This is a genomic window from Mycolicibacterium lutetiense, from assembly GCF_017876775.1.
GTDB classification, from domain to species: Bacteria; Actinomycetota; Actinomycetes; order Mycobacteriales; family Mycobacteriaceae; genus Mycobacterium; species Mycobacterium lutetiense.
Map to the genome: position 1 here is coordinate 618,684 of NZ_JAGIOP010000002.1, position 57,671 is coordinate 676,354.

The 57,671-nt window shown below is 66.1% G+C and carries 49 protein-coding genes (2 of these 49 cut by a window edge); 21 read left to right on the forward strand and 28 right to left on the reverse strand.

Annotated features, from left to right (window positions below):
- On the reverse strand, positions 1-921 hold the 5' portion of the coding sequence (locus JOF57_RS12290; RefSeq protein ID WP_209916782.1) for an L-aspartate oxidase. 681 nt of this gene lie to the left of the window's left edge; 921 of the gene's 1,602 nt are visible here — the first part of the coding sequence; its start codon is at positions 919-921; the stop codon falls past the left edge of the window.
- Positions 918-1,961 (reverse strand): quinolinate synthase NadA, encoded by a 1,044-nt coding sequence (nadA, locus tag JOF57_RS12295; RefSeq protein ID WP_209916784.1) that lies wholly within the window; start codon positions 1,959-1,961, stop codon positions 918-920. Before nadA ends, JOF57_RS12290 begins: the two co-directional genes overlap by 4 nt.
- Positions 1,962-2,007: 46 nt before the next feature.
- Here nadA and JOF57_RS12300 point away from each other — a divergent pair, with 46 nt between their 5' ends.
- Positions 2,008-2,700, forward strand: coding sequence for an NUDIX hydrolase (locus tag JOF57_RS12300; RefSeq protein WP_209916786.1), 693 nt, complete (start codon positions 2,008-2,010; stop codon positions 2,698-2,700).
- A 42-nt stretch (positions 2,701-2,742) separates the two neighbouring features.
- Positions 2,743-4,074 carry a lipase family protein gene (locus tag JOF57_RS12305; RefSeq protein WP_209916788.1) on the forward strand — a complete coding sequence of 444 codons (1,332 nt, stop codon included), beginning with the start codon at positions 2,743-2,745 and terminating at the stop codon, positions 4,072-4,074.
- A 27-nt stretch (positions 4,075-4,101) separates the two neighbouring features.
- On the opposite strand, the gene JOF57_RS12310 is transcribed toward JOF57_RS12305, so the two are convergent.
- From JOF57_RS12310 to bioB, 3 genes are all read right to left on the reverse strand, one after another.
- Entirely contained in the window at positions 4,102-4,776 is a 675-nt protein-coding gene (locus JOF57_RS12310; protein WP_209923301.1) for a DUF2567 domain-containing protein, read from the reverse strand.
- A 95-nt stretch (positions 4,777-4,871) separates the two neighbouring features.
- On the reverse strand, positions 4,872-5,111 hold the full coding sequence (gene bsaP, locus JOF57_RS12315; RefSeq protein WP_163661517.1) for a biotin synthase auxiliary protein BsaP: 240 nt from the start codon (positions 5,109-5,111) through the stop codon (positions 4,872-4,874).
- 11 nt (positions 5,112-5,122) lie between these two features.
- Positions 5,123-6,130 carry a biotin synthase BioB gene (gene bioB, locus JOF57_RS12320; protein WP_163661519.1) on the reverse strand — a complete coding sequence of 336 codons (1,008 nt, stop codon included), beginning with the start codon at positions 6,128-6,130 and terminating at the stop codon, positions 5,123-5,125.
- Positions 6,131-6,201: 71 nt separating this feature from the next.
- Between bioB and JOF57_RS12325 the strand changes: the two genes are divergently transcribed.
- Positions 6,202-6,819, forward strand: coding sequence for a TetR family transcriptional regulator (locus tag JOF57_RS12325; RefSeq protein ID WP_209916789.1), 618 nt, complete (start codon positions 6,202-6,204; stop codon positions 6,817-6,819).
- A gap of 8 nt (positions 6,820-6,827) precedes the next feature.
- Here JOF57_RS12325 and JOF57_RS12330 read toward each other — a convergent pair whose 3' ends face one another.
- The 4 genes from JOF57_RS12330 to JOF57_RS12345 all read right to left on the reverse strand — a co-directional run bounded on the left by JOF57_RS12330 (position 6,828) and on the right by JOF57_RS12345 (position 10,546).
- Complete coding sequence (locus JOF57_RS12330; RefSeq protein WP_209916791.1) at positions 6,828-7,337, reverse strand: 2'-5' RNA ligase family protein; 510 nt, start codon at positions 7,335-7,337, stop codon at positions 6,828-6,830.
- 1 nt (position 7,338) lies between these two features.
- Complete coding sequence (gene bioD / locus JOF57_RS12335; protein ID WP_209916793.1) at positions 7,339-8,016, reverse strand: dethiobiotin synthase; 678 nt, start codon at positions 8,014-8,016, stop codon at positions 7,339-7,341.
- A complete protein-coding gene (locus JOF57_RS12340) occupies positions 8,013-9,161 on the reverse strand; it encodes an 8-amino-7-oxononanoate synthase (RefSeq protein ID WP_209916795.1) in 1,149 nt (382 codons plus the stop codon). Before JOF57_RS12340 ends, bioD begins: the two co-directional genes overlap by 4 nt.
- 86 nt (positions 9,162-9,247) lie before the next feature.
- Complete coding sequence (locus JOF57_RS12345) at positions 9,248-10,546, reverse strand: adenosylmethionine--8-amino-7-oxononanoate transaminase (RefSeq protein ID WP_209916797.1); 1,299 nt, start codon at positions 10,544-10,546, stop codon at positions 9,248-9,250.
- Between the two features lie 91 nt (positions 10,547-10,637).
- Between JOF57_RS12345 and JOF57_RS12350 the strand changes: the two genes are divergently transcribed.
- The 4 genes from JOF57_RS12350 to treZ are packed head-to-tail and all read left to right on the forward strand — an operon-like array spanning position 10,638 to position 18,977.
- The gene (locus tag JOF57_RS12350; RefSeq protein WP_209916799.1) at positions 10,638-12,809 is read left to right on the forward strand and encodes an acetyltransferase SucT; all 2,172 of its coding nucleotides are present in this window, start codon (positions 10,638-10,640) and stop codon (positions 12,807-12,809) included.
- Positions 12,810-12,813: 4 nt separating this feature from the next.
- Positions 12,814-14,982 carry a glycogen debranching protein GlgX gene (gene glgX / locus JOF57_RS12355; protein WP_209916801.1) on the forward strand — a complete coding sequence of 723 codons (2,169 nt, stop codon included), beginning with the start codon at positions 12,814-12,816 and terminating at the stop codon, positions 14,980-14,982.
- A 1-nt stretch (position 14,983) separates the two neighbouring features.
- Positions 14,984-17,251, forward strand: a complete 2,268-nt coding sequence (treY, locus tag JOF57_RS12360) for a malto-oligosyltrehalose synthase (RefSeq protein WP_209916803.1) — start codon at positions 14,984-14,986, stop codon at positions 17,249-17,251.
- Complete coding sequence (gene treZ, locus JOF57_RS12365; protein ID WP_209916805.1) at positions 17,244-18,977, forward strand: malto-oligosyltrehalose trehalohydrolase; 1,734 nt, start codon at positions 17,244-17,246, stop codon at positions 18,975-18,977. The genes treY and treZ overlap by 8 nt, the downstream gene beginning before the upstream one ends.
- Here the strand turns inward: treZ and JOF57_RS12370 are convergent.
- Complete coding sequence (locus JOF57_RS12370; RefSeq protein WP_209916807.1) at positions 18,971-19,429, reverse strand: winged helix-turn-helix transcriptional regulator; 459 nt, start codon at positions 19,427-19,429, stop codon at positions 18,971-18,973. The two genes, treZ and JOF57_RS12370, sit on opposite strands and share 7 nt — an antisense overlap.
- A 109-nt stretch (positions 19,430-19,538) precedes the next feature.
- Here JOF57_RS12370 and JOF57_RS12375 point away from each other — a divergent pair, with 109 nt between their 5' ends.
- Entirely contained in the window at positions 19,539-20,660 is a 1,122-nt protein-coding gene (locus JOF57_RS12375) for an MFS transporter (protein ID WP_234938388.1), read from the forward strand.
- A gap of 22 nt (positions 20,661-20,682) precedes the next feature.
- Here JOF57_RS12375 and ilvA read toward each other — a convergent pair whose 3' ends face one another.
- A complete protein-coding gene (gene ilvA, locus JOF57_RS12380; RefSeq protein WP_209916811.1) occupies positions 20,683-21,975 on the reverse strand; it encodes a threonine ammonia-lyase IlvA in 1,293 nt (430 codons plus the stop codon).
- A gap of 101 nt (positions 21,976-22,076) precedes the next feature.
- Between ilvA and JOF57_RS12385 the strand changes: the two genes are divergently transcribed.
- Positions 22,077-22,550 (forward strand): lipoprotein LpqH, encoded by a 474-nt coding sequence (locus tag JOF57_RS12385; protein ID WP_307870009.1) that lies wholly within the window; start codon positions 22,077-22,079, stop codon positions 22,548-22,550.
- An 81-nt stretch (positions 22,551-22,631) separates the two neighbouring features.
- Positions 22,632-22,862, forward strand: a complete 231-nt coding sequence (locus tag JOF57_RS12390; protein WP_209916813.1) for a hypothetical protein — start codon at positions 22,632-22,634, stop codon at positions 22,860-22,862.
- On the opposite strand, the gene JOF57_RS12395 is transcribed toward JOF57_RS12390, so the two are convergent.
- On the reverse strand, positions 22,856-23,260 hold the full coding sequence (locus tag JOF57_RS12395) for an SRPBCC family protein (RefSeq protein WP_209916814.1): 405 nt from the start codon (positions 23,258-23,260) through the stop codon (positions 22,856-22,858). The two genes, JOF57_RS12390 and JOF57_RS12395, sit on opposite strands and share 7 nt — an antisense overlap.
- A 101-nt stretch (positions 23,261-23,361) precedes the next feature.
- Between JOF57_RS12395 and JOF57_RS12400 the strand changes: the two genes are divergently transcribed.
- Positions 23,362-24,195, forward strand: coding sequence for a class I SAM-dependent methyltransferase (locus JOF57_RS12400; RefSeq protein ID WP_209916815.1), 834 nt, complete (start codon positions 23,362-23,364; stop codon positions 24,193-24,195).
- On the opposite strand, the gene dnaE is transcribed toward JOF57_RS12400, so the two are convergent.
- The 5 genes from dnaE to lspA all read right to left on the reverse strand — a co-directional run bounded on the left by dnaE (position 24,192) and on the right by lspA (position 31,134).
- The gene (gene dnaE / locus JOF57_RS12405) at positions 24,192-27,740 is read right to left on the reverse strand and encodes a DNA polymerase III subunit alpha (protein ID WP_209916816.1); all 3,549 of its coding nucleotides are present in this window, start codon (positions 27,738-27,740) and stop codon (positions 24,192-24,194) included. The genes JOF57_RS12400 and dnaE overlap by 4 nt on opposite strands.
- Before the next feature lie 84 nt (positions 27,741-27,824).
- On the reverse strand, positions 27,825-28,463 hold the full coding sequence (locus tag JOF57_RS12410; RefSeq protein WP_209916817.1) for a TetR/AcrR family transcriptional regulator: 639 nt from the start codon (positions 28,461-28,463) through the stop codon (positions 27,825-27,827).
- A 69-nt stretch (positions 28,464-28,532) separates the two neighbouring features.
- Positions 28,533-29,474 carry an EamA family transporter RarD gene (gene rarD, locus JOF57_RS12415; protein WP_307870010.1) on the reverse strand — a complete coding sequence of 314 codons (942 nt, stop codon included), beginning with the start codon at positions 29,472-29,474 and terminating at the stop codon, positions 28,533-28,535.
- Between the two features lie 2 nt (positions 29,475-29,476).
- Complete coding sequence (locus tag JOF57_RS12420; protein ID WP_209916819.1) at positions 29,477-30,400, reverse strand: RluA family pseudouridine synthase; 924 nt, start codon at positions 30,398-30,400, stop codon at positions 29,477-29,479.
- The gene (gene lspA, locus JOF57_RS12425; protein WP_209923306.1) at positions 30,400-31,134 is read right to left on the reverse strand and encodes a signal peptidase II; all 735 of its coding nucleotides are present in this window, start codon (positions 31,132-31,134) and stop codon (positions 30,400-30,402) included. The genes JOF57_RS12420 and lspA overlap by 1 nt, the downstream gene beginning before the upstream one ends.
- A 68-nt stretch (positions 31,135-31,202) precedes the next feature.
- Here lspA and JOF57_RS12430 point away from each other — a divergent pair, with 68 nt between their 5' ends.
- Genes JOF57_RS12430 through JOF57_RS12440 form a run of 3 tightly spaced genes read left to right on the forward strand, consistent with a single transcriptional unit; the run spans position 31,203 to position 33,160 of the window.
- Positions 31,203-32,171, forward strand: coding sequence for an asparaginase (locus tag JOF57_RS12430; RefSeq protein ID WP_209923308.1), 969 nt, complete (start codon positions 31,203-31,205; stop codon positions 32,169-32,171).
- Positions 32,168-32,659, forward strand: a complete 492-nt coding sequence (locus tag JOF57_RS12435; protein ID WP_234938120.1) for a hypothetical protein — start codon at positions 32,168-32,170, stop codon at positions 32,657-32,659. The genes JOF57_RS12430 and JOF57_RS12435 overlap by 4 nt, the downstream gene beginning before the upstream one ends.
- A 39-nt stretch (positions 32,660-32,698) precedes the next feature.
- Positions 32,699-33,160 (forward strand): hypothetical protein, encoded by a 462-nt coding sequence (locus tag JOF57_RS12440; protein ID WP_234938121.1) that lies wholly within the window; start codon positions 32,699-32,701, stop codon positions 33,158-33,160.
- Here the strand turns inward: JOF57_RS12440 and JOF57_RS12445 are convergent.
- Positions 33,142-34,524 (reverse strand): DNA polymerase IV, encoded by a 1,383-nt coding sequence (locus JOF57_RS12445; protein ID WP_209916823.1) that lies wholly within the window; start codon positions 34,522-34,524, stop codon positions 33,142-33,144. The genes JOF57_RS12440 and JOF57_RS12445 overlap by 19 nt on opposite strands.
- Before the next feature lie 33 nt (positions 34,525-34,557).
- On the opposite strand from JOF57_RS12445, the gene JOF57_RS12450 reads away from it, so the two are divergent.
- Complete coding sequence (locus JOF57_RS12450) at positions 34,558-34,776, forward strand: RNA-binding S4 domain-containing protein (RefSeq protein ID WP_209916825.1); 219 nt, start codon at positions 34,558-34,560, stop codon at positions 34,774-34,776.
- A gap of 10 nt (positions 34,777-34,786) precedes the next feature.
- Here the strand turns inward: JOF57_RS12450 and ileS are convergent, their stop codons facing one another.
- Both ileS and JOF57_RS12460 read right to left on the reverse strand, forming a co-directional pair.
- Positions 34,787-37,936, reverse strand: a complete 3,150-nt coding sequence (gene ileS, locus JOF57_RS12455) for an isoleucine--tRNA ligase (RefSeq protein WP_209916827.1) — start codon at positions 37,934-37,936, stop codon at positions 34,787-34,789.
- A 253-nt stretch (positions 37,937-38,189) separates the two neighbouring features.
- The gene (locus JOF57_RS12460) at positions 38,190-38,756 is read right to left on the reverse strand and encodes a hypothetical protein (RefSeq protein WP_209916829.1); all 567 of its coding nucleotides are present in this window, start codon (positions 38,754-38,756) and stop codon (positions 38,190-38,192) included.
- Between the two features lie 136 nt (positions 38,757-38,892).
- Between JOF57_RS12460 and JOF57_RS12465 the strand changes: the two genes are divergently transcribed.
- The 3 genes from JOF57_RS12465 (at position 38,893) to JOF57_RS12475 (ending at position 43,264) form a co-directional block, all read left to right on the forward strand.
- Positions 38,893-39,270: an XRE family transcriptional regulator gene (locus JOF57_RS12465; protein ID WP_209916831.1), complete on the forward strand. Its 378-nt coding sequence runs from the start codon at positions 38,893-38,895 to the stop codon at positions 39,268-39,270.
- Between the two features lie 21 nt (positions 39,271-39,291).
- On the forward strand, positions 39,292-40,026 hold the full coding sequence (locus JOF57_RS12470; RefSeq protein WP_209916833.1) for a hypothetical protein: 735 nt from the start codon (positions 39,292-39,294) through the stop codon (positions 40,024-40,026).
- A gap of 163 nt (positions 40,027-40,189) precedes the next feature.
- Complete coding sequence (locus JOF57_RS12475; protein ID WP_234938122.1) at positions 40,190-43,264, forward strand: MMPL/RND family transporter; 3,075 nt, start codon at positions 40,190-40,192, stop codon at positions 43,262-43,264.
- A 12-nt stretch (positions 43,265-43,276) separates the two neighbouring features.
- Here the strand turns inward: JOF57_RS12475 and JOF57_RS12480 are convergent, their stop codons facing one another.
- Positions 43,277-44,665, reverse strand: a complete 1,389-nt coding sequence (locus tag JOF57_RS12480) for a hypothetical protein (protein ID WP_234938123.1) — start codon at positions 44,663-44,665, stop codon at positions 43,277-43,279.
- A gap of 57 nt (positions 44,666-44,722) precedes the next feature.
- Here JOF57_RS12480 and JOF57_RS12485 point away from each other — a divergent pair, with 57 nt between their 5' ends.
- Positions 44,723-45,433, forward strand: a complete 711-nt coding sequence (locus tag JOF57_RS12485; RefSeq protein ID WP_209916837.1) for a GAP family protein — start codon at positions 44,723-44,725, stop codon at positions 45,431-45,433.
- Between the two features lie 50 nt (positions 45,434-45,483).
- The gene (locus tag JOF57_RS12490) at positions 45,484-45,906 is read left to right on the forward strand and encodes a hypothetical protein (protein ID WP_209916839.1); all 423 of its coding nucleotides are present in this window, start codon (positions 45,484-45,486) and stop codon (positions 45,904-45,906) included.
- A gap of 13 nt (positions 45,907-45,919) precedes the next feature.
- On the opposite strand, the gene JOF57_RS12495 is transcribed toward JOF57_RS12490, so the two are convergent.
- From JOF57_RS12495 to mutA, 7 genes are all read right to left on the reverse strand, one after another.
- On the reverse strand, positions 45,920-47,149 hold the full coding sequence (locus JOF57_RS12495; protein ID WP_209916841.1) for an Rv1490 family membrane protein: 1,230 nt from the start codon (positions 47,147-47,149) through the stop codon (positions 45,920-45,922).
- A gap of 68 nt (positions 47,150-47,217) precedes the next feature.
- A complete protein-coding gene (locus JOF57_RS12500) occupies positions 47,218-49,134 on the reverse strand; it encodes an AMP-binding protein (RefSeq protein WP_209916843.1) in 1,917 nt (638 codons plus the stop codon).
- Positions 49,135-50,098: 964 nt separating this feature from the next.
- Complete coding sequence (gene lipL, locus JOF57_RS12505; RefSeq protein WP_209916845.1) at positions 50,099-51,364, reverse strand: esterase/beta-lactamase LipL; 1,266 nt, start codon at positions 51,362-51,364, stop codon at positions 50,099-50,101.
- A 74-nt stretch (positions 51,365-51,438) separates the two neighbouring features.
- Positions 51,439-51,780, reverse strand: coding sequence for a DUF4333 domain-containing protein (locus tag JOF57_RS12510; protein ID WP_209916847.1), 342 nt, complete (start codon positions 51,778-51,780; stop codon positions 51,439-51,441).
- A 35-nt stretch (positions 51,781-51,815) separates the two neighbouring features.
- Entirely contained in the window at positions 51,816-52,790 is a 975-nt protein-coding gene (gene meaB, locus JOF57_RS12515; RefSeq protein WP_209916849.1) for a methylmalonyl Co-A mutase-associated GTPase MeaB, read from the reverse strand.
- Between the two features lie 2 nt (positions 52,791-52,792).
- Positions 52,793-55,042, reverse strand: coding sequence for a methylmalonyl-CoA mutase (gene scpA / locus JOF57_RS12520; RefSeq protein WP_209916851.1), 2,250 nt, complete (start codon positions 55,040-55,042; stop codon positions 52,793-52,795).
- 1 nt (position 55,043) lies between these two features.
- Positions 55,044-56,912, reverse strand: a complete 1,869-nt coding sequence (mutA, locus tag JOF57_RS12525) for a methylmalonyl-CoA mutase small subunit (protein WP_209916854.1) — start codon at positions 56,910-56,912, stop codon at positions 55,044-55,046.
- A 137-nt stretch (positions 56,913-57,049) separates the two neighbouring features.
- Between mutA and JOF57_RS12530 the strand changes: the two genes are divergently transcribed.
- Positions 57,050-57,671, forward strand: partial view of a TVP38/TMEM64 family protein gene (locus JOF57_RS12530; RefSeq protein ID WP_209916856.1) — the 5' portion only. 116 nt of this gene lie beyond the right edge of the window; only the first 622 of its 738 coding nucleotides appear in the window; it begins with the start codon at positions 57,050-57,052; its stop codon lies off the right edge, out of view.

Below are 57,671 nucleotides of genomic sequence, written 5' to 3' on the forward strand. Positions count from 1 at the left end.
GGATGCACTCATCCGGGCGTTGACGGCCGCGGCCACCACGTCGCGTGGGGCCAGATCTCCCATCGGATGGACCCCTTGGGTCACCGAATCGCCTTGCGAATCAACGAGTATGGCGCCTTCACCGCGCAGCGCTTCGGTGATGAGCGGGCGCCGGCCACCACCGTTCTCAACATAGAGCATCGTCGGGTGGAACTGGACGAACTCGATGTCGCGGACCGGGACACCGGCCCACAGCGCCAGAGCGATACCGTCACCGGTCGAGCCGCTGGGGTTGGTGGTGGCCGCGTAGACGTGGCCGAGCCCTCCGGTGGCCAGGATGACCGAAGGGGCGTGCACGATGCCCAGGCCGTCCTCGTTGCGGACCAGCACACCGGTGACGGCGGCCTCGTCGCGGAGGACCTGCAGTGCCACATGGTCGCGGCGGATGTCGAGGATGGACGCCGCAGAATCGAGGGCCCGCTGCACCTCGGCCCCGGTCGCGTCGCCACCGGCGTGAATGATCCGGCGCCGGGTGTGCCCGCCCTCGCGGGTCAGCGCCCAACGCCCGGGAGCGGTTTCGTCGAACTGCGCACCGTCGGCGACCAGTTCGGCCACCGCGTCGTAGCCGGCCGCGACGATGGAGCGCACCGCATCCGGGTCACACAGGCCGCCGCCGGCGGCGATGGTGTCGGCGACGTGCGCCTCTACCGAGTCATCGGTGTGCGGCAGAACCACGGCGATCCCGCCCTGGGCATGGAAAGTCGCCGTTTCGCGGGCCTTGCTCAGTACCACCACCCTGCGGCCACGACGATGGGCAGCCAAGGCTGCCACCAGGCCCGCGACCCCGGTGCCGACCACGACGACATCAGCGCGCTGCTGCCACAGCGTCGAACTGCCGCAGGCGAAGCGGCTCGATCCCCGGGCACTGCCCGTCGGAGTCATTCGCCGCCGCCGGGCTGACCAATCGCAATCATGCGCTGCACGCTGGCACGACCCAGCCGAGCGGTCTCGGGATCGACATGCACCTCGTCGGCGCCCTCGATCAAGCAGCGCAGCAGCGCGGCCGGAGTGATCATCTTCATGTAGGTGCACGACGCACGGTCGTTGACGGCAAGGAAGTCGACTTCGGGTGCGGCCCTGCGCAGCTGGTGAAGCATCCCGACCTCGGTGGCGACCAGAACCTGCCGGGCACTGGTCTCGCGGGCCGCGTCGAGCATGCCGCCGGTGGACAGGATCTTCACCCGCTCCTCGGGTACCGCACCCTCACCCGCCAGGTAGAGCGCCGATGTGGCGCAACCGCATTCGGGGTGGACGAACAGTTCGGCGTCGGGGTGCGACCGGGCCTGGGCGGCCAACTCGTCGCCGTTGATCCCGGCGTGCACGTGGCATTCGCCCGCCCAGATGTGCAGGTTCTTGCGTCCGGTGACGCGGCGCACGTGCGCACCCAGGAACTGATCCGGGCAGAACAGCACCTCACGGTCCTCGGGGATCGAAGCCACCACCTCGACGGCGTTCGAGGATGTGCAGCAGATATCCGTCAGGGCCTTCACCGCGGCGGTGGTGTTGACGTAGGACACGACGACCGCGCCGGGGTGCTCGTCCTTCCACGCCTGCAGCTCGTCGGCGGTGATCGAATCGGCCAGCGAGCAACCTGCCCGCTGGTCCGGGATGAGGATCGTCTTGTCAGGGCTGAGGATCTTGGCCGTCTCGGCCATGAAGTGCACACCGCAGAACACGATCGTGTCTTCGGGCGCCTCCGCGGCGATGCGCGACAGTGCCAGGGAATCACCCACGTGGTCGGCGACATCCTGGATGGCCGGCAGCTGGTAGTTGTGCGCCAGCAGGGTCGCGCCGCGCAGGTCGGCCAGACGGCGAATCTCAGCGGCCCATTTCTCGTCGCCGTCTACGCCGGAATAGCCGCCGGGGCCATCGACGATCCGTTCTGCCAAGCCCCCCGCAAGGGTGTCATTGAGAGCGGTCACGTCGACCTCCTCCACTAAATCAGGTTTTCGACTTACAATCGAAAACATGTCACATAGTAACACCGCGCACGAAGTGCTTGCCGCTGTGTTCCAGGTTCGCGGCCTCGGCACTCGGCAACCCGAACTCAATGTCCTGCTATGGCAACGCGCACTGGAGCCTGAGCGGGGCAAATGGTCCCTGCCGGGTGGCCGACTGGGTGACGACGAGGACCTGATCAGCTCGGTTCGGCGACAGCTGGCCGAGAAGGTTGACCTGCGTGAACTTGCCCACCTCGAACAACTGGCCGTGTTCTCCGACCCCTATCGGGTCCCGGACGTGCGGACCATCGCATCCACATTCCTGGGCCTGATGCCCTCCCCCTCGACCCCTGCCCTACCTCCGGACACCCGGTGGCATCCGGTCAGCGACTTGCCCCCGATGGCCTTCGACCACGCGACGATGGTCGAACACGCGCGCAACCGGCTGGTGGCCAAGATGTCGTACACCAACATCGGATTCGGCTTGGCACCAAAAGAATTCGCGCTGTCCACACTGCGGGACATCTACAACGCCGCCCTCGACTATCAGGTCGATGCCACCAACCTGCAGCGGGTCCTGGAACGTCGAAAAGTCATCACCCGCACCGGCACGACGGCCCGATCCGGCCGCAGCGGCGGACGGCCCGCGGCGCTCTACCGATTCACCGATTCCCGTTACCGCGTGACCGATGAATTCGCCGCATTGCGCCCACCCGTGTGAGTCGACTGGATTCTTAGACCCTCCTTAAGTAAGAATGCCCGAATGGACTTGGGTAGCGCGGCAAGAGCCTCCAAAGCCGAATGGATCGGTCGAGCACCTCATGAGGAGCTCGACCGGGCGTCGCGACCCGCGCTTCCGCACGACGACCCGTTCTACGCCCCACCTGCGGGGTTCGAGCATTCCGAGCCCGGAACCGTCCTGCGCAGCCGTGACGTCGAGCTGGCCTTCCTCGGCCTGATCCCGCAGCGCCTGCACGCCACGCAGCTCCTGTACCGCTCCACCGACCGCAACGGCAACCCCGAGGCTGCCGCCACCACCGTCATCGTCCCGGCCGACGGCGCAGCCGACTGCCCGGTGGTGTCCTACCAGTGCGCCATCGACGCGATCTCGGCCCGATGCTTCCCGTCCTACGCGCTGCGCCACCACGCTAAGGCCACCGGCTCCCTGGCCCAGCTGGAGCTCCTTCTGATCTCTGCCGCGCTGGCCGAGGGCTGGGCGGTCTCAGTTCCCGACCACGAGGGCGTCAACGGCATGTGGGGCGCGCCCTACGAGCCCGGCTACCGGGTGCTCGACGGCTTGCGTGCGGCGATCAACGCCGAGCACCTCTCGTTGTCACCGACCGCACGCATCGGCCTGTGGGGCTACTCCGGCGGCGGCCTGGCCAGCGCCTGGGCAGCCGAGATGGCCGGCAGCTACGCCCCTGAACTCAATATCGTCGGTGCGGTCCTCGGCTCCCCCGTCGGCAACCTCGGAAACACCTTCCGCCGGCTCAACGGCACCGTGTTCTCCGGGCTGCCGGCTCTCGTGGTTGCCGCCCTCGCCGACATCTACCCCAACCTCAACCGGCTCATCGCCGAGCACGCCACCACCGAGGGACGCAAGGTCCTGGACCGGCTGCACCAGATGACCACTGTGGAGGCCATCGTGCGGATGTTCCGCACCGACATGGCCGACCTGGTTGACCTACCGCTCGACCAGATCCTGGACGGCCCTGAAGTCAGTGAGGTGTTCAAAGACACCAAACTCGGTGTGGCCGTGCCGGTTCCGCCGGTTCTGATCGTGCAGGCCGTGCACGACGAGATCATCTCGGTCGACGACATCGACGAACTCGCCGATACGTACCTGGCCGGCGGCGCCGACGTGACCTACCACCGCGACATGTTCAGCGAGCACCTGCTGCTGCATCCGTTCTCGGCGCCGATGGCGTTGCGCTGGTTGACGGACCGGTTCGCCGACCGCCCGCTGACCGCCAACCTGGTGCGATCCAAGTGGCCGACGCTGCTGAACCCGATCACCTACATGGGCATGGCGCGACTGGCCGGCATCGCCACCAAAGTCGCCATGGGCCGCACGGTCCGGCGACGCCCACTCTGACCGCCGAAATCTAGTCCGGGAATTGAATCAAACGCTCGGAGGACTGACCGCCGGCGGGATCACCGGATACGTCGGTGTCTCCACAGGCGGCCACGCACCCAGATCATCACGCACCGTGGACACCGCGATCAACGCGTAGACCAGCGCGGCCATGGCCGCTGGGAACATGATCGTGCCGGCGACCTGCAGCGGCGAATGTCCGAAAAATACCGATGCGGCTTCCACCACGTAGTGGACCCGGTGTTCCGGAGTGACCGGAGCCCCGGCAACGTCGACGGAACCGAACCTCAAGTGGGCCAACGCGGCACCGACGCCGGCAGCCACCACTGCGGCCACCGCGCAACCGATAGACAACGCGGCGACCAGAACCGGCCCGCGATGCGCAGTCCACTGCCACAGTGCCACCGCGGCCACAACCGCCAGAACGACAAGCATGCCGACCAACATGAATGCCGACGTGAAGAAGTGGTCGGATTCCCCGCCCAGATAGGCGTGCACCCGGTCACCGCTGCGGGTCAGCGCCACCACGCCGTGAATCTGCGGAGCCAGCCAAGCCCACAACGCGCCGATCACCGCACCCGCCGCCGCAAGGGCGGCGATCACGATCAGCACCGCCCGCTGCCGTGAAATTCGCGGAGCGCCAGGGATATTGGCAGGAGCCTTCGCAACAAGGACACTCTGCTCTTCGCCCGAGAGGCTCATCGGTGCCTTCTGCTCTTCGCCCGAGAGGCTCATCGGTGCCTTCTGCTCTTCGCCCGAGAGGCTCATCGGTGCCTTCTGCTCTTCGCCCGAGAGGCTCATCGCCGCGTATCCAGGTCCAGAGAATCCACCTGCCCATGCCGCGAACACTTGGCCCACCACCCGGTGGGCCGCACCTGGACGATCATCCGGCGCCCGCACTCGGCGCAGAACCGAGGCGGTTCCAGGCCGAGCTGAGCGGCGGTGGGAACGACACTTCCGTCCGCCGCGTCCACCTGGACCCCGGTATAGACGTTGTATAGGCCGGCGCCGACGGGCGCGGGCAAATCGTGAACCATCACCACCAGTTCTACAGGGTGGCGTTCAGCGCCTTGATCGGCATCTGCAGATCATCGAGCAATTCCAGGTCCGACTCGGCCGGGCGACCCAGCGTGGTCAGGTAGTTGCCGACGATGACCGCGTTGATGCCGCCCAGGATGCCCTGCTTGGCGCCCAGATCACCGAGGGTGATCTCACGGCCGCCGGCGAAGCGCAACATCGTGCGGGGCAGCGCCAGGCGGAAGGCGGCGACGGCACGCAGCGCGTCCGCGGCCGGCAGCACCTCGAGATCGCCGAACGGCGTGCCCGGGCGCGGGTTGAGGAAGTTCAGCGGCACCTCGTGCGGGTTGAGTTCGGCCAGGTTGGCGGCGAACTCGGCACGCTGCTCCAGCGTCTCCCCCATGCCGAGGATGCCGCCGCAGCAGACCTCCATACCGGCCTCGCGCACCATTTCCAGCGTGCCCCAGCGCTCCTCCCAGGAGTGCGTGGTGACGACGTTCGGGAAGTACGACTGCGCGGTCTCCAGATTGTGGTTGTAGCGGTGTACGCCCATCTCCTTGAGGCGGTCCACCTGCTCCTGGGTCAGCATGCCCAGCGAGCACGCGATCTGGATGTCGACCTCGTTGCGGATCGCCTCGATGCCTGCGGCCACCTGGGCCAGCAGTCGCTCGTCGGGGCCGCGCACCGCGGCGACGATGCAGAACTCGGTGGCACCGGTCTTGGCGGTCTGCTTGGCAGCCTCGACCAGGCTCGGGATATCGAGCCAGGCACTACGCACCGGGGAGGCGAACAGGCCCGACTGCGAACAGAAGTGGCAGTCCTCCGGGCAGCCGCCGGTCTTGAGGCTGATGATGCCTTCGACCTCGACCTCGGGGCCACACCACTTCATCCGAACCTCGTGAGCCAGAGCGAGCAGCTCTTCGAGCTGGTCGTCGGGAAGCTGCAGCACCTGCAACGTCTGGTCCTTGTCGAGGCCGACGCCACGCTCCAGAACCTGCTCGCGAGCTACGCCCAGTACATCTACGGCTGCCTGCGTCACCGAAACGTCCTCCTGTGGATCGTCTGCCGGCCGAGCCGACAATTGAACACCGTTCAGGTTAGGGTAACGGTGTGCAACTCCACAAACCCGACGTGGTGGATGCGGCGACGGTCATCCTCGACAACTACGGCATCGCCGACCTGACGATGCGGCGCCTGGCCCGTGAGCTCAACGTCAGCCCTGGCGCGTTGTACTGGCACTTCGCCAACAAACAGGAACTGCTCGGCGCTGTCGCCGACCGCATTCTGGAACCCGTCCGCGTCGAACACACCGCCTCCGCGTGGCCCGGCCGGATCCACCAGATCTGCGTGGCCCTTCGTGACGCGCTGCTGTCCCACACCGACGGAGCTGAGCTCGTGTCGTCCAGCTTCGCTGCCGGGCAGTCCCAGATCATCGGCGAGATCGTCGGGCAGCTCACCGACGCCGCCCAACGGGCCGGCGTGGTGTCACCCGATGACGAGTTGGCCGCCCGGACAGTGCTCTATTACGTGCTCGGCTTCACCGCCGACGAACAGTCCCGGCTGCAATGGGACGCCGCAGGAGCATTGACCGACGACCAGTCGGTGCTTCACCGCGACACGTCACGACAGTTCGCGTTCGGCCTGCAGTTGCTGGTCGACGGGTTGGCGGTGCGCGGCGCGAGCACGCTCAGCGCTGGACGCGACATCGTGGCGCGCAGCCGGGATTGACTGGCCTGTCAGCCGATCGGGTACTCGACGCGTTTGTCGCCGTCCCAATGCCGTAGCCCGGTCACCTGACCGACGATCTCTGCGGGACGGCCGGCGATCTGCACGGCAGTGGCCAAACTGGCCTGCGCGATCCGCCGGGCCAGCGTCACATGCGGGGTCCAGTTCCCCGGTTCGGCATGCGGCATCGGGGCCGGGTCCATGAACGGCGCGCACCGTCGATACACCTCGGCCTGGATTTCGAGCAGCTCGTCCGTCGGGACCACGAGCCGGGCCAGCACTCCGGCCGAGCGCCCGAAGATCAGTGTCGCGCCCAGCCGGCACGGGAGTGGGAACCGGTCGACGAGGCCCTGCAGCACCGCATCGGCGTCGCGGTCGATGTGTTGGGCGACGGTCAGTGTCGAGTGTGGTCGGCCGGCAGGCGCCTGGCTGGGAATATCGGCCTCGCGCAAGGCATCCCAGATTCGCCGGACCGCTGCTTCGGTGTCCGGGTCGAAGACCAGCTCGACGGAATGGACCATGTCAGGACAGCCCGGTCACCCAGTTCGGGTCGAAGGCATCGGCGCATATCTTCTCGAACTCGTCGGCGCTTGCTCTGCCGGCACCAGACGTGAGCACGGCACGTACCGGTGCCAACTGTGCCAGCGCGTCACGGTTGCCCCACTCGGCGACGCCGGGGTTCTCCGGCCAGGCTCCGATCACCAGGCCGGCGCATGGAATCCCTTGCCCGGCCAGTGATTCCAAGGTCAATGCGGTGTGGTTGAGCGTCCCCAAGCCGGGTGACACCACCACGAGAACGGCCGCGGATAGATCGGCTGCCAGATCACGCACGGTGACTCCATCGGCGCCCAGTTCGACGAGGAGACCACCGGCACCTTCGACCAGGGTCAGGCCGCCGGGGATCTCGGCACCGCGCACCGCATCCACCAACTCCGCACGGGTCGGCAACGCAGATCCAGCCCGGTGCGCGGCCGCCACCGGGGCGAGCGGTTCCGGGTAGCGCCAGCCCCCGTGCAAGTTGTCGACCCCCGACAGCCGGTTCACCTCGGCGAGGTCGTTGTCGCCGTCGACGGTCCCGGTCTGGACGGGCTTGCACACCGCGACCGCGAGCCCGGCAAGCCGCGCCGCACAGGCCAGCGCGGCGGTCGTCACTGTCTTGCCGACACCGGTGTCGGTCCCGGTGACGACCAGCGTGCTCACAAGCGAGCCTCGGCCAGAATCTCGGTCAACACCTGGCGGGCCAGGTCCATCTCGTTGGCGGTCAGCGAAGCCCGGGCAGTCAAGCGCAGTCGCGACGTGCCCTCGGGGACCGTCGGTGGGCGGAAGCAGCCCACCCGCACACCGCGGTCCAGGCAAGCTGCCGCGGCAGCCACCGCGACTTCGGGGTCACCGAGGATCACCGAGACGACGGCGGAATCGGGTACCGCGGTATCCCCGCAGATCCGGGCCAGCTCGGCAGCACGATCCAACACGGCTTGCGCCCGCTGCGGCTCGGCGATCAGCACCCGCAGTGCCGCCAACGCTGCGCCGACGGCCGCCGGCGCCAGGCCGGTGTCGAAGATGAAGGGCCGGGCGGCGTCGATCAGATGGGCGCGGATCGGTTCAGGTCCGAGCACCACGCCGCCCTGGCTGCCCAGCGCCTTCGACAGCGTCGTCGTCATCACCACGTCTGGCGCCCCGGCCAGGCCGGACTCGTACAACAGGCCCTGCCCGCCCGGACCGCGAACCCCCAGTCCATGTGCCTCATCGACGAGCAACAACGCACCGCGTCGGCGGCAGACCGCGTGCAACTCGCGCAGCGGTGCCAGGGCCCCGTCCGTGCTGAACACCGATTCGGTCAGGACCACCGCGCGTTCCTCGGCGCGTGACGACAGCGCGGCATCGACGGCTTCGACGTCGAGGTGCGGCGTGACGGCCACTCGGGCACGAGACAGCCGACATGCATCAACCAGAGAAGCGTGGGTCAGCGCGTCGGACACCAGCAGCGAGCCCGGACCGGACAACGCGACGACGGCGCCCAGATTGGCGGTGTATCCCGAGGAGAAGACCAGTGCCGACTCGGCGCCGACGAACGTCGCCAGAGCGGCCTCGAATTCTTCGTGCAACTCGGTGTTTCCGGTGACCAGCCGCGAACCACCGGCACCGGCTCCCCAGGTGCGTAGCGCCTCGATGCCGCCATCCAACACGTCGGGGTGTTGAGACAACCCGAGATAGTCGTTGGAGGCCAGATCCAGTTCGGTTGCCACCGCGGGGCGGGTACGCAACTCACGGCGAAGGCCGGCCTGCCTGCGCTGCGTTTCGATATCAGCCAGCCAGGCCAGCGGTGAGAGATCCGTGCGCGTCACTGGTTCTCCTTGGACTGGTCGATAGTTGAACGCTTCGGCGGTGCCGACGGTTGAACACGTCGGCGGTGCCGACAGTTGAACACCGTTCAGGTTAGTGCACGCGCCACGCCGACCATGCCTGCGGTGATCTGTTCCACCTCCGCCGGTGTGCAGATGAAGGGCGGCATGGCGTAGATCAGTTTGCCGAACGGGCGCAGCCAGACCCCGTGACGCAATGCCGCCAGAGTCGCGACCCGCATATCGACCGGCTCGCACATTTCGATCACGCCGATGGCGCCCAGCACCCGGACGTCGGCAACGCCTGGCAATGCGCGCGCCGGCTCGAGCCCCTGCCGCAGGCCCGCCTCGATCTCGGCCACCCGGGCCGGCCAGTCACCGCTGACCAGTAGTTCCACCGCGGCCACACCCACCGCGCAAGCCAGCGCGTTGGCCATGAACGTCGGACCGTGCATGAGCGCACCGGGCTCCCCCGCGCTGATCGTCCGCGCGACCTCAGAGGTACACAGCGTGGCAGCCAAGGTGATGTAGCCGCCCGTCAGCGCCTTGCCGACGCACATGATGTCCGGGCTCACCCCGGCATGCTCGGCGGCGAACAGCTTTCCGGTGCGGCCGAACCCGGTGGCGATCTCGTCGAAGATCAGCAGAACATCGTGGCGGTCGCAGATGGCGCGCAGGTCCGACAGGTAGCGCGGGTCGTGAAAGCGCATCCCCCCGGCGCCCTGCACCACGGGTTCGACGATCACCGCGGCCAGTTCGTCGGAGTGTTCGGCCAACTGCCGTTCGAACGCCTCGATGTAGGACGGCTGGTAATCGGCGGGTACGGGCGGGGCGAAAATCTGGGGCACCAGGACATCCGCCCACAGGGAATGCATGCCGCCGTCCGGATCGCACACGCTCATCGGGGTGAAGGTGTCGCCGTGATACCCGCCGCGCCACGTCATCAGGCGGTGCTTGGCGCCGCGGCCCAGGCTGCGCCAGTACTGCAGCGCCATCTTGACCGCCACCTCGACCGAAACTGACCCGGAGTCGCTGAAGAACACCGTCTCCAGTCCCTCGGGGGTGAGTTCCACCAGCAGTTGGGCCAGCCGTGCCGCCGGACCATGCGTCAGACCGCCGAACATGACGTGGTTCATGGTGGCGAGCTGGTCGTTGATGGCACGGTCAAGTGCCGGATGCCCGTGCCCGTGCACGGCAGTCCACCAGGACGCCATCGCATCGAGAACCTCGATCGGTGCGCCGTCGGTAGGGTCGATCACAGTCAGCCACGCGCCCTTGGCCCCGACCGCCACCACCGGCGGCAACGTGTCCGCGTCCATGGCGCTGTAGGGGTGCCAGATGTGGGCCGCATCGATGGCGCTGATCTGCGCCGGGGTCAGCTCAGCCACAGTCGGGCAGCCTAGCCCTTTGCTCACAGGGTGTGACGCACGCATCCGAAATGTGAGCGGGAGGCCGATGTTAGGTAAATTGGCCTCGATCATGAGAACCCTTGACGCCCCCCGGACGGAGCCCGGCACCGAATCCGGTCCCGACTCGCGCGCTGTCATGGGCACCCGTTCATCGGGCTTCTACCGGCACGATCTAGACGGACTGCGCGGCATCGCCATCGCCCTGGTCGCGATGTTCCACATCTGGTTCGGCCGGGTTTCCGGTGGTGTCGACGTTTTCCTGGCGCTGTCAGGGTTCTTTTTCGGCGGCAAGATCCTGCGTATCGCGCTCAACCCGGAGGCCCCGCTGTGGCTGCTTCCCGAGGTGGTCCGACTGATCCGGCGATTGCTACCCGCCTTGGTCGTGGTGCTTGCCGCCGCCGCGGTACTGACCATCCTGATCCAGCCCGAAACCCGCTGGGAAGCGTTTGCTGACCAAAGCCTGGCGAGTCTGGGCTACTACCAGAACTGGGAACTGTCCAACACCGCCGCGGACTACCTTCGCGCCGGTGAGGCGGTCAGTCCGCTGCAGCACATCTGGTCGATGTCGGTCCAGGGGCAGTTCTATGTAGCGTTCCTGGCACTGGTCTTCGGGTTCGCCTTCGTCGGCCGCCGGATCTTCGGGCGGCACCTACGCACGGCGTTCATCGTTTTACTTGGCGCCCTGACCATCGCGTCCTTCGTGTACGCGATCATCGCCCACAACAGCGACCAGGCGACGGCCTATTACAACAGCTTCGCCCGCGGCTGGGAGCTGCTGATCGGCGCCCTCGCGGGGGCCTTGGTCCCGGCGGTGCGGTGGCCGATGTGGCTGCGCACGATCCTGGCGACCGTCTCGCTGGCCGCGATCGTGACGTGTGGCTGGTTCATCGACGGCGTCAAGGAGTTTCCGGGGCCGTGGACGCTCGTTCCGGTCGGGGCCACCGTCATCTTCATCCTGACCGCGGCCAACCGGACCGACGATCCGAGCACCGCCGAGCGGCAGCTGCCCGCGCCCAATCGGATGCTGGCCACCAAACCGTTCGTGTCACTGGGCTCGATGGCCTACTCCCTGTATCTGTGGCACTGGCCGCTGTTGATCTTCTGGCTCTCGTACTCGGGCCATGCCCACGCCAACTTTCTCGAGGGCACGATCGTGCTGTTGATCTCGGGAATTCTGGCCTGGCTCACCACGCGCTACATCGAGGAGCCGCTGCGCTCGCAGAAGGCGAAGGCCGCCAGCCCCGCGCCGGCCGTCCCGCTACGGGTGCGGCTGCGCAGGCCGACGATCGTCCTCGGCTCCACCGTCGCCCTGCTCGGTGTGGCGTTGACGGCCACCTCGTTCACCTGGCGTGAGCACGTCACCGTGCAGCGTGCCAACGGCAAGGAACTGTCGGGGCTGTCGGCCCGCGACTATCCGGGGGCGCGCGCCCTGATCAACCACGCCCGGGTGCCCAAGCTACCGATGCGCCCCACCGTGCTCGAGGCCAAAGACGACCTGCCCCAGTCCACGACCGACGGCTGTATCAGCGATTTCGCCAGCACCGACGTGATCAACTGCACCTACGGCGACAAGAATGCGACGCGCACCGTCGCCGTGGCCGGGGGTTCGCACGCCGAACACTGGATGACCGCACTGGACCTGCTGGGCCGCCTGCACGACTTCAAGGTCGTCACCTATCTCAAGATGGGGTGTCCGTTGACCACGGAGGAGACTCCGCTGGTGATGGGCGACAACCGGCCGTATCCGAAGTGCCATGAATGGAACGAAAAAGTGATGGCCAAGCTCATCGCTGATCGTCCCGACTTCGTGTTCACCACCTCGACCCGCCCGTGGAACATCAAACCCGGTGACGTGATGCCCAGCACCTATATCGGAATCTGGGAATCCCTCTCCGAGAACAACATTCCCGTCCTGGCCATGCGCGATACCCCGTGGCTGACCCGGAACGGCAAGCCGTTCTTCCCTTACGACTGCCTGGCCAAGGGTGGCGATTCCGTTTCCTGCGGCATCGACCGATCCAAGGTACTCTCCGACCGCAACCCCACGTTGGATTTCGTCGGAAGGTTTCCCCTGCTCAAGCCACTCGACATGAGCGACGCGGTGTGCCGGAAGGACTATTGTCGTGTGGTGGAGGGCAATGTGTTGCTGTATCACGATTCCCACCACCTCTCGACCACCTACATGCGCACGATGACGGGTGAGCTGGGCCGTCAGATGGCGGCGGCCACCGGTTGGTGGTGAGACCATGCCACCGCCGTCCGACATACCGCCGTCACCAACCCCCACGCCGATGTCGATGGTCTGGCCCGGCGAGCCCTACCCGCTCGGCGCGACCTACGACGGTGCGGGAACCAACTTTTCGTTGTTCTCCGAAGTCGCCGAACGCGTCGAGCTGTGCCTGATCGCCAAGGACGGTTCCGAACACCGGATCAACCTCGACGAGGTCGACGGCTACGTCTGGCACGCCTACCTGCCCACGGTCACCCCCGGGCAGCGCTACGGCTATCGGGTGTACGGACCGTGGGATCCCGGCGCCGGGCACCGGTGTGATCCCAGCAAGCTGCTGTTGGACCCCTACGGCAAGTCCTTTCACGGTGACTTCGACTTCAGCCAGGCGCTGTTCTCCTACGACCTGACGGCCGATCCCCCCGGCACCGGCACCCCACCCCAGGTCGATTCCCTGGGGCACACCATGACCAGCGTGGTGATCAACCCGTTCTTCCAATGGGGATCCGACCGGGCACCGAAGACTCCGTACCACGACACGGTGATCTACGAGGCACACGTCAAGGGAATGACCCAGACCCACCCGGGAGTCCCTGAAGAACTCCGGGGCACGTATGCCGGGCTGAGTCACCCGGTGGTCATCGAGTACCTGCAGTCGCTGAACATCACCGCGATCGAACTGATGCCGGTGCACCAGTTCATGCACGACCACCGACTGCTCGACCTCGGGTTGCGAAACTACTGGGGCTACAACACGGTCGGCTTCTTCGCCCCGCACTTCCAGTACGCGGCCACCCGGCATGCCGGCGGTGCGGTGGCCGAGTTCAAAACCATGGTGAAGGCGTTCCACGATGCGGGTATCGAGGTAATCCTCGACGTCGTCTACAACCACACCGCCGAGGGAAACCACCTCGGTCCGACCATCAATTTCCGCGGCATCGACAACGACGCGTATTACCGTCTGCTCGACGGCCAACCCGAGTACTACAAGGATTTCACCGGAACCGGCAACAGCCTCAACGCGCGGCATCCGCACACGTTGCAGTTGATCATGGACTCGCTGCGGTACTGGGTGCTGGAGATGCACGTCGACGGTTTCCGGTTCGACCTGGCCTCGACCCTGGCCCGCGAGTTCTATGACGTGGACCGGCTTTCGGCGTTCTTCGATCTGGTCCAACAGGATCCGGTGGTCAGCCAGGTGAAGCTGATCGCGGAGCCCTGGGATATCGGCGAAGGGGGCTATCAGGTCGGTAATTTCCCAGGTTTGTGGACCGAGTGGAACGGGAAGTATCGCGATACCGTGCGCGATTACTGGCGGGGCGAGCCCGCAACCCTTGGCGAGTTCGCCTCCCGGCTGACCGGCTCCTCGGACCTGTACGAGGCGACGGGCCGGCGCCCGAGCGCCAGCATCAACTTCGTCACGTGCCACGACGGGTTCACCCTCAACGACCTGGTCTCCTACAACGAGAAGCACAACGAGGCCAACGGTGAGGACAACCGCGACGGCGAGAGCCACAACCGCTCGTGGAACTGCGGGGTCGAGGGGCCTACCGACGACGCCGAGATTCTGGCGCTGCGCGCGAAGCAGATGCGCAACATCACCGGGACTTTGATGCTCTCCCAAGGCACACCGATGATCGCCCATGGTGACGAGATCGGCCGGACCCAGCAGGGCAATAACAATGTGTACTGCCAGGATTCCGAATTGTCCTGGATGGACTGGTCGCTGCTCGAAACGAACGCCGACCATCTGGAATTCACCCGCCGGGCCTTGGCATTCCGTAAGCGTCATCCGGCGTTTCGGCGCCGGCGGTTCTTCGAGGGCAAACCGATCCGCAGCGGCGATCAGGTCCGCGACATCGCCTGGCTCACTCCGGCGGGCACCGAGATGACCCCTGAGGACTGGGGATCCGGATTGGGCACCTGTGTGGCCGTGTTCCTCAACGGTGATTCGATCCCTGCCCCCAACGGTCGCGGTGAACGTGTCGTCGACGACACGTTCCTGTTGTGTTTCAACGCCAATGACCACGAGCAGGATTTCGTCACGCCGAACGGCGACTACGCCACCGAGTGGGTCGGCGATCTGGATACGGCAAGCCCGACCGGGAGTTCCGATCTGCTCGTCGCCGCAGGCGAGAAGCTCTCGCTCCAGGCCCGTTCCCTGCTGGTCCTGCGCAAGACGGCCTGACATGCCGCGCCCGGTGCTGTCCACGTATCGGCTCCAGATGCGCGGGGACTGCTGCACATTCGATGATGCAGAAAACCTGCTGGACTATCTCGACCGCCTCGGGGTGTCACACCTGTATCTGTCCCCGATCCTGACCGCCGTACCCGGATCCACCCACGGATACGACGTCACCGATCCCACCACGGTGTCGGCGGCGCTCGGCGGACCCGAGGGTCTGCAACGACTGTCGGAGGCTGCCCGGTCCCGCGGCATGGGCCTGATCATCGATATCGTGCCCAATCACGTCGGCGTCGCCCACCCCGAGCAGAACCTTTGGTGGTGGGACCTGCTGCGGTATGGCCGGGCGTCGGCCTATGCCGACTACTTCGATATCGACTGGGATCTCGACAACGGCCGGATCGTGCTTCCGGTCTTGGGTTCCGACGACGACGTCGCCGACCTGGTGGTCGACGGCGATGTGCTGCGGCTGGGTGACCTGGTCTTCCCGGTGGCACCGGGCACCGGCGCCGGGACCGGTCGCGAGGTGCATGACCGCCAGCACTACCGGCTGACCGGATGGCGGACCGGCATCTGCGGTTATCGGCGCTTCTTCTCGATCACCTCCCTGGCGGCGCTGCGCCAGGAGGACCGGGCCGTTTTCGACGCCAGCCATGTGGAGGTCAAGCGCTGGTTCGACGAGGGACTGGTGGATGGCCTGCGCATCGATCATCCTGACGGATTGTCCGATCCCGCAGGCTATCTGCGATGGCTGCGCGAGCTCACCGGACCCGATGCCTGGATCGTCGTGGAGAAGATCCTTGCCGCCAACGAAAGCCTGGACCCCTCACTGCCGGTCAGCGGCACCACCGGGTATGACGCGCTACGCGAGGTCGGTGGACTGTTCATCGATCCGGCCGGCGCGGCCGTACTCACCATGCTCAGCGGTCGCCCGGATCCCGACGCCGAGGTCATGCTCAAAGCCGCGGCGGTCACCGACACCCTGGCCGGAGAACTGGGCCGGCTGTGCCGCGCCGTCGCGGGGGTGACCGGACAGAACGACGAGCACCTGCCCGCCGCGATCACCGCGTTGATCAGCCGGATCGGTGTCTATCGCAGCGACTATCCCGCGCTGGGCACGATCCTCCCGGTGGCGTTGCAGGAGACCGCCTGCACCACACCGGAACTCACCGAGGCGCTGGCTACCGTTTCGGTGGCCATGTCCCGCAGTGCCGAGGTGGTCTCCCGGTTCAACCAACTGTGCGGAGCCGCAACGGCGAAGGCTGTCGAGGACTGTTTGTTCTACCGCGACGCGCGGCTGGTCTCCCTCAACGAGGTCGGCGGTGCGCCCGAGCTGTTCGGGGTCACGACCGCCGAGTTTCACCAACGGACGAGGACGCGGCAGCACGCCTGGCCGTCGACGATGACCACCCTGTCGACCCACGACACCAAGCGCGGCGAGGATGTCCGGGCCCGAATCGGGTTGCTGTCCCAGGTGCCGGGCACCTGGGCGGATTCGGTCGAGCGGTGGACGGCATCAACCGCTCCCCCAGATCGCGACACCGCACTATTCCTGTGGCAGAACATCTTCGGCGTCTGGCCGGTCGATGGCGGCGTCACCGACGAACTCCGCATCCGGCTGCACGGCTACGCCGAGAAGGCGATCCGGGAAGCCGCCACCCATACCTCGTGGCATGATCCGTCCCGCGAATTCGAGGACGAGGTACACGGCTGGCTGGATCGGGTACTCGACGGACCTGTCACAGCCGAATTGACCGCACTGGTGGGCCGACTCGAGGTGCATGCCCGTAACAACAGCCTGGGGCAGAAACTCCTGCAGCTGACCGTGCCCGGTGTCCCCGACGTCTACCAGGGCACCGAGTCCACCGAGGACAGTCTGGTCGATCCGGACAACCGGCGTCCGATCGACTACCCGGCGCTGCGTGACGCGTTGGAACGCGGGGACGATGCGAAGATCCGGGTGACCACCGCCGCGCTGACCCTGCGCCGCGCGCGGCCGCAGGCATTCCTGGCCGGCGCCTACCGCCCGCTGCCGGCGATCGGCGAAGCTGCGCGGCACCTGGTGTGCTTCACCCGAGGTGAGGACGTCATGGTGGCGGTCAGCCGCTGGACCGTGGGGTTGGCCGAAACCGGCTGGGGCGATACAACTTTGTCGCTGCCCGACGGCCAGTGGACCGACCGGCTCAGTGGCAGAGATTGGGCCGGTCGAGTCAGGGTGTCCGAGCTGCTCTGTGATTCACCCGTAGCCCTGTTGGAGCGCTCCGATGGCTGAGTTCAGCGTGTGGGCGCCATTACCGGACCGGGTTCGCGTCGACGTGGACGGAACACTGCACGACATGGTGCGTTCTGCAGACGGCTGGTGGCGAACCGAGGTCGCCTGCGGCCCCGGCGCCCGGTACGGGTTCGTCCTCGACGAGGATCCCGAGGTCTTGCCGGACCCTCGTTCCCCGCGCCAACCCGACGGCGTACATGCCCGCTCGCAGCTGTGGGCTCCGGCTCCCGATGCGTGGACCGACACCCAATGGCCCGGCCGGTCCATCTGCGGCGGGGTGATCTACGAACTGCACACCGGAACCTTCACGCCCGAGGGCACATTCGATGCCGTGATCGACAAGCTCGATCATCTGGTGGACCTCGGTGTCGATTTCGTGGAGCTGATGCCGGTCAACGCATTCAACGGGCCCCATGGCTGGGGGTATGACGGGGTGCTCTGGTACGCGGTACACGAGCCCTACGGCGGTCCCGACGGCCTCATCCGCCTCGTCGATGCCTGCCACGCCCGTGGCCTCGGCGTGCTGATCGACGCAGTGTTCAACCATCTCGGCCCCTCCGGCAACTACCTCCCACGGTTCGGCCCCTACCTGTCGGCGGGCCGAAATCCCTGGGGCAGTTCGATCAATCTGTCCGATGCCGGCGCCGACGAGGTACGGACCTACATCATCGAGTGCGCGCTGCGCTGGATGCGCGACTTCCATGTCGACGGCCTGCGTCTGGATGCGGTGCACGCGCTGACGGACAACACCGCGATCCATGTGTTGGAGGAGCTCGCCGCCGAAACCGAGTCCCTGGCCGAAGAACTCGGCAGGCCGCTGTCGCTGATCGCCGAAAGCGACCTCAACGATCCGCGGCTGATCACCCCGCGGGATCGGGGTGGCTACGGTTTGACCGCACAGTGGGACGACGACATCCACCACGCCATCCATACCGCGGTATCGGGTGAGCGGCAGGGCTACTACGCAGATTTCGGATCGCTGGCCACGTTGGCGGAGACGTTGAAGCACGGCTACTTCCACGCCGGCACGTACTCCTCGTTCCGCCATCGCCGACACGGTCGTCCCTTGGACACCGCGAGCATTCCGGCCACCCGCCTGCTGGGGTACACCCTCACCCATGATCAGGTCGGCAACCGCGCTGTGGGCGACCGGCCCTCGCAACTCCTGACTTTCGGCCAACTGGCCGTCAAGGCCGCATTGGCACTCGGGTCACCCTATACGGCAATGCTTTTCATGGGAGAAGAGTGGGGATCCTCCTCACCGTTCCAGTTCTTCAGTTCGCACCCCGAGCCGGAACTGGCCCGCGCCACCGCCGAGGGCCGCAAAGCCGAGTTCGCCGAACACGGTTGGGATGCCGACGAGATCCCCGATCCGCAGGACCCGGCAACATTCCTGCGGTCCAAGTTGAACTGGAGCGAGGTCAACGCGGGCGATCACGATCGGCTGCACCGGACCTATCGCGGGTTGATCGCCTTGCGGCGCAGCGAACCTGACCTCGCCGACCCGTGGCTCGACCGCATGTCGATCGACTTCGACGAAGAAGAGCGCTGGATCATTCAGCATCGGGGGGCGGTATCCATTGCCTGCAATCTGGGCACCGAGCCAGTAGCGGTGCCGGTCACCGGTGAGCTGCTCCTCGCTTGGGATCACCCCGTCGTCGGCACCGACAGCACGGTATTGGCCGGGCATTCATTCGCTGTCCTGCGCAGCGGACGCGATCAGTAGTCCTTCCGCACAGACGTGCCGTCGAGATCCACTATGGCGCCGCGTGAGCTCGTCGGCCGTAGTTCTGGAAGCGGATCACCGCGCTGGTCCACCAGTATCGAATGCGACTCACCCGATGCGAACGCGTGCCGCTCACCCCACTGACGCAGTGCCACCACAACAGTGAAGAGGTCACGACCGGCCTGGGTGAGCGTGTAAAGCTGCCGCCGGCCCGACGCGGCCGTCTCCCGGTCGAGGATGCCGCGCTCCACCAGTCGGCGCAGCCGGTCAGTGAGGACGTTGCGCGCGATGCCGGTGCGCTGCCGGAAGTCGGTGAACGCGCGGGCGCCGTCCATCGCGTCGCGCACGATGAGCAGGCTCCAGCGGTCTCCCACCAGATCTAGCGTGCGCGCGACCGGACAGGTGGGATCAGTCCAGGTCACGTCGTCGCCACTCAGCACCGACTCGGTCATCACGCCCCCTAAAGAGTTGCCGAATGAGACCATTCTGCCGTACCGTCAGATTGGTTGCAATATGCAACCAATCAGAGGAGCGTGTATGGAACTGTCCTTCGGTCACAGAATGTTTCTCGCCACGGTGTGCGCAGTGGCTGTGGCAACGATCTACGCGTCACAGCCGGTCCTCGCGCAGATCGGCAGCGATCTCGGTGTGCCGGAGGCGCGTCTGGGGTGGATCGTCACGGCCGGCCAACTCGGCTATCTGGTCGGGCTGGTCCTTCTCGTCCCCTTCGGCGACATGATCGACCGCCGCAGGCTCATCAGCGGACACCTTCTGCTCGCCGCGGTCGGAGTCGCGCTGGCGGCGACGGCCGCACAGACCTGGCTGCTGCTCACCGGACTGGCGGTCGCCGGCCTGTTCGCCGTCGTCGTCCAGACCACGGTGGCTTTCGCTGCGGCACTGTCGACCACCGAGGAACGCGGCCGCGCCATCGGCGCGGTGACCTCCGGAGTTGTCATCGGCATCCTCGGTTCCCGCGTGGCCGCAGGCGCTTTCGCTGCGGCGTGGGGGTGGCGCGGCGTCTATGCCGGGCTGGCCGTGCTGCTACTTGCCCTGGCATGCCTCGTCCCGAGACTCCTGCCGGCCGATCCGCGGCGCGAATCCGCTTCCTACGTCGACGTTCTGGCGTCGATGGGCAAACTGTTTCGCGACCATCTGTTCGTCTCACGCGGGCTGATCGCGTTCTTTCTGTTCGCCTCTTTCGGAACACTGTGGAGCGGCCTGGCACTGCCACTCGCAGCGGCTCCCTGGCATCTGAGCACAGCCCAGATCGGGCTTTTCGGAATCGCCGGCCTCGCCGGTGCACTCGGCGCCGCCCGGGCCGGACGCTGGGCTGACGCCGGCTTCGCAAGTCCGGTCACCGGTGGGGCGCTCGCGCTGCTGGCCGCCTCATGGCTGGCCATCGGGCACGCCTCATGGTCACTGCCGCTGATCGTCGTCGGTGTGATCGCGCTCGACTTCGCGGTACAGGCCGTACACGTGAGCAACCAACATCTGCTCACCACAGCCCACCCGCACCGCACCAGCAGCGTCATCGGCGGCTACATGGTGTTCTACTCCCTCGGCTCGGCCCTCGGGGCAACCGCTACGACCGCTGCGTTCTCGGTCGCGGGTTGGACCGGATCCAGCATCCTCGGCGCCGCCTTCGCCACCTGCGCTCTCATCGCCTGGGCAGCCGGAGCATGAGGTATCGCGGTTCAGTCGCCGCTCAGGTCAGGTACCGGTAGGTCGGTGACCCTGGCTCGAGCAACTCCACGTGGATATCGGATTCCTCCATGCGGGCCAGTAGGCCTTCGAGGTCGGTCGCTGCGCTCAACTCGACACCGCACAGGGCCTCACCGGTTTCCCGGTTGTTGCGTTTGACGTACTCGAAAAGCGTGATGTCGTCACCCGGGCCGAGCACGTTATCGAGGAAACGCCGCAGCGCCCCGGGTTCCTGCGGGAAATCGACCAGGAAGTAGTGCTTGAGCCCCAGGTGGACCAGGGAGCGCTCGACCACCTCGTTGTACCGGGACACGTCGTTGTTCCCGCCGGAGATCAGGCACACCACGGTGGAACCGGCCTCGATGTCCGCCTCCAGCAGCGCCGCCACCGACAGCGCACCGGCGGGCTCGGCGATGATTCCGTCGTTCTGGTACAGGTCGAGCATCGCGGTGCAGACCGCACCCTCATCGACCGTGGTGAGCGCGACCATGTCACCGGCCGCGGCCAACGCGGCGTAAGGCATTGCCCCGGCCCGCGCCACTGCCGCACCGTCGACGAACTGGTCGACGTGATCCAGGGTGACCGGCATGCCCGCGGCAAGCGCGGCGATCATCGACGCCGCACCGGCCGGCTCGACGCCGAGTACCGAGGTGCCCGAGGCGCGTTCGGCGAGATAGGTGGTGACACCGGAGATACAGCCGCCGCCACCGACGGGGACGATCACCAGATCCGGCTCACCGTCGAGCTGGTCGAGCAATTCTGCGGCGATGGTGCCCTGCCCGGCCATCGTCCGCACATCGTCGTAGGGGGGCACCAGGGTCGCGCCGGTGCGCGCGACATCGTCGAGTGCGGCAGCAGCGGCCAGATCGTAGGTGGACCCGACCGCAATGAGCTCGATGAACTCACGTCCGTGGTACCGGATGCGATCACGCTTCTGCTTGGGTGTCTTGGTCGGTACATACACGCGGCCGTGGGTGCGCATCGACCGGCAGGCCATCGCGAAGCCCTGCGCGTGGTTTCCTGCAGAAGAACACACCACCCCGGCTGCCAACTCCTCGGGCAAGAGCTGCGCCATCAGGTTGAACGCCCCGCGCACCTTGTAGGAACGCACCGCCTGCAGGTCCTCACGTTTGAGGTAGACGTTGGCCCCGGTGGCTTCCGAGAGTCGTTCGTTGAACTGCAGCGGACTGCGCGTGACCACGCCGGAAATTCGCTTGGCGGCCTCGTCGATGTCGGCCGCGGAAAGCGGCGCGGCCGGTGGGGAGACTCGGGAGCCCTTGCTCAGATCGGCAGTCACCGTTCAATGGTGCCACTGGCCAGGCGTTTCACTGCAGTTGGGTGGGGAGACACCCTGGGATCTCGCCATTCGTGCAATCACCTCGAAGAAATCCTTCGCATGTGGTTGAACGGACCCCGAACTGGGAAAACAACCTCATGCGGCACATCCAGCAGCGGGTGCGGCGGGCGGCGACCTACACCGTGATGATCGGCGCCTTGGCGGCATCGGCCTGCGCAGCCCCCACCAAAGCCCCGGCCGACGCCTACACGGCACGGGTGTACCTCAACGGCCAGGAGAGGCCGACGACGTTCCCGGTGCTGTGCACGCAACGATCCTGGCTGTGGACTATCGAGACCATGCCGGAAGCTCCCGGCTTCACCGCCATCCTCCAGACCGGCGCCACCATCGAACCGAAGGTGATGCGCCTGACCGACATCGCAGGGTTCACCGGCAGCTCAGCCAATGTGACCGCACCTGCCGATGCCGGCATCGAGGGCACCACATTCCGCGTCAGCGGCACGGCGCGTGGCTGGTACGCGGACCATCCCACCAGACCGACCGAGGTCCAGTACCGAATGGAAGCCCGCTGCTGAGCAGCTCTGGACCGATAAAGCGACACGCCACATCTAAGGTTTCGGCTAGCCGAAATCAATGTTGCGAGCTATCGTCAATGCATGACCACCGCCGGGAACTTTCGTAGCGGCACCTCCCGGGCCGATCATCAGGTCAACATTGCCGGGGTGCCCTGGCCGACCTACAAGCTGATCGCCCTGGCAATCGGTGCCCTGGTATTGGTGGTCGTTGGCGTGGCAACGATGAGCGCCGCACCGGCAGTACTCTCGGCTGCCGCGGCCGCCGTGGTGGCATGGCTGGGCCTGGGCCACGTGTCACCCTCTGATCAGTGACCTTCCAGCAGTCGCCGCAGCGTCTCTAGATCGGCGGCCACCGCGGTCACATCGGCCTCGAACTCCGCATCGGTTACCCCGGCTCGCTGCCGGACAGTGAACACAACCTCGCACGCCGTTGCGTCGACCCCCGCCGGTACCACTCGCATCGGGTTGTAGACAGCCTCGCCCGAGGGCAGATGTACCACGTGATCGAGCACTCCCAGTGCGTTCGTCGCCGTGAACTCGACGGTCACCTCACCCATCGGAGAATTCGCCACCCACCCTCGCGGAGTGAGACGCAACCCGCCCTCGGCCAGTCCCGCCGCCCAATCGGCCATCTGCCGCGGATCCGACGCATAGGCATACACCTCATCGGCGGCAACCTCGATCCAGACGCTCAGATGCCTGCTGCGCATGGTTCCCACCATAGGGCACAACTTCATGGGCGCGTGATCGCAAGGGCGGTAAACGTTTTCGCCCAACTGTTCAGCCGCGGACCGGGTGTACGGTCGGGCTTGTGAGTATTGCGACGACGGATCTGACGCCGGTGGAGGAAACCGCGTTCCTGACCCTGTATGCCAGGGCTCTGGACAGCCGATGGGCTCACCCCATCCTCGGCGATACGATCGCCGACGAGACGGTAGGCAGACTCGACTACGACTTCGCCGGTCTCGGTGTGCAGACCAGCGTGGTGTGCCAGTCGGCGTTGCGAGCCAAGATGCTCGACGACCGGGTCCGTGCGTTCATCTCCGGCCATCCTGACGCCGTCGTCGTCGATCTCGGCGGAGGTCTCGACAGCGGCGTTCACCGTGTCGCGCCGCCTGCCACGGTCGACTGGTACAGCGTCGACCTCCCTGGGATCAGTCAACTGCGCGATCAGGTGATGCCCTCACTCCCCCAGTCGCACAACGTCTCCGCGTCGCTGGCCGACCCGGACTGGACCGACCCGATTCCCTCCGACCGGCCCACCATGCTTGTCGCCGACGGCTTGTTCGCGTTCCTCACCGAACCGGTGATCGTCGGCATCTTCGGGAAGGTCACCGAACACTTCGGTTCGGGGGAACTGGCATTCAACGACTACGGCCGCATCGGCTGGATGAGCAGGGCCGCGCTGAAATTCTTTCCCGCCAAGATGTTCAAAGACGTCGGAAGCCAGTGGGGCTACCCGGGTTTCAAGGATGCTCACCATCCCGAAACGTGGAACCCGCGATTGCGACTCGTCGAAGAGGCCAGCCTCACCCACGAGCCCGAGGTAGACCTGTTCCCCCGAATGCTGCGGATCGCAACGCGGGCCTCAGGCCTGAGCAAGGCCGGTGCACGCAAGGCGCGCATCCTGCGCTACCGGTTCTAGCCCAGGCAGCCGGGACCGAGCAACGCCTTGAGGTCACCCATCAACGCCGAGGACGGTGTCACGCGTAGTGACTGATCCAGCTCCAGTGTGGTGATGCGCTCACCGCTGATCAGCCGTAGATGGACCTGGGACGTGCCCGGGTGGTTGGCCAGCACCTGCTTGAGCGCAGTGACCTTGTCGATGGTGCACTGCCGGGTCGGCAGGCTGACCGCCAGCGGGCGGTCGGCTTGGGCACTGCTGAAGTCGGGCACCACCAGTTCGTGGGCAATCAGCGAGATCCGGTCGTCGCGCGCGGCCACCTTGGCCTTGACCAGCACCACGACGTCGTCGGCGATGTCATGACCGAACAGCGAATAGGTCTGCGGGAAGAACAGCACCTCGATACCACCGGTGAGATCTTCCAATTGAGCTGAGGCCCAAGGCAAACCGTTCTTGTTCACGCGACGGTTGACCGAGGCCAGGATACCGCCGACCACCACCTGCGAATCGTTGGCGATGTCGCCGTCGAGAATTGCCGGGATCTGCGTGTCGACCTGGTTGGCCAGCAGGTGGGCAATCCCGTTGAGCGGATGTCCGGACACGTATAGCCCCAGCATCTCGCGCTCGAGGGCGAGCTTGTGCTTGTCCTCCCACTCCTCTTCGGGCACGCGGATGGTGAACACCGCGTCAGTGCCACCTCCGTCGTCGGCGCCGCCGAACAGGTCGAACTGGCCCATCGCCTCCGCCTTCTTGGTGCCGAGCACCGAGTCGACGGCATCGGTGTGTACCAGGAACAACCCCTTGCGCGGGTGGCCGAGCGAGTCGAATGCGCCTGCCTTCACCAAGGATTCGGTGACCTTCTTATTGCAGGCCGCGATATCGATCTTGTTCAGGTAGTCGGAGAAGTCGGTGTACTTGCCCTTCTCGGTGCGGGTACTGATCAGTGAGGCAACGACATTCGCGCCGACGTTGCGGATGGCACCCAGACCGAACCGGATGTCATGCCCCACCGAGGCGAAGTTCTGCACCGACTCGTTGACGTCGGGTGGCAGGACGGTGATGCCGAGCCGACGGCAGTCGGCCAGATAGACCGCGGCCTTGTCCTTGTCATCACCGACCGAGGTGAGCAGACCCGCCATGTATTCGGCGGGATAATTGGCTTTGAGGTAGGCCGTCCAGTAGGACACCAGGCCGTAGCCGGCTGCGTGCGACTTGTTGAACGCGTACCCGGCGAACGGAAGGATCGTATCCCACAAGGCTTTCACGGCAGCCTCGGAGAACCCGTTGGCGGTCATGCCTTCCTTGAAGCCGTGGTACTCGGCCTCGAGCACCTCGAGCTTCTTCTTACCCATGGCCTTACGGAGCGCATCGGCCTTACCCATGGTGTAGGAGGCGACCTTCTGCGCGATGAACATGATCTGCTCTTGGTAGACGATCAGGCCGTACGTCTCGGCCAGGATCTCCTTGAGCGGTTCCTCGAGCTCGGGGTGGATGGGCTTGATCGCCTGGCGGCCGTTCTTGCGGTCGGCATAGTCGTTGTGGGCGTTCATGCCCATCGGACCGGGACGGTACAGCGCGAGCACCGCCACGATGTCGTTGAATCCGGTGGGCTGCATGCGCCGCAGCAGGTCACGCATCGCGCTGCCGTCGAGCTGGAACACGCCCAGGGTGTCGCCGCGGCCGAGGAGCTCGTAGGCGGCCGGATCGTCGAATGGCAGCGTGTCCAGATCCAGGTCGATCCCCCGGTTGGCCTTGATGTTCTCCAGGCAGTCACCGATGATCGTCAGGTTTCGCAGACCCAGGAAGTCCATCTTCAGCAGGCCGATGGCCTCGCAGGACGGGTAGTCCCAGCCGGTGATGATGGCGCCGTCCTGTGGCCGCTTCCAGAGCGGGATCGCGTCGATGAGCGGCTCGGAGCTCATGATCACCGCACAGGCGTGCACACCCGCGTTGCGGACCAGGCCTTCCAGGCCACGCGCCGTCTCGTAGATGGTGCGCACATCCGGGTCGGTGTCGATCAGGGCCCGGACCTCGGCGGCCTCCTTGTACCGCTCATGGGTGGGATCGGTGATCCCGGACACCGAGATGTCCTTGGCCATGATCGGCGGCGGCAGCGCCTTGGTGATCCGGTCGGCGATCGCGAAGCCCGGCTGACCGTAATGCACGCGGGCCGAATCCTTCAGCGCCGCTTTGGTTTTGATGGTGCCGAAGGTGATGACCTGGGCCACCCGGTCACTGCCCCACTTGTTGGCCGCATACCGCAGCATCTCGCCGCGGCGGCGGTCGTCGAAGTCGATGTCGATATCGGGGGCGGACGGACGCTCCGGGTTGAGGAAGCGCTCGAACAGCAGCCCGTGCGGGATGGGGTCGATGTTGGTGATGCCCAGCGCGTAGGCAACCAGCGAACCGGCGGCCGATCCGCGACCCGGGCCCACCCGAATCCCGACCGACCGGGCATAGTTGATCAGGTCGGCCACGATCAGGAAGTAGGCCGGAAAGCCCTTCTCGCAGATGACCTTGATCTCGTACTCGGTGCGGTCGCTGTACTCGACGGGCACATCCCCGCCGCGGAACCGGTGCTCCAGCCCGGCCCGCACCTCATGGGTCAGCCACGAGCCCTGGTCATGCCCGTCGGGTACCGGGAACACCGGCATCCGGTCGGTGGGCGCCCACACGTCGGCGTAGGACTGCACCCGCTCGCCGATGAGCACCGTGGAATCGCACGCGCCCGGCACCTGGGAGTCCCACAGGGCCCGCATCTCTTCGGCCGACTTCAGGAAGTAGCCGTCGCCGTCGAACTTGAACCGGTTCGGATCCGACAGGGTCTTGCCGGTCTGAATGCAGAGCAGCGCCTCGTGATTCTGTGAGGCCTCACGAGTGACGTAATGACAGTCATTGGTGGCCAGCGGTGGGATGCCGAGCTTCTGCCCGACCTCCAGCAGGCCCTCCCGGACGCGGCGCTCGATATCGAGGCCGTGGTCCATCAGCTCGAGGAAAAAGTTGTCGGGGCCGAAGATGTCGCGCCATTTGGCGGCGGCTTCCAGCGCCTCTTGGCGGTGGCCGAGCCGCAGCCGGGTCTGCACCTCGCCGGATGGACATCCGGTGGTGGCGATGATGCCTTCGGCGTGCTCGGCGATGATCTCGGCGTCCATCCGCGACCACTTGCCGAGCTGGCCTTCCAACGACGCCAGGGACGACAGCTTGAACAGGTTGCGCAGACCGGTGGCATTCTCGGCGACCATCGTCATATGGGTGTAGGCACCGCTACCCGAGACGTCGTCACTCTTCTGGCTCGGGTCACCCCATTGGATCCGCTTGGTATCAAATCGAGAAGCGGGAGCTATATATGCCTCGATACCGATGATCGGTTTGATGCCTGCTTTGGTCGCGGAGTTGTAGAACTCGCTGGCGCCGAACATGTTGCCGTGGTCGGTCATACCTATCGCAGGCATGCCCAGCCGCTCGGCCTCGGCCAGCATCGGCGTGATCTTCGCGGCGCCGTCCAGCATCGAGTACTCGGTGTGGTTGTGCAGGTGTACGAAGGACCCCGAAGATGAACCGCTCATAGGGGTGCCAGTCTATGGCGCCCCACTGACACTTCCCGTACTTCCCGGCGTGTCGCTACTCGTGTCTTGCCGGCGCCTCAGCGATCACCGGTCGGCGATCGTCAGCAACCCATTTCCGATGACCACATGCAATTGCTTGGCTATCTCCGATACATCAATGGGCCTGCGCTGCCAACCGCTGTAGGCACCCACTCCCCACAGCATCGCGTACAAGAGTTCGACCAGCGTGGCGTGCTCGGTGTGCGCCGGCAGTTCGCGCCGGACGATCGCCTCGGCGACAACCTCGCCGAGGAAATTCCGGGTGGCCGCGACGCTGACGGCGGGCAGATCCGGATGGCGGTAGGCCTCCAGGCGCGCGTTGACCAAGAACCCGACTACCGCGCGGTCCCGATGCCACGCCGCCACCACGGCATCGATGTAGGCGTGCAGCCGATCCAGCGTTCCTTCATGTTGTTTCGCCGTGCGAATGCACGAACTGATGACGTCGTGCGCCTGCGTGAGTAGTGCGCGGTAGAGCTCCTCGCGACCGGTGAAGTAGTAGTTCAGCGTCGGACGGCTCAGACCGCTGCGCTTAGCGATCTCCTGAAATGTCGCCGCCGCATAACCTCGTTCGTTGATCACTTCATAGGCGGCCTGCACGATGCGCTCACGGGTTTGCCCGGCATCGGCGCCAACCGGTCTGCCCGGCCGGCGGGCTGCCCGAGGCGCGCTACGCGACGTCATTTGGCAAACCCTATGGCATTGCCAGAAATAAGGCCAAAGGCGACTTCGCAAACATCACCCCAAGCCGGGTCACGCCCGGTGTCGGATGTCATGTTCCATCCGATCGACACCGTCGACGATCCGATCGGCCGGCTTTCTGCGCAACGCACCGACGGTCATGATCACCAACGCCACCCAGATCAGGGCGAACCCGATCCAGCGGCCTATCGGCATCGGCTCATGACCGACGAACACACCCCAGGCCATCTGTAACCCAGGGTTGAGATAGAACAGCAGGCCCAGCGTCACCATCGGGAGTCGCTGTGCGGCCGCGGCGAACAGCAGCAACGGAACCGCGGTGACCGGACCCGCGAGCAACAACAGCAACGCATGCCAGGTGCCGTGGTTGAGGAAGTTTCCCCGGCCCAGTACCTCCAGCGTGATCACATAGCCGGCGGCAAGAGGAAACGCCAACAGTGTTTCTACGGCCACGCTCACGCGCGGGTCGGCCCGCACCACTTTCTTGATCAGGCCGTATACGCCGAACGACAGCGCGAGCACGACGGCGATGTAGGGCGGCGCGCCGAGTTCGACGGTCAGGATCGCCACGGCGATGAGCGCGAGCGCCAACGCGGCCGCCTGCCATCGGCCGATCCGCTCGCGGAACACCACCACGCCCAACAGCACGCTCACCAGGGGATTGATGAAGTAGCCGAGCGCCGCATCCACAACGTGGCCGGTCGTCACGGCATAGATGTAGGTCCCCCAGTTGACGGAGATCAGGACCGCGGCTGCCAGCAGTTGTAGCCAGGTCTTCAGCGTCAACCGGCGCAGGTCACCGAGCCGCCGGGCCACCGCCAGTACCACCAGCAGGAACAGCGCGCTCCACACGATGCGGTGGGCCAGGATCTCCGGCGCCCCCGCCGGGAGCAAGAGCAGGAAGAAGCCGGGGCACAACCCCCACCAGATGTAGGCACCTGCGCCGTAGAGGACCCCGGCACGAGTGGCACCGGTCTGCAGCGCAGGCGTCACAGCTAGTGGCGGCGCAGAACGTCGAGGGCGGCCTGCAGGTCAGCCGGATACGGACTGGTGATCTCGATGCGCCGGCCGTCCGCCGGATGGGCGAAGGCCAGTGAGCGGGCATGCAGCCATTGACGTTCCAGCCCAAGTTTTTTCGCCAACGTGGGGTCGGCTCCGTAGGTCATGTCGCCGCAACACGGGTGGTGCAGTGCGGCGAAATGCACACGGATCTGATGCGTGCGGCCGGTCTCCAGGTGGATGTCCAGCAGGCTGGCGGCCTGGAACGCCTCGACGGTGTCGTAGTGGGTGATGCTGTGGCGTCCGCCCTCGACGACTGCGAACTTCCAGTCGTTACCACGATGCCGTCCGATCGGGGCATCGATCGTTCCGCTCGACGGATCCGGGTGCCCCTGCACCAGCGCGTGGTAGCGCTTGTCGACGGTGCGCTGCTTGAACGCCCGCTTGAGCACCGTGTATGCCCGCTCGGACAGGGCCACCACCATGACACCGGACGTGCCGACATCGAGTCGATGCACGATGCCCTGGCGCTCATGGATACCCGAGGTACTGATCCGGAAGCCCGCGGCGGCCAGGCCGCCCAGCACGGTCGGACCATGCCAACCCACCGTGGCGTGCGCGGCGACCCCCGGCGGCTTGTCCACCGCCACGATGTCGTCGTCGGAGTAGAGGATGCCCATGCCCTCGATGTCGACCGGGGTGTTCTCGACCGGGGCAGGTGCCTCCGGCAGCCGAACCTCCAGCCAGGCCCCTGCCACGAGCTTGTCGGACTTGGCCGCAGGCACGCCGTCGATATCGACACCGCCGTCCTCGGCCATGCCTGCCACCGCGGTGCGCGACAACCCGAGCAGCCGGGCCAGGCCGGCGTCGACCCGCATTCCTGCCAGGCCCTCGGGCACCGGCATCGACCGGGTGGTCACTATGACGTCTCTGCCTGGCGCCCGACCGCGCTCGACTCGTCCGATGAGGACGCCGACTCGGTGTCACCGGCCTCTTCGGCCTGGTAGTCGGCGGCGTCAGCCGGCTCCGATTTCGCCGGTACATCGCCGTCCGCGGGGTCGTTCAGGTGCCGCCCGACCCCGGCAGTCTCGTCGTCCGACTGGCGCCGGCCGACGGTATCGAAGTCGAACCCGAACAACGACAGCGCCACCAACAGGATCGCGCCGCCCACCACGGCCGGATCGGCCACGTTGAACACCGGCCACCATCCGACCGAGAAGAAGTCCACCACGTGACCGCGCAACGGTCCGGGTGCGCGGAAGAAGCGGTCGATCAGGTTTCCGGTCGCACCGCCCAGGATCATGCCGAGACCGATCGCCCACCACGGAGACACCAGTCGGCGACCCATCCAGACGATCCCGATCACCACGCCGGTCGCGACGAGCGTCAACACCCAGGTGTATCCGGTTGCCATCGAGAACGCCGCGCCGGAGTTGCGAACCAACGTCCAGGTCACGGTGTCACCGATGATCGACACCGGCTGTCCGGGCGTCAGCAGGCGCACCGCGAGCACTTTGGTCACCACGTCGATGATCAGCACAACTGCGGCGACGACGAGCAGCAGACGCAGCTGCCGCCGGGGCCGAGCAGCACGTTCAGGGGATGCTGCGGCATCCCCGGTGGCGTCGGTTACCGGCTCTACCGGGCCTGACATTTCATCAGTCACTCCCCCATCATCCCAAACAGTCCATGCGGAGCAATTGCGGGACAATCTGGAGCGTGATGCAGACCGTGACAGTGCCCGTGGTGCCGCGCAGGCGCATCGTCGTGATCACCACCGGTGGCACCATCTCGACCAGCACCGACGACGCCGGAATCCGGCATCCGACGCACACCGGGGCCGAGTTGACGTCCGGGCTGGCCGTCGACGCCGACGTCGAGATCGTGGATGTGTCGGCGACGGACAGCGCACAGCTGACGCCCGCGGACTGGGACGAGATCGGCGAGGCCGCCGGCGCCGCAGCGACCCGGGCCGACGGTGTCGTCATCACCCATGGCACCGACACCATGGAGGAAACCGCGCTGTGGCTGGACCTCACCTACGGCGGAGCCGTGCCGGTGGTGCTGACCGGGTCGCAACGCAGTGCGGACGCGGCGGACGCCGACGGCCCCGGCAACCTGCGCGACGCCATCGCCGTCGCGGCCAGTCCGCAGGCCAGGGATCTCGGGGTGGCGGTCGCCTTCGCCGGCACGGTGTGGCAGCCGCTGGGCCTGCAAAAGCGGCACACCCACGAGTTGACCCCCTTCACCGGGACCGCGCTCGGAACGGTCACCGACGGCGGGTGTGAGATCACCCGCGCGAAGGTGCGCGTCCATATCGGTGAGCTGGCCGCGGCGTCGGCGCCCAGGGTCGACATCGTCGCCGCCTATCCGGGAGCGGACACGGCAGCGCTCGACGCCTGCGTCGCCGCCGGGGCGCGCGCGGTCGTCCTCCAGGCGATGGGTTCGGGCAATGCGGGAGCCGCATTGATCGACGGAGTCGGTAGGCACTGCCGCAACGGCGTCGTCATCGCGGTGTCGACCCGAGTGCCCGACGGTCCGGTGGCCGCGCAGTACGGACCGGGTCAGCAACTGGTCGATGCCGGCGCCATCATGGTCCCCGCTCTACGGCCCGCGCAGGCAAGGGTCCTGCTGATGGCGGCGCTGGCTTCCGGGCAGCCGGTCTCAGAGGTCATCGACGCCTGGGGTTGACGGACTGTGCTCAAATAGAGAACGCGCGTTTCCACATTGCGGCGGCAGCCGCCGTCGGCCTGTCGCTGCTCGCCCCGCTCCCGACCGCGGCGGCCCTGCCCTCGCCACCCGGCGTCGCGGAGATCGACGGTTATCCCATCGCGGAGGGCAACTACAGTTCGCCTACCGATTTCTACGGGCTGTTCTTCCGCACGCCGGACGGCCGGTTCTGCGGAATCCGTCCCAACCGCGGCCCGGTCGGCTGCGACGCGGTTCCCGGGGACGCTCCGGCGGGAACCAACCAGACCTTTGTCGAGAGCGGGGCGCCCGCGTCCTACCGCTATTCGGGGACGGCGTCCTTCACCCGCGATGTCGACGTACTGCCGCCCGGTTCCCGGCTGGAGAACTGGGGCGCCAGCTGCGGTGTCGTCGACGAGAGCACAGTGATCTGCAAAACCTCGGGCCGGCATGGCTTTTCGCTGGATCCCGCGTCCGGCGTGCTCTGGTAGTCGGCGGCAGGGGTTGACGGCGCCGGTTCAATGGGACCTATGCGCCATCACCTCATGGCAATTGCGGCGATCGGTCTCTTGACGCTCGGCACCGCTCCGACCGCCACGGCTGAGCCACCGCCGGGCGCCGACGCCATCGACAGCTATCCGAAAGCAGAGGGGCATTACAGCTCACCCACCGACTTCTACGGCGTGTTCTTCCGGACCGCGGACGGTCGCCATTGCGGGATCGGCCCCAACGGCGGTCCGGTGGGTTGCGACGCCGTGCCGATCGACGCACCGGCCGGCAGCAACCAGATCTTCGTCAACAGTGGCGGCCCCGCCGCCTACCGGCACTCCGACACCGCGTCGTTCACCCGCGACGTCGACGTGCTGCCCGAGGGGCACCGGCTGGAGAACTGGGGCGCCAGCTGCGGGGTCGGCTATCAGGGGACGGTGACCTGCAAGACCTATGGCGAGCACGGCTTCATCCTGAACGCCACCTACGGCGTGCTCTGGTAGTCCGCCAGTCCGCTCAGGTAGTCGCCCCAGTCCAGGCTGTCGATCGGATCAGCCCGGGTGAATCCGGGCGTGTCGTCGGGAAACGTGCGGGCTGGACCGGGACCGCCGACGCGGGTCTCGAAACGCACGGTCATCACCCCGTGCCCGGCGCCCTGGACCCAGCCATGGCCGTGCTCGGGGTGCGCCACATCGTCGCCGATGCGCCACCCGGTTGGGGTGGTCTGGGCCGCCTCGGCGGTCTGGTGGTGGGAGTCGGAGATGTCGTCGAGCTGCTCCAGGTCGGGGAACAACGATTCCTGTCTACTGTCGGACAGGCCCGAAAAGCCCACGCCGACAAGCCGAATGGATCCGATCTCGACCGGGTCGAGCAGCAGGCGGCGTGCGGTACCGATCAACGTGGCGGCCTCGGTGGTGGCGTAGGCCAGCGTCGCCGAGCGGGTCAGCGTGCTCATATCCGACTTCTTCAGTTTGACCGTCACGGTGCGGGCGCCGCGGCCGTCCTTCTCCAGGCGCCGGTGTGCGTGCTCGCCGATCGGACCGAGCGCATCCTGCAGCTCGCGCAGGGTGGTGAGGTCCGCGGGAAACGTCGACTCGGCGCTGATCTGCTTGGCCTCGGCCCGCTCGGTCACCGGGCGGTCGTCGATTCCGCGAGCCAGGCGATGTAGCGCGGGACCCACCGTGGCGCCCAGCACGCTCGCGGCCTCGGTATCCGACAGCGCTGCCAGTGCACCGACCGTCTCGATGCCCAACCGGTGCAGCTTCTCCTCGGCCACCGGCCCGATCCCCCACAACTTGCGCACCGGCAGGCTGTCGAGCAACCGCACCTCCTCGTCGCGGCGGACGATCCGGATCCCGTCCGGCTTGGCCAGCCCCGAGGCGATCTTGGCGATCTGCTTTCCGGATCCGGCACCCACGGAGGCCACCAGTCCGGTCTGCTCGAGCACCTTGCCCCGCAACCGCTGGCAGAAGTCCTCGACGTCGGTCGCGGTGGCGCCGGCCAGCTCAACCGGTTCCCCGAAGGCCTCGTCGAAAGACAGCTGCTCAAGCACCGGAACGACGCTGCGCACGGTATCCAGGGCGCGCCGGCTCGCCACGCCGTAGACCGCGCCGCGGGGCGGCAGCACCACCGCCGGGGCGCCGACGAGCCGGCGGGCCTGGTGCATCGGCATCGCCGACCGCGCGCCGTACCGACGCGCCTCATAGCTGGCTCCGGCCACCACGCCGCGCCCGCCCAGTCCTCCGACGAGGACGGGCCGGCCGCGCAGGGTGGGACGGGTCAACTGCTCGACCGACGCGAAGAACGCATCCATGTCCAGGTGCAGCACCCAGCGTCCGCCCGCGCCCTTGACCTCGGCGCCGTTCATAGCTGCTGATGCTATGGCGCTAGCCTGACCTGCATGACGCCGGATGACGTACCGATCAGGGATGAGTCGATTCGCCTTGGACAGTTCCTCAAGCTGGCCTCCCTGATCGACAGTGGCGCCGACGCCAAGGCGGTCATCGCCGACGGTCTGGTCAGCGTCAACGGCGAGGTCGAACTGCGGCGCGGCCGCCAGCTACGCGCAGGCGATATTGTCTCGCTCGCCGACCGGACAGCACGGGTGGCCGGTCCCTGACCCGCACGCGTCACGCTTTGGCGATCGCGACCCGTACCCCGTCCCCGATCGCCGAACCCTCCAGCACCATGGCGGTATCGACGAATTCGAAACTGGTGGCCAGGATTTCGCCGGCGATGAGATCTCGGTGGGCTCGCGCCCACGGCTCGTACCGATCCGGAACCGAGATCTGCACGACGATGCGGTCTGACACCTCGAGGCCGGTTGACTTACGCAGTTCCTGCAGTTCGCGGATGCGATCCTTGGCCCAGCCCTCGGCCTCGAGTTCCTCGGTGACCGTGCCGTCGAGCACCACCAGGCCGGTACCGTCGGGCAGGGCCGCGGTCCATTCCGGTTCGGCCGCGACGAGTTTGGCGGTGTACTCCTCGGGTTGCAGCACCACCGGGCCGGCGGTCAGGGTGCCGTCGGGGTTGACGACGCCCTCCCCCGCCTTGACGGCCTTGATCGCGGCCTGCACATCCTTGCCGATCCGCGGGCCGGCCACGCGCGCGTTGACGGCCAGGTCGAACTTGCCGTAGGCGTCGATGTCGTCGGTCAACTCGACCGCCTTGACATTGAGCTCGTCGGCGATCAGATCCGCGAATGGGGCCAGGGCCGATGGGTTGTCCACCGCCACGGTCAGTTTCGGCAGCGGCAGTCGCACCCGCAGCTTCTTGGCCTTGCGCAGCGAGGACGCCACCGAGCACACCTCGCGCACCTGGTCCATCGCGGCCACCAGGTCGGCGTCCTTGGGCAGCACATCGGCTTCCGGCCAGTCGGTCAGATGCACCGAACGCTCACCGGTCAGGCCCCGCCACATCACCTCGGTGGCCAACGGCAGCAGGGGTGCCGCCAGCCTGCAGGCCACCTCGAGGACGGTGTGCAGGGTGTCGATGGCGTCGGTGTCCTCTTCCCAGAAGCGTGAACGTGACCGGCGCACATACCAGTTCGTCAATGCCTCGGTGAACTGCCGCAATTGGTCGCAGGCCCCGGAAATGTCGCACGTGTCCAACGAGACGGTGAGATCGTCACGCAACTGGGCCAGCTTGGCCAGGATGTAGCGGTCGAGGACATGGTCCGAGTCGGTCCGCCAAGCGCCCTTCGCCGGCGCGTACAGCGCCAGGAAGCTGTAGGCGTTCCACAACGGCAGCAGTACCTGCCGCACGCCTTCACGGATGCCCTGCTCGGTGACGATCAGGTTGCCGCCGCGCAGGATCGGGGATGCCATCAGGAACCAGCGCATGGCGTCGGAGCCGTCGCGGTCGAAGACCTCGCTTACATCGGGATAGTTGCGCAGCGACTTGCTCATCTTCGCACCGTCGTTGCCCAGCACGATCCCGTGTGCCACACAGGTTTTGAATGCCGGCTTGTCGAACAGCGCAGTGGACAACACATGCATGGTGTAGAACCAGCCGCGCGTCTGACCGATGTACTCGACGATGAAATCGCCGGGGAAATGGGCGTCTTCACCATTCTGTTTGCCGTCGACGCCCCCGCCCAGGAACCAGTCCGCGTTCTCGAACGGATAGTGCACCTGCGCGTACGGCATCGACCCGGAGTCGAACCACACGTCGAACACGTCCTCGATCCGGCGCATCGTGGACTTGCCGGTCGGATCATCCGGGTTGGGCCGGGTCAGCTCGTCGATGAACGGTCGGTGCAGATCGGTCGGCCGCACGCCGAAATCGCGCTCCAGCTCGTCGAGGCTGCCGTAGACGTCGATCCGCGGATAGGCCGGATCATCGGACTTCCACACCGGGATGGGGCTGCCCCAGTATCGGTTTCGCGATACCGACCAGTCGCGCGCGTTGGACAGCCATTTGCCGAACTGCCCGTCCTTGACATGTTCGGGGTACCAGGTGATCTGCTGGTTGAGCTCGACCATCCGGTCCCGGAAGTCGGTGACCTTGATGAACCACGACGACACCGCGCGGTAGATCAACGGGTTGCGGCACCGCCAGCAGTGCGGATAGGAGTGCTCGTAGGTTTCGTGCCGCAGCAGTACCGCGCCGTTGGCGCCGGCGGGCCCGTCACCGTTCTTGAGATCACGGATGATCTGCGAGTTCGCCTCGAACACATGCTGGCCCGCGTAATCGGGCACCGACGCGTCGAAGCGTCCCTTCGAGTCCACCGGTGTGACCGCGACGATGTCGGCGGCGTCGGCGGTGGCCTTGTCATCCTCACCGTAGGCGGGCGCCATGTGCACGATGCCCGTGCCGTCCTCGGTGCTGACGAAGTCAGCCCCGAGCACCTGGAACGAGTTGGGTGCGTCCATGAAGTAGGCGAACGGCGGCCGGTACCTGGTCCCGAGCAGATCCCGCCCGGCGTAACTGCCGAGAACCTCAGGTTCCTCACCGAGCTCACGGGCGTACGCCCCGAGCCGGGCCTGTGCCAACACGTAGCGCCGCCCGTCGGGTCCGGCCACCTGCACGTAGGTGACATCCGGGTTGACGGCGACGGCCTGATTGGACGGCAAGGTCCACGGCGTGGTGGTCCAGATCAGCAGTCGGGCGCCCTTCAATGGGCCTTCGGTGACGGCGAAGCCCACCGTGAGCGCCGGATCCTGGCGGCTCTGATAGACGTCGTCATCCATGCGGAGCTCATGGTTGGACAACGGGGTCTCGTCGTTCCAGCAGTACGGCAGGACGCGGTTGCCCTCGTAGGCCAGACCCTTGTCCCACAACCGCTTGAAGGCCCAGATCACCGACTCCATGAAGGTCGGGTCGAGGGTCTTGTAGTCGTTGTCGAAGTCCACCCAGCGGGCCTGCCGGGTGACGTAGGCACGCCATTCGTCGGTGTACTTCAGCACCGAGGCGCGGCACGCCGCATTGAACTTCTCGATGCCCATCTCTTCGATCTGGGCCTTGTCCGCGATACCGAGCTGGCGTTGCACCTCGAGTTCGGCGGGCAGACCGTGGGTGTCCCACCCGAACCGGCGCTCCACCTTGTAGCCGCGCATGGTGCGGTAGCGCGGCACGATGTCCTTGACGTAGCCGGTCAGCAGGTGGCCGTAGTGCGGCAGACCGTTGGCGAACGGCGGCCCGTCGTAGAAGACGTATTCCGCGGCATCCTCGCGGCGGTCCAGGCTGGCTCGGAAGGTGTCATCGGCGGCCCAGTAGTCGAGCACTTCAAGTTCCCGCTCCGGAAAATTCGGTGCGGCGGGCTTGGGATAGGCGCTCACGTCTCGTCTCCTGTGCCGGTGCCGAGTTCAACAGCTCAACACGCTCAAGGCACGGGGACGACGTCGCACGGGTGCGCAAGCGCCGCGGTACCACCCCGCTTGCGCGCTGCATCGCAGCGCGCCGCTCCACTTCAGGCGATCACGGGCCTACCCGTCCGGTTCTACTGGACTGCGGATCAATGCGTTCGGATCCGGCAGCTGTTCTTCCGAAGGCTCCCCGGTGATGGCCGGATCAGCGCCGATGCGCCCAAGTCTAACCGGAGGTGACCTCGATCAGGGCCAGCGGGAACTGCTCGGCCAATTCGTGCACCGTGCAATGGTCGAACCCGCGACAGTCGAACCGCCAGTCCAGACGCATGGTGGTCGCGCTGTCGTGGGCGATGTGCACGACGAGCGGATGGTCGCATTGGCCCGCGCGCGGGCCCTCGCCGTAGGCGAAGCCCAGGTCCGCCGACGGATGGTCACCGCTGTCCACATCCGGACGTGCCGCGTCGAACAATTCGGGCCCGGACAGGCCACGATGCGAGACGCAGGAGACGCCGACGCGGCGATATCCGGTCCGCTCGGGACCACTCACGACGTCCACGATCAGCAGACCGTCACCGATCGTGCGGGCCACTGTCCGGCCCAATGCGGCCAACAGCAGCTCCTCGGCGGTGCAGCCCATCGCGATCTCGGCTTCACGCAGTTCTGCGGACAACACGTCGTCCAGCGAACTGGACACCGTTGCCATGTCCGCGGCAACGGGAGGTTCTGCCGTGCCGTAGTCGGCAATCCACGAACTTGCGCCAGACGCGTAGGGCAGGACGGAAACAGACATATATGTAACGTTAGCCAGCCAGTCCCAAAAATGGGAGAGCTGTGCCAAAAGTCTGACATCGTTGTCAATAATGCGATGGCCGGCTTTGCTGCGGTTCGCTGTGACCAGGCTTGGGTCTGGGGTCTATGGTGTTCTGATGCCGCGCACCGACGAGAACGGCAGGCAACTCAAGGCCCTGCTCGACTATCTGCTGGACGGCGAGGTCGACGCCAAGGCCGTGTACAGCGCGCTGGGCGTATCCAGCAGCACGTATTACCGGCGGGTGAAAGAAGCCGACTATCCGAATGCCGAGGAATTGCGGCAGGTGGCCGACCGTTTCCGCCTCAGCTACCCCGACCTGCAGATCCGGTTCGGGCTGATGAGCCGCCAAGAGGTGTGGCACTACGTGGAATCGGCCCAGGTCGCCGTGGCCCCGGTGGCTCCCGCGGACACGGCCACCCGTGTCCGGTCGGCCGTCCACCGGACCGGCAGGCTCGCCGAACTGACCCCACGATCCGACGCTCCCCCGCTGTAACTCCGTCCGAGGCAAAGTCTTATGTCCGTCGCCATTCTCATCCTGATCACACTGGCCTGCATCCTGTGGAGCCTGTGGATCAGGAGGGTCACCTGGTCGTGCCGGTGGGAGGTGGCCGCCACCCTGAACATCGCGCTACAGGGCCTGGCCGTGCTGCTGATGTCGCCCTGGGCCTCGGCGACGATCGGGCAGGTGCTGTACGACCTGACGGGAAAGTGGAACGTCGAGGACTACCTGGGCCACGACGCCTACATCGTGGCGGCATCGGCCATCGTCTACAACTCCCTGGGCCGACTCCAGGACGACAGCGCGATGCAGCGCACGTTCAAGCAGTACATCGAGCGTCCGGCCACGATCTGCATCCCGGTCCTGCTGGCCACCTTCTCGATGGGAAATGGTGCTTCGGTGTACCGGGCGGACTTCTTCCAGGTACCCACGGACTTCTGGCTCAGCGTGTACTGGATTCTCCTGTGCGGCACCTTGATCTATCTGCTGGGCTACGGGGCCCGTGCCATGCTGATCCTGCGCAAGGATCCGAGGTCTCGCCGGATCGCCAACATCTACCTGTTCGCCTCGATCAGCGGCGTGCTCGCGTGCGCGACCCGAATCGTCACATCGCTGGTACCGGCGCTGCAACCCATCGAGAATGGCCGACTGGTGTGGATCTTCGCCTGTAGCTGCGGTGCGATCTTCGCACTCGCCTCCGCGCATTCCTGGCGGATCAAGACGCGGTGGCTGGCCCCGAGCAATCAGTGAGGCCAGCCCTCCGACCTGCGGGTACGGCAGGGCTGCCGCCCACACCCGAGCACCACATACACTGGCCGCACTGAAGCCATCGGCTCGTCGTACGACAGACGGTGAGCGAACGCGTGCGAGGTGCGCAGAAGTAAGGAAGTGCAGGATCAGTAAGGCAGCCCAGTTGTTGCGGCGCCTCCATGGCAGCGCAGACGGCACCGAGAACCGTGCCTTTGTACGGCTGGGTGCTATCGCCGTCCGGTGGCCCTGGCTGGTGATCGTGTTCTGGGTCGTCCTCGCGGCCGGACTGCCGCCGATGTTCCCGTCACTGACCGAGCTAGCCCAGAAAACACCGCCGGCAATGCTGCCGGCGGACGCCCCCGGGTCGGTCGCCGCGAAACAAATGTCCCAGGCGTTTCACGAATCGGGCTCGGACAACATCCTCCTGGTCGTTCTCAGCGACGAAAACGGCCTGGATGGCGCCGACGAAGCTGTCTACCGCGGCCTCGTCGACAAATTACGGGCCGATACCGCGAGCGTCGTGACCCTGCAGGATTTCGTCACCACACCGCCCCTGCGGGAGGTGATGACGAGTCAGGACGGTAAGGCCTGGTTGTTGCCGGTCAGTCTGACCGGCGAACTGGGCTCGCCGCAGTCCTACACCGCGACGTCGAACGTCGTCCGGACTGTCAAGGACACCGTGGGCGGGTCCGGTGTCACCGCACACGTCACCGGCCCGGCGGCGACGCTTGCCGACCTCGCCGAAGTGGGCGAACGCGACCGATTGCACATCGAAATCGCGACCGTGGGCATGCTTCTGGCGATCCTGTTGATCATCTATCGCAATCCGCTCACGATGATCTTCCCGCTACTGACCATCGGGGTGTCGCTGGTGACGGCGCAGGGGGTGGTAGCCGCGTTGGGCAGCCTCGGCCTGAGCATCTCCGCCCAGACCATCGTATTTCTCACCGCGATGCTGGCGGGCACCGGAACCGACTACGCCGTCTTCCTGATCAGCAGGTATCACGACTTTCTGCGGCTGGGGCAGACGTCTGACGACGCCGTCAAGAGCGCGTTGAACTCGATCGGCCCGGTGATCGTCGCGTCAGCAGCCACCGTTGCCGTCACATTCCTCGGGATGGTCTTCACCAAGCTGACAATCTTCTCGTCCGTCGGAGTGGCACTCGCCGTCGCCATCGCCATCGGCTGTCTTGCCGCCATGACGTTCCTGCCGGCTGTTCTCACCCTGGCGGGCCGTCGGGGATGGATCGCGCCACGCCGCAGTCTCACCGACACCCTGTGGCGGCGTTCGGGTGTGCGCATCGTGCGTAACCCAAAGCGCAACCTGATCGCCAGCATGATGCTGCTGGTGATACTCGCCGGTTGTGCGAGCCTGGCGACGTACAACTACGACGACCGCAAGGCTCTTCCCGGCTCGGTCGAGAGCCTGCAGGGGTATGACGCGATAGCCGCACATTTCCCGGTGAATTCGAGCCTGCCCCAATATCTCCTGGTCGAATCCCCTCATGACCTTCGGGGCCCTGAGGAACTCGCCGACCTCGAACAGATGGCCCACCGAATCAGCCAGCTGCCCAATATCGAAGCGGTCCGGGGTATCACCCGCCCGACCGGAGAATCATTGGAGCAGGCCAGGCTGTCGTTCCAGGCGGGCGAGGTCGGCACGAAACTCGACGATGCGTCGTCGCTGGTCTCCGAGCGCGGTGGCGATATGGACAAACTCGCCAACGGCGCCGACCAGATGGCCGACGTACTCGGCGGGGTACGGGGTCAACTTGGCCAGGCAGCGGTCACCGTCAGCGGACTGATCGACGCGCTGTCCTCGATGCAGAAGCAGTTCGGCGGTGGCCAGGCGCTCAACCAGTTCGACAGTGCCGCCAAACTCGTGGTCGCTATGCGGTCACTCGGCGACTCGATCGGAGTGACCCTCGACGATGCGGCCGACTCCGTCCAGCGGGCCCGTCCGGTACTGATCGCACTCAATGCCAGCCCGATCTGCGATGGGGACTCCTCCTGTCGCGACTCCCGCGGTCAACTGCAACGCCTGGTCGACGCCGGTGACAACGGCAGCCTGGCAGGTATTGCCCAGTTGGCCAGGCAACTGAAGGCGACCGAGGGAAACCAGACCCTGGGTTCGACAACCGATAATCTCCGGAGTGCATTCGACACCGCCACAAAGGCATTGAATTCGGCGGGCCTGGACGACCCGTCCAGTATGCGGCAGCAGATGGCGACGCTTCGGCAGCACGCGGACTCTCTCGCCGATGCCAGCCGCCAGCTGGCCGACGGCGTGACGCTCCTGGTCAACGAGACCAAGAAGATGGGCGGCGGTCTGGGCGATGCATCGGCATTCCTGCTCGCGATGAAGAACGAGGCCTCGACGCCGTCCATGTCCGGGTTCTATGTGCCCCCACAGTTCTTGGCTACCGATGACTTCAAAAAGGCTGCGGAGCTGTTCTTTTCCTCAGACGGCCACACGGTGCGCTACATGATCCAGACCAAACTCAACCCGTTCGGCACCGATGCGATGGATCAGATCAACGCGATCCTCGATGTAGCTCACGACGCACAACCCAACACCACGCTTGCCGATGCGAAGATCTCGATGACGGGCTACTCGGTCTCACTTCGCGACACCCGCGCGTACTACAACGCCGACATCAGGTTCATCATCCTGGTGACCGTTGCCGTGGTGTTCCTGATCCTGGTCGTATTGCTGCGCGCAATCGTGGCACCGCTGTATCTGATTGCCTCCGTGGTGATTTCGTACATGTCAGCGCTCGGTATCGGCGTGTTGCTGTTCCAATTCGCGCTGGGGCAGGAGTTGCACTGGAGCGTGCCGGGACTCACCTTCATCATCCTGGTTGCGGTCGGTGCCGACTACAACCTGCTGCTGATCTCCCGGATCCGCGAGGAATCGCCGCACGGCTTACGGACCGCCGTCATTCGTACGGTCGGCGCAACCGGCGGGGTGATCACCGCTGCGGGCCTGATCTTTGCCGCATCCATGTTCGGAATGCTGTTCGCCAGCATCAGCACTCTGGTGCAGGCCGGCTTCATCATCGGCGTGGGAATTCTGCTCGACACGTTCCTGGTGCGTACCACCACAGTCCCTGCCATGGCCGTCCTGGTGGGCAAGTTCAACTGGTGGCCGTCGCGGTGGCAACCGGAAAAGAAGGCACCGCCGAGGAAAATCGAAACTGCCGGGCCCGAGCCAGAGTTGGCGACCGCCGCGGATTGACGCCCGACGACATCAGTCGACGTTCCCGGGCAGGTCGAAGTCGGCAAGCGTGTGCCTCACCGCTTCGGACAGTTCTGCGCGCGTATTGGGCTCGCCGGCGGTCCAGCCCGACACGGTGAGGAATATCCGCTCCTGACCGCGGCCCGAAGCCAGGTAGAGCCATCCACCCATGCTTTCCAGCGCGCCCGGTGTGATGCCCGGTTCGACGAGTCGGAAGGACACGTCGTCGGCGTCGGTGCCGTCCGGCCGGTTCAGCGCCGGGGGCAACTCGCCGAGGTTTGAACACCCGATCGGGCTGCCGACTTTCAGGACCATCCGTTCCAGTCGGCGCACCAGGAACTTCGGCACATACGGGGTGATCGGCAACGGCGCCAGGTTGGCGTCCGCAGCGGCGCCCAACTCGCTCAGCACCCGCTTGAGTTCGCCACGTATCTCGGTCAGGTCGGTGTTGGCCTTGGCCGGGTCGACGATCGCGGTGACCGTGTTCAGTGCGTTGCCACGGGTATCGCCCGCGGTGCGATCGCTGACCGGGAACGACAGCATGGCCCGCCCATCGGCATCGACTCGGCCGAGCAGTTGTCCGAGCCGGGCGGCGAATCCGGCGAACAATGAATTACTTGTTCCGCCAAGGCTTTCTACACGTCTATCCCAGTCATTCAGGTCGATGTAGGCCGTGACCGTCGGTGGGATCACCGGGTCCAGGGAGCCTGGCCGGATCACCGGTGCGGCCGACTTGGACGATGCCGCCAGGTCCTCACTCTGCTCGCGAGCGACCCGCACCGTCGCGAGCACCGCTCGCCCCACCTCGGGTAATCCACGGAATGCCAGCCGCGCGTCCCGCAGCAAAGCCTGCCGCCGGGTGACCGATCCCGGCGGCGGGTAACCCAGGTCACGGCGGATTCCCTCGGCGGCGTCGGCGATCGTGAGGGTCAGGCCCAACGCATCGGCTATCGAGTGCGACACCACCAGGCTGACGGCGGCACCGCCTTCTGCCAGCGGCACCACACCGAGGTGCCAGGCGGGCCCGTGCTCGGGATCGATGGGGATCACGATGCGTTCGTCGGCCCACGTGCTGACCTCCGCACGCGGGCGTTCTGCCGCCGCTACGGCGATGTCGGCGGGACCGGCCGATGAAATCCAACGGTGCCGTCCGAATGGGAGCGGGGACCGCTCGATGCGGCGCCCCAGTAGCCCGGAGCCGAGGTTGCGGTGGAACCTGCGCAACCCCGCAATGTCGACCTCGCCCGAGTAGATCCAGGTGAATTGCATGATCGGCGCACGACCTAGCGCCCGCAATCCCAGAAATGACGCCTGATCCATATACGCGAGCGTGTTGTCCACGTCGGCATGGTAGATCGTCACACCCCGAGCGGTGGCACCCACCGGCCCGGGTGATCCCATCGCCGGACGGTCCGGAGCCAGGCAACCTTTCAGGGCTTTCGCGTAAGGTCCGTTCGTGTGTGGATCACCGTGCTGGGCCTTGCCATTGCGGTGAACTTCGAGCCGATCCGACTGGGCCTGATCACCCTGGCCCTCGGCAGGCCGCGGCCCGTGCTGCAACTGCTGGCATTCCTGTCCGGGAGCTTTCTGATGAGCGTCACGGCGGGCCTGATCGTGTTGTTCGTGGTGCGTCCCGGAATCCTGGCAACTCCCCAGTTCGGCGCGGGGAAAGTGCAAATGGTGTTTGGTGTGCTCGCGCTGCTCGCGGCGGCTCTGCTGGCGAGCAAAGTGCCGCTCGGTCAGTTCACCGGCGCCCTCGAGAGCGTCGGGACCGCGGGCGGCGCCCCGCCGCCACCCGGCCAGTCGCGCACCGTCCAATTCATGACCTCGCGGGTCAAGGGGCTCGTACGGGGCAGTTCGCCCTGGTTCTCCGGAGCGATGGGGGTGGCAATTGCCTTGCCCTCGATCGACTATGTCGCCCTGCTGGTCCTCATCGCCACGTCCGGGGCCACCCCGTTGAACCAGGTCGGCATGCTCATCACTTTCGTCACGGTCGCCAACACCGTCGTCGCCATCCCGATCGCAAGTTTTCTGGTGGCACCTGACGCGACCCGCACCCGGCTGGAGGCAATGCGAACCTGGGTGCAGACACGTACCCGGCGCGACGTGGCGCTCGTACTGACGTTTGCCGGTGTGGCGCTCGTCGTCCTCGGTGTGACGGGACTTTGAACATCCGAAACCACTATGATGGAACGATATTCCAATCGAGGGAGCACTCGGTGAAATTCCCGCACGGGCTGCTGCGAACCGCTGCGGCCGCCACAATGGGCATTGCTATGTGGGCCGCCGCCAACGGCGTCGCACAGGCGGATCCAGCCGATCCGCAAATGCACGAGAACGCCGCACCGAACGATCAACCGTTGCTGCAGTGCCCGACGTGTACGCCGGAAGTCCAACAGTTGCTGGCACAGGTCGGCCCGATTCCGGAACCAGGGCCGATCCCGGCCGACTGGCCGGCTCCGGTCGAGGTAAGCGTCCCGGTGGGGGTTGGCCCTCCTGGCCTTCCGCTGCCTGCGCTACCCGGCGTCGGGTTGCCGCAACTGCCGTCGCCGCAGGACCTCCCACCGCCCCCACCGCCGCCGGGGTTGCCGCCACCGCCGCCGCCGCCGGGATTGCCACCCCCGCCATGGCCGTTCGGCTAGTCGGTACGAACAACTACCGCGTCGGGCCACCACCCGGAGCAAGGCCCAGCGGAATCAGCATGAAACCGAGGATGACCAGCGGCAGCAGCCGCAGGGTCCGCGCCGGGGGTGCGGTGTCGATCTCGGGGCGTCTGCTCGCGTACAGGACATAGACCACCACGATGTCGAACGCGAAGACGAGAAGCCACCGCGTCCAGTCCACACCGGTGACGAACAAGGGCACCAGCAACAGCACACCGAACGCCGGCAAGATGAACCGGCCGTGCAGCTCACGAACGAAACCGCGCAGGGAAACCCCGGAGAAATAGCTCAACGCCCGCAGCGTCAGGGCAATCCCCACCACACCCAGCACGAACGACCCGATCAGTGCAGGCAATCCCACCGCGGCGACCTCACCGAACCCGTCCGCCACGGTGTGATCGAGGGTGGACAGATACCAACCGCAAACCCAGTCGTGATAGTCGGAGAGGCTCTGTGTCCGGCCGGTCAGATAGTCGAGGAGTTCGGGGGCCGACTTGATCGACGCGAACGGAGTCTCGATCATCCGGTGCGGCACGGTCTGGCACACCTTGGCGCTCACCTCGTGGTTGGCAAGTGTCGCCACGACCAGCGCAACCAGCAGACCGGGGGTGATCGCCAAGACAGCGCAAAGGCGTTGCACCGGCGCGGTCAACCCTTGGGCGAGGATCAGGATGGCCAGGATCGCGCCTAATCCGAACTCGAGCGCGATGCCCTCGTGCATCAGTGCGAGCACTGCCACGACGAGCCCGAACAAGGCGCACGACACCACCGCTGAGCGCTGTCTCGCCACACCGTTCAACACCAGGCACAGCGCGATCAGCGCCACCGCGCCGAACAGGTCGGGACGCCCGGAATACACGGCGAACGGAACGCCGAACGGCAGTACCGGAAGAAGCAGCGCCACCATCAACCGGCGATCGGACCAGCCGTCCCTGAGCAAACGAACGACCAAGGCGGCAAGGCTGACCAGATATGCCGCAGCGGCGACCCACCGCACGAGGTAGGCGTTTCGGAAGAAGTCGGGGTCGGAGACGTTTCCGACGAGCTCCCCGGCCAGGCCGCGTCGAACGAACCCGAACCGGTAATCGACGGCGTAGTACGAAATCAGGTAGTGATCAATGGGAACGACGGCCACCGCGAGATAGACGAAAGCCGCTGTCCACGTTGTGATCAACGCCGCGATACCTGCATAGGTCAGAATCCGGCGCCGACCGAGCGGCACCCGCGTCGTTTCCGGTTGCCGGTCGGTCGATGGGCGCGGAACCGCCTGTTGAGAAGTCGGTCGCACCACTAGCTCACGGGAACGTTGACGTCGAGCCGGTTGAACTCATCGTTCCGGTACTGGTCCACGCACGAAGCACGTCGGATCTTGCCGCTGGTGGTGATCGGGATCGCACCCCGGGGCACCAGTACCAGGTCCGCGGCACTGAGCCCGTAAACCTGCGAAATCGCCGCCGCCACATCGCGTTTGATCGTCAGAAGATTCTCCGCGACCGCTTCCTCGGTGTCACCACGCTTCTTGACTTCGATGATCGCGACGAGTTGCTCGGTGCGGTCCTCCTCCACCCCGATCGCCGCGACGCGGCCACCGGTGATCTCCTGGATCGTGGCTTCGATGTCATCGGGATAAACGTTGCGGCCTCGCACGATCAGCAGATCCTTGATCCGCCCGATGATGAACAGCTCACCATCGGAGATGAATCCGAGGTCCCCGGTACGCAGCCACGGCCCTTCCGGTGTGCCCGGCGACGGGTCGGCCAGGGTGGCGCCGAAGGTGTACTCGCTCTGCTCGGGCTTCTCCCAATAGCCGAGGCAGTTGTTCTCACCGTGCGACCAGATCTCACCGATGGCACCGGCCTGTACTTCCAAGCGCGTTTCGGCATCGACGATCCGCACCACCGGCGATTCCGGAGTGCCGTATCCGACCAGTTCGGTGCCCGCCCCGATGGCGCACCGCTCGGCGTGCCCGGCCGACAGCTTCTCCGTTTCGAAGGCCACCACACTGGGTGGACCGGGCTCACCGGTCGAGACATACAACGTCGCCTCGGCCAGACCGTAGGACGGCCGCAGCACATCCTCGGGGAAGTTGAACTTGCCGAACCGCTGCGCAAAACGCTTCAGGGTCGCCTCATGGACCCGTTCCGCCCCGCTCCACACGGCGATCACATCGCCGAGGTCGATACCGGCGAGGTCCTCATCCGAAGTACGTCCGACGGCCAACTCGAAGGCGAAGTTCGGGCCGGCGCTGACGACGCGCGGGTAGCTGCCCATCAACTGTATCCAGCGAGCCGGCCGCGCCAGGAAGGCCAGCGGGCTGGTGAATACCGTGTTCCAGCCGCCCAGGATCGGCGCCACGACCGCCAGCATGAGACCCATGTCGTGGTAGAAGGGCAGCCACGACACCACGTTGGTGCCCGGCGGCGGAACCTTTCCGAAGTGCGGGAAGAAATCGCACATCATCTGCTCGAAGTTGGCCGTCAGGTTGCGATTGGTCACCATCACACCCGCCGGGGTGCGGGTGGAGCCCGACGTGTACTGCAGATAGGCAGTCTCCGGACGAGCTTCGCGACTACTGATCGCCTTCACCCGAGCATCGAGATCGAGCGTATCGACCGAGATCACCGCGGGAACCGTCGAATCACCCTGCTGGACTGCATATTCGATGACCCCTGCACTCGACGGCGAGGTGGTGAGGATCACTGAGGGCCGGCAGTCGCCGAGCACCGCCGTCACCCGCTCGTCGTGGACCCCACCCATCGGCACCGACAACGGAACCGCGATGAACCCGGCCTCCAGAGCGCCGAGGAAGGAGATGACGTACTCCAGCCCCATGAACACCCCGGTCAGTGAGCCACTCAGCATCGCCGGGTCGATTCCGGCATGTTCGATGGCTTCCCAGGCGGTTTCCAAGAGCAGGCGGTGCTGCGGGTCGATGGCCGTCGCTTCGCGCTCGCTGATGCCGAAGAACCCCGAATCGAAACCTGCCACGTCGTCGAGGAAGGCGCCCCACTTGGACACCGAACGTCCGGGTACGCCCGGCTCGGGGTCGTAGAACTCATGCGCGTCCCACCGCTGCGCCGGCACTTCGGTGACCAGGTCGTCACCCTGCAGCAGCGCGGCCCACAACTGTTCGGGCGATTCGATCTGGCCCGGGAGCCGGCAGCCCATGCCTACGACAGCAATCGGGGTTACTGGAGTCTCGGCCAAGTCGGCTCAACCTCTCTCTGGTCGATCGATGAGCAAAACTCCGATCAACGTACTTAGGACGCGGAATAGAAAGTGCGCTACGTCGTCACCGACGGACGGTACCGAATCCCCGTATCCGATACGAGTCGTTGCCAACGCGGGTCCGTAGCCTAGCGCCTGGACCAACTGAATGTTGGAAACGCCCGATCGCAAAAACGTTCACGAGTTCGCTACGTCGATCAATTTTTAAGAAACGGCAGTACCAGACAATGGGGGCAGCGAGACAGGCGCAAGAGCGCAGGATGGCCGCGTCGATCCATCAATCAGACTGCACTGCAATGGTTTTCACCATATTTCTCCGCACGTCCACTCTGGCGGAGAAATTATCTCGCTAACTAATACCGGCCCGATTCCAGACCCGGAGACGCATTCCCACAGATTGTCCACAGTTTGGAAACGGTGTTCTTTTTACCCCCCGCGGCCAATTTATTCGACTCCCGTCAACAGTTAGCTGGCAACCAGTACGCAAACTGTCCGAACATAACTGAACCGAATTCATGTTCCATCGGCGGAACGCCCGATTGTGGTACGAATGCGTACCCAAAACGCACATCAGCTAATGGCTGTTGTTGACTATGCAACGTCATAACCAGCATCGATCATTCAGGTCGGCCAAGGTGTCGCAACGCCTGGCACATTCGCGTACCAAACTCCGGGCCCGATAGGGGCCAATTGAGATCCAGCCCACGCCGGACTGGACAGGTGACAGAAGCTACATTCTGTCTACCAAGGCAAATCAGCAGCGGTTAACGGTGGACATGCACTGCAATTCCGGGATGGGAGTCCCCCACCTGGGACAGACTGTGATGTATATCACTACAGACGCAGGCGGTACGCTGCTGTTCCCGCCACGCGCTCAGCCACTCCGCAACGAACGGAGCCGACCTGACAGTTCAGGTCGGCTCCGGCGTCGAGATAGACGGGACTACCCGGCAGCGGGCTTGGGTACCTCGTACGGTGACGCACCGAGATCCGGCACGGCCTCGAATCCGCGCGCACGCGCGCGGGCCACGTCTTTACGGATCAATGCGTTCAACCCGACGAACGTCGCCATGTCCAACACCATCGGTGTCAACAACCGGTTGTGCACAAAGCCGATCGCCAGCCCGCTGGCCCGGTCCGCCCAGCCCACCGACCCGCCGAGCCCGACATGGCCGAATCCGGGCATGATCCCGAACGGCACCGAGTGATACCCGAGATGGAAGCCGAGCGGCACCCCCAGATTCCGATCAGGGCGTAGACCGGGCGGACCGGCCAAACCGGCGACGATGCGCTCGGACAGGAACTCCACGCCACCGAAGCGGCCCTGGTTGGCGATTGCACCGTACATGCGGGCCAGACCGCGGGCGGTCGCGACGCCGTTGACGGCGGGCGCCTCGGAATCCAGGAACGGGGTATCTCCCTGAACCAGGGACATCACCCCGGGGAAGTACATCGAGCCGAACGCTCTTGAGGCGTTCAACGCAGCGAGCCGCGGCGCCATGAAGTCGAAAACCTGGTTGGGCCAACGCCGTTGCGGCACCAGAATCTGTGCAGCGCGGGTCGGGGCGTCGGCCGGCGGACGCCCCAGATGCAGACCATCGGTTCCCAACGGCTCGGCCAGCTCGATGCGGAACAACTCGCGCATACCGTGCCCGGTCACCGCGCGAGCCAGGCCGGACAGCAGCCAGCCGTAGGTGAGCGCGTGATAGGCCGGCTTGCCGAACAGAAGTGGGTTCACCGAAGCCGCCGCAACCCGGTTCTCCATCACCAGCTGATCGAGCAGATCGGCTTTGCTGACTCCATTGAGCTGAGACAGCCCGGCTTCGTGCGCCATCACTTGCCGCACCGTGATCGCGGATTTGCCGTTGGCCCCGAATTGCGGCCAATATTCGCTCACCGGGCTGTCGTACTCGATCAGCCCGCGGTCGACGAGGCGGTGGATGACCGTCGACGCCATGCCCTTCGTCGCGGAGAACACCATCGCACCGGTGTCGGCTGTCCAATATTGCGTACCGTCACGGTCCGAGTAGCCGGTCCAGACGTCGACGACCGGCTGTCCGTCCTGCAGGATTACCAGCGCTCCGCCGCCGTACCTACGGCCCGGGAACAGTTTCGAGAAGCCGCGAACCGTGCAGGAGAAGTTCCTGTCCGCCGCGCCCTGGACGCCGTGCGGAAGCGCCTCGTCGCGCTCCCCGTTGTGATCGGTCACACACTCGAATTTACCTGGAACCCCGGCAAATTCCACAAGAGTTACCTACCTGTTAGCCAGGGTCGGCCACCCGGTCAGGAGGTCGGCTTCTCGTCCACCTTGAAGTCGACCATGACCTTGCCGGACTCCACAGCCTTGACCGTCGCCGTAACGCCGTACTTACTGCCGTCCTTGGCTGTCAGCACGCAGTGCTGGGTCGTCCCCACTTTGCCGACGATACCGTCGTCGCAGGTCACCGACTTGGCCTTGCGCTTGGCCGCGGTTTCGAGCTTTTCCTTCGCCATGGCCTGAAGCTTGGTCTTGGCCACGGTAGGTTGTGTCGCCGTCGACTCACCGCCGCCACAGCCCGTCAGCACCGCTGCGCCGACCATTGCGGCGACCACCAGCACACGCAGTTTCGCGTTCACGTCCCTCATCTCGGGTCAGCCCAGCCTTTCGCTTCCGGATTGTCTCAATCGGCCGCGTCGAGGATTTCCTGCGCGGCCAACGCCGGCGTGAGTTCACCCTCACGCACCCGACGCTCCACCTCGTCGCGGATGCTGCGCACGCCGGGATGGGACAACACGCGGTCCAGCACGGTGTCGCGCACCATCGACCAGGTCCAGTCCACCTGCTGCGCGCGACGCCTGGCCTCGAACTCGCCGGCCTCGGTGAGCACCTGACGATGCTTGAGCACCGTCTCCCACAGTTCGACCAGCCCGTGGCCTTCTATCGCACTCATCGTGAGAACAGGTGGCCGCCACAGTGTGTCGCGCGGATAGATGAGGCGGATGGCGCCCGTCAGTTCACGGGCGGCAGCCTTGGCCTCGATGGCGTGCTCACCGTCGGCCTTGTTGACGACGATGACATCGGCCAGCTCCAGCACACCCTTCTTGATGCCCTGCAGTTGATCACCGGTGCGGGCCAAGGTGAGGAACACGAACGTATCGACCATGTTCGACACCGTGACCTCGGACTGCCCGACCCCCACCGTCTCGACCAGAATGACGTCGTAGCCCGCCGCCTCCAGCAGAACGATGGTCTCCCGGGTGGCCTTGGCCACCCCACCGAGCGTCCCGGAAGTGGGCGACGGCCGGATGTAGGCATCCGGATGGACCGCCAGCCGGGCCATCCGCGTCTTGTCACCCAGGATCGAGCCACCGGTCCGGGTCGACGACGGATCCACCGCCAGAACCGCGACCCGGTGACCGGCCTCGATGAGATACATGCCGAGTGCCTCGATCGTCGTCGACTTGCCGACGCCGGGGACCCCGGTGATGCCGATGTGTTGAGCTTTGCCCGCATCCGGCATCAGTTCCAGCAGCAACTGCTGGGCCTGGTCACGATGGTCGGCCCGGGTGGACTCGACCAGGGTGATGGCCCGCGCCAGCGCGGCGCGGTCGCCATTGCGGATGGCGGCCGCCAACTCAGGGACCGAGAGAGCCATGTCTAGCTCAGCTGGTAACCGAGCCGGTCTGCCAGCTTCTGCAGCAGGCCGATGGCGGCATCGGCGATCACGGTGCCCGGAGGGAAGATCGCGGTCGCCCCGGCCTCGTAGAGTTCGTCGAAATCCCCGGGTGGGATGACCCCGCCGACGACAACCATGATGTCGGAACGGCCCACCTCGGCCAGCGCGTCACGCAGCGCGGGCACCAGGGTGAGATGCCCAGCGGCCAGCGAGGACACCCCGACCACATGCACGTCGTTGTCGGCGGCCTGACGGGCCACCTCGTCGGGGGTCGAGAACAACGAGCCCACGTCGACGTCGAAACCGATATCGGCGAATGCCGTCGCGATCACCTTCTGCCCGCGGTCATGCCCGTCCTGACCCATCTTGGCCACCAGGATGCGCGGCCGTCGGCCGTCGGCCTCAGCGAACTTCTCAACCAATTCGGTTGCGGTACTCACGTTTCCGGCCTTCCCTACCTCGTCGCGGTAGACACCGGCGATGGTCCGGATCTCAGCCTGATGCCGGCCGTACACCTTCTCCAGTGCGTCGGAGATCTCGCCGAGGGTGGCCTTGGCCCGGGCCGCGTTGATGGCCAGCGCCAGCAGGTTGTTGCCCAGCCCGTCCTCACCAGCGGAGCCAGTAGCCTCGGCGGCCCGGGTCAGCTCCGCCAGGGCGGCCTGGGTCGCCGACTCGTCCCGGTCGGTCCGCAGCTGCGCCAGCTTGGCCAGCTGTTCGGCCCGGACCCGGCTGTTCTCGACCTTGAGGACCTCGATCTCCTGGTCCTCGGTGACCTGGTACTTGTTGACGCCGATCAGCGGCTGCGCGCCCGAATCGATCCGGGCCTGCGTACGGGCGGCGGCCTCCTCGATGCGTAGCTTCGGGATTCCGTCGCTGATGGCCTGCGCCATACCGCCGTGCTCGGCGACCTCCTCGATGTGCGCCCGCGCCCGCTCGGCCAGCTGGTGCGTGAGCCACTCGACGTAGTACGAGCCACCCCACGGATCGATGGGCCGGGTGGTGCCCGATTCCTGCTGCAGCAGCAACTGCGTGTTGCGGGCGATCCGTGCCGAGAAATCGGTGGGCAGCGCCAGCGCCTCGTCGAGCGCGTTGGTGTGCAGCGACTGGGTGTGCCCCTGGGTGGCCGCCATCGCCTCGACACAGGTACGGGCCACGTTGTTGTACACGTCCTGCGCGGTCAGCGACCAGCCCGAAGTTTGCGAATGGGTACGCAGGGACAGCGATTTGTCGTTCTTCGGGTCGAATTTCGCCACTAGCTCGCTCCACAGCAGACGCCCGGCGCGGAGCTTGGCCACCTCCATGAAGAAGTTCATGCCGATGCCCCAGAAGAAGCTGAGCCGCGGGGCGAACTTATCGATGTCCAGCCCGGCTGCGAGGCCGGCCTTGATGTACTCGACACCGTCGGCCAGCGTGTAGGCCAGCTCCAGATCGGCTGTCGCTCCGGCCTCTTGGATGTGGTAGCCCGAAATCGAGATGGAGTTGAACTTCGGCATCTTGGCACTGGTGTAGGCGAAGATGTCCGAGATGATCCGCATCGACGACGTGGGCGGATAGATATAGGTGTTGCGGACCATGAACTCTTTGAGGATGTCGTTCTGGATGGTCCCGGCCAGCTTCTCCGGCGGCACCCCCTGTTCCTCGGCGGCGACGACGTAGAGCGCCAGGATCGGCAGCACCGCACCGTTCATCGTCATCGACACCGAAACGGTCGACAGGTCGATGCCGTCGAACAACTGACGCATGTCGAGGATCGAATCGATGGCCACCCCAGCCATTCCGACGTCACCGGCCACCCGCGGATGATCCGAGTCATAGCCGCGGTGGGTGGCCAGGTCGAAGGCCACCGACAGACCCTTCTGACCGGCGGCCAGGTTGCGCCGGTAGAAGGCGTTGGATTCGGCGGCGGTGGAGAATCCGGCGTACTGGCGGATGGTCCACGGCTGGTTGACGTACATGGTCGGGTACGGCCCCCGCACGAAAGGCGGTGCGCCGGGGAAGCTGTCGAGCGGGTACCCGGCGGCAGCCGCTGCGTCGCGGTCGGCTGCGACGTACACCGGTTTGACGTCGATGCCCTCGGGTGTGGTCCACGTGAGCTGCTCGGGCGCGTAGCCGTGGGCGGCCGCAGCCGCGGCGACCTGCGTCTCGACGGCGTCCGGAGTGGCCGGCTCACCCGTGCCTTCGCCGTGCAGCGGTACGTCGGCGAAACTTCCGATTCCAGTTGTGGCAGTCATCTCAGGCCCCCAATCCGGTGAGCAGGTTCGACAAGGCTTCCACCGCATTGATCTTCGCGGTCAGGTATCCATCGGGCTTCGAATCAGCCTCGGCGACAGCCTTTTCCGGTCCGGCCAGGAGCACCTGGCGCACACCGGCCGCGTGTGCGGCTGCGACCGCACCGGAGGCTTCGGCACCGTAGCGGGTGTCGGTGCCGCACAGCACCACCACCGTCGGCGCACCGGCATCGGCCACGGCGCCGGCAATCGCATCCGCGTCGACGGTACCGGGGTTGACCGCCTCGATCCCGCCGGAGGCCAACAGGTTCGACACGAACGTGGTGCGGATGTTGTGCTCGGCCAGCGGTCCCAGCGGCAGCAGCAGAACCTTGGGGCGGGCTCCGGTCGCTGCGAGGAAGGCATCCGAGCGGTCGCGCAGCGCTTCGAACCCAGCTGCGTACCGGGCGATCGTGGACACCGAAGACGGCTGCGGGAGTGGCTTTTCGTCGAGGTTGGGGAATTCGTTGACACCGGTGATCGCGGTGCGTCGGTGTGCGATGTCGTCACTGCGCCGAGCGGCGACCTCGGCGATCTGCGCCGCGATGTAGTCGCGGGCCGCGACGAAGCCGCCACGTGCCTCGATGTCCTGGAAGTGCGCCCAGGCCTGCTCGGCGAGCTGAGCGGTGAGGTCTTCGACAAACCACGAGCCACCGGCCGGGTCGAGTACCTGACCGATGTGCGACTCCTCCAGCAACAGCAGCTGGGTGTTGCGTGCGATGCGGCGGGTGAAGCTCCTCGACGTCCCTTCCAGTCCGTCGGGAATCGCGGCGTCGAACGGATGAACCTGCACGGTGTCGGCTCCCCCGACACCCGCCGAGAAGGCGGCCAGTGTGGTGCGGAGCATGTTCACCCAGGGATCGCGCTGGGTCATCATCGGCAGCGAGGTGACCGCATGGATCCGGGCTGCACCGGCCTCGGCTGCACCGGCCACTTCGGCGACCCGCGCCCAGAGCTGCCGCGCGGCACGTAGCTTGGCGATCGTCATGAACTGATCGTCATCGGCGGCATAACGGAAGCTGATCTGCTGCAACGCATCCGGTGTGGCCATCCCGTCACTGCCGAGCATCCGCAGGTACGCGACCGCCGCGGCGACCGATCCTGCGAGCTCCCATGCCGCGCTGGCACCCAGGTTGTGGAACGCCGGACCGTCGACGGTGATCGCCCGCACCCCGCCGGCGTAGCCGGTGAGCTTTGCGACGGTGGCCGGCAAGTCGGCCTCGTCCGCGGTGCGCGACTTCCCCGACAGCGGCGCGGTCAGCGGGTCGGCTCCCAGATCGATCGACAGCCGCGAGCGCTGGTCCTCGTCAAGGTCTTCGAGCAGTGACAACACCGCATCGGCAGTGGCGGCTACATCCGCGCCGGTGTCCGGTTCGAAGATCACCGGCACCAGGTCCAGGAACACACCGTCGAGTAGGCGGTCCAGCTCGCCCGTGGGGATACCGTCCGCGCCACCGACCCGCAGGGCCAGGGCGCTGGCCCCTTCGGTCAACGCCACCAATACGGCGCCGTTGATCGTGCCGACCGCGGTACCTGCGACAACGGGGAAGCTCTCGACGACTTTCCAGCCGGACTTCACGTCACGCAGGGCGTCGCCGCCGCGCACGTAGGGCCACTGCCCCGGCAGGGACGGCTCGGGCAGCGCGTCGAGGCTGGTGTAGAGCGGCCGGATGGCGAAACCCTCGTACGTCTGCGAATCCAGTAGGCGTTCCGGCTCGACCGGCAGATCGGCCACGTCCCGCCGACTGCTCTTGGCCAGCACGCCGCCGACCGCCGTCCGCCACTGCGCGCGGTCCGACTCGACCGCACTAGTCCCCTGTAACGACACCCGCATCTCCTGTTATCGCAGCGTGTGACCTACCCACTCGCCCCTCAGGCTAAATGATCGCCATCACGACCCTGACCGCTGGTAGGTGGACGCACGGCCGCGCCCAGCGGAGTTCCCAGCCGATGGCCGTACTGTTGTTAGACGTGAAACCCGTCGTCAGAACCCTGCGCGTGGTGCGCACCGCGGTACTCGCGACGGCTTCCCAATTGCCTACCAGGCGGATTGTGGGCCTGTTGGCCGGCATTGTGATTCTTGTCGCAGTTGCCGTACTGGTTCCGTTGCCGACGGCGATGCAGATGCGGGACTGGGCCACGTCGGTGGGTCCCTGGTTCCCGCTGGCCTTCCTCGGTGCTCACACCGTGATGACCGTCTTCCCGTTTCCCCGCACCGCATTCACCCTGGCCGCCGGCCTGTTGTTCGGGCCGGTACTGGGCGTGGCGATCGCGGTTGCGGCCAGCGCGGTGAGCGCCGTGCTCGCGTTGTTCCTGATCCGCGCGGCCGGTTGGCAACTCAATCGGCTGGTCCCACATCCTCGGATCGACACGCTGGATGCCCGACTGCGACGGCGCGGCTGGCCGGTGGTGTTGTCCATGCGGTTGATCCCGGCGGTGCCGTTCTCGGTGCTGAACTACGCGGCCGGCGCCTCTGGCGTGCGGGTCGTGCCCTACGCACTCGCGACACTGGTGGGGTTGTTCCCCGGCACGGCGGCCGTCGTCATTCTGGGCGACGCGTTGACGGGGAACATCAGCCCGGCGCTGGTCTTGG

Bases quoted from the DNA above. Each gene is read 5' to 3' on its own strand.
- JOF57_RS12430 (WP_209923308.1), top strand. From the start codon at position 31,203: ATGCAGACCGTGACAGTGCCCGTGGTGCCGCGCAGGCGCATCGTCGTG.
- bsaP (WP_163661517.1), bottom strand. From the start codon at position 5,111: ATGGTTCACGATTTGCCCGCGCCCGTCGGCGCCGGCCTATACAACGTC.
- JOF57_RS12440 (WP_234938121.1), top strand. From the start codon at position 32,699: ATGCGCCATCACCTCATGGCAATTGCGGCGATCGGTCTCTTGACGCTC.
- JOF57_RS12300 (WP_209916786.1), top strand. From the start codon at position 2,008: ATGTCACATAGTAACACCGCGCACGAAGTGCTTGCCGCTGTGTTCCAG.
- JOF57_RS12470 (WP_209916833.1), top strand. From the start codon at position 39,292: ATGTCCGTCGCCATTCTCATCCTGATCACACTGGCCTGCATCCTGTGG.
- JOF57_RS12410 (WP_209916817.1), bottom strand. From the start codon at position 28,463: ATGACGTCGCGTAGCGCGCCTCGGGCAGCCCGCCGGCCGGGCAGACCG.
- JOF57_RS12370 (WP_209916807.1), bottom strand. From the start codon at position 19,429: ATGACCGAGTCGGTGCTGAGTGGCGACGACGTGACCTGGACTGATCCC.
- JOF57_RS12450 (WP_209916825.1), top strand. From the start codon at position 34,558: ATGACGCCGGATGACGTACCGATCAGGGATGAGTCGATTCGCCTTGGA.
- JOF57_RS12330 (WP_209916791.1), bottom strand. From the start codon at position 7,337: ATGGTCCATTCCGTCGAGCTGGTCTTCGACCCGGACACCGAAGCAGCG.
- mutA (WP_209916854.1), bottom strand. From the start codon at position 56,912: ATGCGGGTGTCGTTACAGGGGACTAGTGCGGTCGAGTCGGACCGCGCG.
- lspA (WP_209923306.1), bottom strand. From the start codon at position 31,134: ATGTCAGGCCCGGTAGAGCCGGTAACCGACGCCACCGGGGATGCCGCA.
- treY (WP_209916803.1), top strand. From the start codon at position 14,984: ATGCCGCGCCCGGTGCTGTCCACGTATCGGCTCCAGATGCGCGGGGAC.
- treZ (WP_209916805.1), top strand. From the start codon at position 17,244: ATGGCTGAGTTCAGCGTGTGGGCGCCATTACCGGACCGGGTTCGCGTC.
- dnaE (WP_209916816.1), bottom strand. From the start codon at position 27,740: ATGAGCGGTTCATCTTCGGGGTCCTTCGTACACCTGCACAACCACACC.
- JOF57_RS12460 (WP_209916829.1), bottom strand. From the start codon at position 38,756: ATGTCTGTTTCCGTCCTGCCCTACGCGTCTGGCGCAAGTTCGTGGATT.
- JOF57_RS12350 (WP_209916799.1), top strand. From the start codon at position 10,638: ATGAGAACCCTTGACGCCCCCCGGACGGAGCCCGGCACCGAATCCGGT.
- meaB (WP_209916849.1), bottom strand. From the start codon at position 52,790: ATGGCTCTCTCGGTCCCTGAGTTGGCGGCCGCCATCCGCAATGGCGAC.
- scpA (WP_209916851.1), bottom strand. From the start codon at position 55,042: ATGACTGCCACAACTGGAATCGGAAGTTTCGCCGACGTACCGCTGCAC.
- JOF57_RS12395 (WP_209916814.1), bottom strand. From the start codon at position 23,260: ATGCGCAGCAGGCATCTGAGCGTCTGGATCGAGGTTGCCGCCGATGAG.
- JOF57_RS12305 (WP_209916788.1), top strand. From the start codon at position 2,743: ATGGACTTGGGTAGCGCGGCAAGAGCCTCCAAAGCCGAATGGATCGGT.
- JOF57_RS12465 (WP_209916831.1), top strand. From the start codon at position 38,893: ATGCCGCGCACCGACGAGAACGGCAGGCAACTCAAGGCCCTGCTCGAC.
- JOF57_RS12375 (WP_234938388.1), top strand. From the start codon at position 19,539: ATGTTTCTCGCCACGGTGTGCGCAGTGGCTGTGGCAACGATCTACGCG.
- JOF57_RS12310 (WP_209923301.1), bottom strand. From the start codon at position 4,776: ATGAGCCTCTCGGGCGAAGAGCAGAGTGTCCTTGTTGCGAAGGCTCCT.
- JOF57_RS12510 (WP_209916847.1), bottom strand. From the start codon at position 51,780: ATGAGGGACGTGAACGCGAAACTGCGTGTGCTGGTGGTCGCCGCAATG.
- JOF57_RS12390 (WP_209916813.1), top strand. From the start codon at position 22,632: ATGACCACCGCCGGGAACTTTCGTAGCGGCACCTCCCGGGCCGATCAT.
- JOF57_RS12445 (WP_209916823.1), bottom strand. From the start codon at position 34,524: ATGAACGGCGCCGAGGTCAAGGGCGCGGGCGGACGCTGGGTGCTGCAC.
- JOF57_RS12480 (WP_234938123.1), bottom strand. From the start codon at position 44,665: ATGGGATCACCCGGGCCGGTGGGTGCCACCGCTCGGGGTGTGACGATC.
- glgX (WP_209916801.1), top strand. From the start codon at position 12,814: ATGCCACCGCCGTCCGACATACCGCCGTCACCAACCCCCACGCCGATG.